This window comes from Streptomyces sp. NPDC058086 (genome assembly GCF_042885015.1).
In the GTDB taxonomy this organism is placed as follows: domain Bacteria; phylum Actinomycetota; class Actinomycetes; order Streptomycetales; family Streptomycetaceae; genus Streptomyces.
On the sequence record NZ_JBHVST010000043.1, the window covers coordinates 1 to 55,591 of the forward strand.

The window sequence follows — 55,591 nt, forward strand, 5'->3', positions numbered from 1 at the left end:
CACCCCACCCCGCCCACCCGGGCCTGTATCGCTCAGCCCGTCCGGCGATTGAGGACGAGGCCGTTCAGGCAGATGGGGGTCCGGGGCGCAGCCCCGGCGGGGTGGAAGGGGCGGAGCCCCTGGGATGGGTCGGGTAGGGGCGGCGGGGGCGAGGGGAAGGGGGCGAGCCCCGGTAAAGTTCGGGCCATGCGTGATCTCGGGGCGGGGTTCGGTTATCTCATACAGGGCCAGCGATGGGTGGCACGGCACGGGAAGCAGTACGGGTTCGGACTGCTGCCGGGCCTGATCACCCTCGTGCTGTACGCGGCAGCGCTCGTCACCCTCGCCCTGTACGGCGAGGACTTCGTCACCTGGTCCACCCCCTTCGCCGACGACTGGTCCAACCCCTGGCTGGGCCTCTTCCGCGGCTTCCTCACCGCCGTACTCTTCGCCCTCGCCCTCCTCCTCGCCGTCCTCACCTTCACCGCCGTCACCCTCCTCATCGGCCAGCCCTTCTACGAGTCCCTCTCGGAGAAGGTCGACAGGGACGTCTCCCCGGACGGCACGGCCCCGGAGTCGGGCCTCCCGCTCTGGCGCGAGCTGTGGATCTCCGCGCGAGACAGCCTCCGCATCCTCGTGCGGGCCGCCGTCTGGGGCGTCCTCCTCTTCGCCCTCGGCTTCCTCCCGTTCATCGGCCAGACCGTCGTCCCCGTGATCGGCTTCTTCGTCACCGGCTTCTTCCTCACGGAGGAACTGACCGCCGTCGCCCTCCAGCGCCGAGGCGTCGACCTCCGCGACCGCCTCACCCTGCTCCGTTCCCGCAAGACGCTGGTCTGGGGCTTCGGCACCCCGCTGGGCCTCGCCTTCCTGGTCCCGTTCGTCGCCGTCTTCCTGATGCCGGGCGCGGTCGCGGGCGCCACACTGATGGCCCGCGACCTGCTGGACGAGGAGACGGGCGAACCGGACGACGACCACGACCACCACGGCGGCCACGACAACCACGACAACCACGAAGAACGCGCCGCCGCGTGACCGCGATCCCCACCGGCCCCGGCATCACCCCCGCGTCCGCCCCGTCCCCCTGACGGCCGACGCGCTCGCGTCCGCGGCCACCGTCACGATCGCCCGCACCTGGGCGATGATGTCCAGCCGGTTCTGAACGAACTCGGGGTCCGTGACCGTCCCCGTCGCCGGGTCCGTGTTGCCCGTGCCGAACTGCAGTACGGGTGTGTGGACATGCCCGCCGGGCAGGCTGTCGTGCAGTCCGAGGCGGTCGCGCAGCAGCGTCGCGCGGTAGGCGATCTCGTTGGAGAGGTAGTCCCCGCCGCCCCCGGCACGGGCCGTCGAACCCGGAGTCGGGCCGTCGGGACGTACGACCGGATCGGTGCCTCCCGCCGGGATCTCGGTCACCGAGGTGTGGTCGTACACGGGGAAGCGGCCCGTGGCCGCGGCCACGATCCGCGCGTACGGGAGTGTCGTCGACGTCCATTGCGGCTGCGAGGCCGGGTCGCTGACGGGGATCGTCTCGGTCCGGGAGACGTTCTCGTTGTCCGGGAAGCCGCCCCGCCAGGCTCCGTTGGTCCGTTCCACGTCGAAGCGCCCGACGCGGCCCTGGCTCACCGTGGTGAACAGATCCACGCGCGGGAGCTGGCGGCGCAGTGTCCGCTCCACCGTGCCCTGGGCGAAGTCCTGCCAGCGGACCGGGAACACGGCGGTCTCGATGCGCGCCGGGCCGTCCGCGGTCTGGATCGTCGTGCCGTCCAGGGCGAGGGCGGTGGCCCCGGACGGGTTGGAGATCCGGACGTCGCGGTCCAGCGTGAACGGGTCGAACCCGGTGAGCAGGATCCGCTTCACGCCCTTGGCGCGCGGATAGCGGATGGCGTTCTCGCCGCGCGAGTTCTCCTCCAACTCGGCCAGAAGTTCGGCGCGTTGTGTGTCGGTGAGCCCGAACTCCGGCTCCCACTGGCGCACTTCGCGCGTCATGCCCAGCCGCGCCCAGTACAGAGGCCGGTCGTCGTCCCGGCTCAGGTCGCCGCCCGCCGGGCCCCGCCCCTGCGCCCGGTCGACGGCCCGCCGCCACAGCCGCGCCCCCTGCCGTACGACGACACGCTCGGCCTGCCCGAACGAGCCCGCCCGCTCCAGCGCCCGCGCGAACCCGGGGGTCACCGTGTCGAATCCGGAGCGCCGCAGGATCTCCTGGGGAGCGGCCCGGTCGAGGCGCTGTTCCTCGACGGTGGCGGGGGTCGCCGCTGTCGCCGACGCGGTGGGCGCCGCGGCCAGGCCGCCCGCCAGGGCCAGTCCGAGTACGCCTGCGCCGAGCCGAACGCGTATGTAGGTCAAGGGAGTTCATGCCTTCCGTCGCCGTGGGGTGCTGCCGGACGGCCGCAGTATCGCGTGACGGAGGGGACGTGCGCCATGAGGTGTGGCACCGGCAGCCGAAGTGGCTGGGGCGGCGGGTGGCTCAGGTGGGCAGGTGGGTCGCCGCCTCCCGCAGTGCCCCCAGGAATGCCTGCGCCGCCGGTCCCAACGACCGGCCCCGCACCGTCGCCGCGTACACCGCCCGCGCCGGCGCCCCCTCGTCGCGCACCGGAAGCAGCGCGATGTCCGGGCGTACGGACTCGGCGGCGAGTGCCGGGACCAGGGTCACTCCGAGCCCGGCGGCGACGTACCCCTGCTTGGCCGTCCACTCGGCCACGACATGCGCGACGCGCGGGCGGAAGCCGTGCCGCAGGGCCGCGTCCAGGAGGGTGCCCTCGGGGCGCGAGGAGCCGGATATCCAGTCTGCGTCGGCGAGTTGGGGGAGACGGACGGAGGGCTCGGCGGCGAGCGGATGGTCGGCGGGGACGGCGACGTACAGGGACTCGTCGAGGAGGTGGTGCAGGGTGTACGGGTCCAGCGGGGCGCGGCCCGTCGTGGAGACGATCGCCAGGTCGAGGCCGCCCGCGGAGAGCCGCTCCAGGAGCACGGGCGTCAGGCCCTCCTCGCGGGTGAGCCGCACCCCCGGATGGCGCACGCGGAACGCGGCGATGGCACGGGGCACGAGCGCGGCGTCGGCCGTGGCGAACGCGCCGAAGCACAGTCGGCCGCCCGCGACCCGCCGCAGCGCGGCCAGTTCGCGGTCCGCGCCGTGCAGCCGCTCGACCACCGCCTCGGCGTGCGGCACGAGGACCCGCCCGGCCTCCGTCAGCCGTACGCCCCGGGGCAGCCGGTCGAAGAGCGGGGCTCCGCCGAGCGCCGACTCCAGCGAGGAGATCTGCCGGGACACCGCGGACTGTGTCCAGCCGAGGGTCCGCGCGGCCACCGTGAACGAACCGTGCCGGGCGACCTCCAGGAAGACCCGCAGCCAGGTGGTGGAGAGGCCGGGTACGGCATGCGGGTTGGGCATGAGAGCCATGCTAGACATTCGCTTGTCGCATCACGCGGGCCCGCCTAGCGTCGAAGGCATGGAAAAGATCGCATTCCTCGGGCTCGGGCACATGGGCGCCGCGATGGCGCGCCGACTCCTCGCCGCGGGATTCCCGCTGACCGTCTGGAACCGCACCGCCGAGAAGGCCGAGCCGCTGGTCGCCGAGGGCGCCACCCTCGCCGCGTCCCCGGCCGAGGCCGTACGGGACGCGGACGTGGTGATCACCATGCTCGCCAACCCGGCCGCGCTCGACGCGGTCGCGGACGCCATCCTGCCGGAGCTGCGCCCGAACGCCACCTGGGTGGAGATGTCGACCGTCGGCCCCGACGTGGTCAAGGAGCTGGCCGCCCGGGTCGGGGAGGGCGTGACGTTCGTCGACGCGCCCGTGGCGGGCAGCACCGACAGGGCGGCCGCCGGGCAGCTCGGCATCCTCGCGGGCGGCGACGCGGCGGGCGTCGAGCACGTACTCGCCCACCTCGGCACCGTCACCCGCACCGGCCCGCTGGGCTCCGGCGCCGCGCTCAAGCTCGTCGTCAACACGGCCGTGCTCGGCGGGGTCGCCCTCGTCGCCGAGTCCATGGCTCTCGCGGACAAGCTCGGCATCGACGAGAGCGTGGCGCGCGCCGCGCTCGCGAACGGCCCGCTCGGCGGCGCCGTCGGCCGCGCCTTCGCCGAGGACGTGCACTTCGCCACCGCGCTCGCCGCCAAGGACGTCGCCCTCGCCACGAAGTTCGCACAACTCCCCGCACTGGAAGCGGTGTTGGAGCAGTACAAGCGTGCCGCCGCCGATCCCGCCGTCGCCGGCGCGGACATCGCGAAGGCCGTCGAGCACATCCGTCACTCCGCCTGAGAGGGCCGCCCATGCAGATCACGCTCGACAACCCGCCCTCGGCGCCGGGTCCCGCCAACGGCTACTACTCCCAGGTGGCCCGGATCGAACTGCCGGGCGCGGGAGCCCTGTTGTACCTCTCCGGACAGGTCGCGGACGGCGCCGACCTCACCGAACAGAGCCGCGGGGTCTTCGAGACCATCGACGCCCTGCTGAGGGCGCACGGGGCGGGCCTGGCGGACATCATCAACATCCGTACGTATCTGACGGACATCACCCAACTCCCCGCCTACGGTGCGGTACGCGCCCAGTACCTCACCGGCGCCCCGCCCACCAGCATGACCTTCGAGGTCTCCCGTCTCTTCAAGCCGGAGGCTCTCATCGAGATCGAGGTCGTGGCCGCCGTACCGGCCGTACCGGCCCCGCGTGACGCACACGGGCCGGAATGATCCCTTCCGGGTGATACTGCCGCCCATGAAGGCAGCGAACCTGGGCGTCCTCTTCCTCATCGAACTCGGCGCCCTCGCGGCCGTCGGGTACTGGGGCTTCACCCGCGACGCGGCGACGCCGCTGACCTGGCTCCTCGGCCTGGGCGCCCCGGCCGTACTGATCACGCTGTGGGCGCTGTTCGGCTCGCAGAAGGCGTCGTACAAGACGCGCGGCGCGGTCCGCGTCGGTTTCGAACTGCTCTGGTTCGGGGCCGGTGTGGCCGCGCTGGCCTTCGCCGGGGTCTACGGGTGGGCGATCGCCTTCGCCGTCGTCTGTGCGGCGAGCAAGACGCTGGCCGTGATCTGGCACCAGTAGCGCAGACAGTGGCGCAGACGCAGACGCAGACGCAGACGCAGACGCAGACGCAGACGCAGACGCAGGCGCAGGCGCAGGCGCAAGGGCAGGCGGTGGCGGTGGCGGTCGGCTTCAGTCCTCGCCGAGCAGCGCCGAGAACGTCTGGATGATCCCGGGCCGCATGGCGTTGTACTCGACCAGTGAGGCGAGCAGGTCGACCCGCCACCGGGTGTCGGGCACGGCGTCCCACTGGTCCCGCTCCTTGAACACCGCGACGAGCAGCGCGTCCTTCGTCGGGAAGTAGTGCGGCAGCCCCTGCTGGGTCGGCCCCACGCGCTCCGCGACCGACGCCATGCTCGCGCCCCGGTGGCCGCGCTCGGCGATCACCTCCAGGGCCGCCCGGACGATCTCGGCGCGCCGCTCCCTCCTTTGCGGCTGAACCGCCGCCGCTCTCGCGGACGTGGTTGCTCGCCGTGGGGGGTGCTCAAGTGATGGTTGCGGTTCCGATTCCTCTGCCGGTGGCCGAGGCAGGATTGAGGCGTCCACGGACTTCAGCGAGGAGGCACCGCGATGGCGGGAACGCGCACACCGGCCGACGAGGCCCGCGAGGCGGTCGTCGAGGCGGCCCTCGGCAAGCTCGACCTGGACACGAAGACGAGGCTGCTCGCCGGGCAGGACATGTGGTCGCTGCCCGCGCTGCCCGAGATCGGCCTCAAGTCCCTCGTCATGTCCGACGGCCCGATCGGCGTACGCGGTGTCCACTGGACCGCCGACGACCCGTCGATCGCGCTCCCCTCGCCGACCGCGCTCGCCGCCACCTGGGACCCGGCCCTCGCCCGCCGGGCCGGCACCCTGCTCGCCCAGGAGGCCCGCCGCAAGCAGGTCCACGTCCTCCTCGCGCCCACCGTCAACCTGCACCGCTCCCCGCTCGGCGGGCGCCACTTCGAGGCGTACAGCGAGGACCCGTACCTGACCGGCGAGATCGGTTCCGGCTATGTCCAGGGCGTCCAGTCGGGCGGCGTCGGCACCACCGTCAAGCACTTCGTCGCCAACGACGCCGAGACCGACCGCTTCACGGTGAACAACCTGCTCTCCGAACGCGCCCTGCGCGAGCTGTACCTGGCCCCCTTCGAGGCCATCGTCGCCCATGCCCACCCCTGGGGCGTCATGACCGCCTACAACACGGTCAACGGCACCACGATGACCGAGCACCACCACCTCGTGAACGAGATTCTGCGCGGCGAGTGGGGCTTCGACGGCTTCAACGTCTCCGACTGGACCGCCGCCCGCGCCACGGTCGGCGCCATCGAGGGCGGTCTCGACGTCGCCATGCCCGGCCCCCGGACCGTGTACGGGGAGGCGCTCGCCGCCGCCGTCCGCACGGGTGAGGTCGAGGAGGCCAAGGTCGACGACGCCGTCCGCAACGTCCTGCGGCTCGCCGCCCGCGTCGGCATCCTGGAGGGCGCCGAGCCGGTCGTCACCGAACCGCCCGGGACCGTGGACGGCGAGGCCCTGGCCCGCGAGATCGCCCGGCGCTCCTTCGTCCTCGTGCGCAACCAAGGGGCTCTTCCGCTGGGGGAAGGGCTCGGCGAAGGGCACGGTGAAGGGCACAAGGTCGCCCTGATCGGCGCCGCCGCCCGCGACGCCCGCGTCCTCGGCGGCGGCTCCGCCACCGTCTTCCCCTCCCGGGTCGTATCGCCCTTCGACGGCCTCACCGCCGCCCTCCCCGAGGGCAGCCTCACGTACGCCGTCGGCGCCGACCCGAACGAGGAACTCGCCGTCGCCGACAAGGGGTTCACCCTGCGGGCCGTCTGCCGTGACCGGGCCGGCACGGTCATCGGCACCGGCTCGGCCCCGGGCGGCCAGATCCAGTGGATGGGCAACGACCTTCCTGAAGGCGTCACCCATGCCACCCTCCACAGCGTCGAACTGACCGGCACCTTCACCCCGCGCGAGAGCGGCACCCACACCCTCGGTATCAAGGGAGTCGGCGCGTTCACGCTCACCGTCGACGGCACGGTCCACTTCGACGACATCCAGCGCAGCACGAAGGATCTCCCCTTCGAGGCGTTCTTCGGCGCTCCCGTCGAGCGCGCCCAGGTGGATCTCGTCGCCGGTGAGAGGTACGAGGTGGCGCTGCGGCACGTCATCGTCGTCCCCGAGGGCGCGCCGCTGAAGGTGGTCGGCTTCGCGCTCGCCCACCAGGACCCGCGCCGCGACCCCGACGAACTCATCGCCGAGGCCGTCGAAGCCGCCCGCGCCGCCGACACCGCCGTCGTCGTGGTCGCCACCACCGACCGCGTGGAGTCCGAGGGCTTCGACCGCAAGGACCTGCGGCTGCCGGGCCGGCAGGACGAGTTGGTGCACGCCGTCGCCGCCGCCAACCCGAACACCGTCGTGGTCGTCAACGCCGGCTCCCCGGTCGAGCTGCCGTGGCGCGAGGAGGCCGCGGCCGTACTGCTCAGCTGGTTCCCCGGCCAGGAGGGCGGCGCCGCCCTCGCCGACGTCCTCACGGGCGCCCACGAGCCCGGTGGCCGGCTGCCCACCACCTGGGGCTCCCTCGCGGCCGCCCCGGTCACCCAGGTGGCCCCGGCCGGCGGCGAACTCCCATACACCGAGGGCGTGTTCATCGGCTACCGCGCCTGGGAGAAGGAGGGCAGGACCCCCTCGTACGCCTTCGGGCACGGCCTCGGCTACACCGACTGGACGTACGAGTCGATCGAGCTCGACGGCGGCGACGGCGGCGACGGCGGTGCCGGTTCCGGTTCGGGTTCCGGTTCGGGTACGACGGTCACGGTCCGTGTCCGCAACTCCGGTGCGCGTCCCGGGCGCGAGGTCGTCCAGGTCTATCTGGCGCCCGTCGAGGCCGACGCCGAGCGTCCGGCCCGATGGCTCGCCGCCTTCGCGGGCGTCGAGGCGGGCCCCGGCGAGAGCGTCGACGTCGGCCTCGTACTCCCGCGCCGAGCCTTCGAGGTCTGGGACGAGAACACCGGAGCCTGGGTGTTTGTGAAGGGTTCGTACGAGGTTGCGGCGGGTCGCTCGATCAGTGACCGTCGGGTCTCGGCGACGATTAACGTCTGACGCGGGACGAGTCCACCCAGAGCAGCCCCGGTCCGGAACCTGACATCCGGACCGGGGCTCGTCGGTTCTCGGCCACCTGTGGCAGACTCGCGGGCCGGAACACGCCGGTTCGGGGGAGAACAACGCATGTACCCAGGTCAGCAGCCAGGCCCGTACCCGCCACAGGGGCCGTATCAGGGGCAGCAGCCCTACTACCCGCCTCCGCAGCCAGGCCCGTACCCGCCTCAGCAGGGCCCGTACCCGCCTCAGCAGGGCTACCCGCAACAGCCGCAGCAGCCGTACCAGCCCTATCCACCCGCCCCTCCCCAGTACCAGCAGCAGCCCCAGGCCCCCCAACAGCACCTGGGCGACGGCGAGATGCGGCTGGACCCCAGCCTCACCCCCGACCAGCGACAGCTGGTGGTGCGCATCCAGCAGCAGGCGAAGACGTACGCGTACGGCTTCGTCCTCGGCATCCCGCTGACCTTCGGCGGCGCCCACTACGGCATCACGCGGACACCGATCGGCTTCGCGGCCACGGCCGTCGGACTGGTCGCCGTGGCCGTCGGCCTCTTCGCCATGACACGGATGCGGGCCCTCAAGCAGCAGCTGCGCCTGATCACCCCGGACGCCTGGCGCTCCCCGGCCGCGCATCTGCCGGGCGCCCGCAAGGCCGCCACCCTTGCCGCGTACCTCAACGGCGTACTCGTCCTGCTGTCCTTCGCCGCCGCCGGCTATCTGCTCTACAAGGGCGCCGGATGGGGCGCGTACGGCAACTCGTTCGGCTTCGGCGCCCTGGTGCTCGGCGCGTTCATCCCGTTCGGCATGGGCATCGCCGCCGCCACGACGATCCCGCAGCTGCTGCGGGTGATCCCGGCCGGTGCCAAGGTCGGCCGGAGCCTGTACTCGATCATCATGGTGCTGGCCACCACCGTGCTCGTCGAGGGGATCAAGGGCAAGGCCCCGCTGCCCGCGCTGACCGGCGCCGTGGTGCTCGCGGTCTGCCTCGGCGCGATGACCCTGCTGGGCAGGGCCACCAAGCGGATGCGCGGCGAGAGCGTCTGACGGTCGGTCGCCGGCTACTGGCCGCGGACGCCGAACCCGTACACGGTCTGCGACCGGTACACCCCGCCCGGCCTCAGTTCCGTGCTCGGGAACTGCGGCCGGTTGGGGGAGTCGGGGAAGTGCTGGGTCTCCAGCGCGACGCCGTCGCCGGGGGCGAAGGGGTGGCTCAGGTGCTCCGCGGTGTACAGCTGGAGCCCGGGCTCGGTGGTCGCGACGGTCAGCGTCCGTCCGCAGGACGGGTCGTACAGCTCGGCGACCTCGACGGCGGTCTCCGTGAGCCCCTTGTCGAGCACGAAGTTGTGGTCGTAGCCGGCGCCGACCTTCCGCGCCGCACGGAAGTCGAACCGCGTCCCGTCGACGGCGTCCAGCGCCCCGGTGGGGATCAGATCGGCGTCCACCGGCGTCAACCGCGAGGCGTCCAGCCGGAGTTCGTGGCCGCCCGCGTTGCCCGTACCGGCCAGGTTCCAGTACGTGTGGTTCGTCAGGTTCACCACGGTCGGCGCGTCCGTGACCGCCTCGTACGCGATCCCCAGCGCACCCGCCTCGTCCAGCGTGTACGTCACCGAGACCTCCAGACGGCCCGGGAAGCCCTCCTCGCCGTGCGGGGAGACCCGGGTGAGGCGCAGCCCGTGATCGACCGGCTCCGCGTCCCACACCCGCTTGTCGAAGCCGCGCTCGCCGCCGTGCAGGGAGTTGGGCGGGTTGTTCTGCGCCAGGTGACAGGTGAGGCCGTCGAGGAGGAAGCGGCCGCCGGCGATCCGGTTCGCGTACCGCCCGACCAGCGCCCCGAAGTACGGCCCCGTGTGCGTCAGATAGCCGTCGAGGTCGGAGAACCCCAGCACCACGTCCGCGCGCACCCCGTCCCGGTCCGGGACCTCGACCGACTGGACGATCCCGCCGTACGTCAGGATCCGCACCCGCACCCCTGCGCGCTCCAGCGTCCAGCGGTGGACCGGGGTGCCGTCGGTAAGAGTGCCGAAGAATTCGCTGTGCATGATCGAAAGCCTAGGCCAAGGATCCGAACGACAGGGCCTAGGACCTGTCGTTCGGATCAGGTCGTTTCAGGAGACGTCGCTTGATCGCCGCAGATGTGCGTGCCAGACCCCGCGGCCCAGGCCTGATCCGAACGACAGGGCCTAGCTCACCGGCTTCGTCGCCGTCACCACCCGATAGGCCATCTCCGCGAGCCGCGCCTGCCCGTCCCTGCTCGGGTGGAACCAGTCCCAGTGGCTCAGCTGGTCCGTGCCGAACCGGTAGTCGAAGACCGCGCCCCCGTCGAAGCGGCAGTGCTGGTCCTTGGCGCACACCTCCTTCAGGACCTGGTTGTACGCCTCCACCCGGTCCTGCACCGTCGTGCGCCGCCGCATCGCCGTCGTGGTCAGGGAGTCCGCGTCGCTCAGCATCGAGGGGCAGATGCCCAGCTTCCAGATCTGCTTGCCCAGCGGGTTGCTCCGCCCCTCGGACCACAACCGCTTCAGATCCGGCACGCTCGACACGTACACCTGGGTCTTGGGCAGCGCATCGCGCAGCGTGTCCATGGCGTCCTCGAACTCGGCGCGGAACTCGGCGACGGGGGTCATCGCCGACACCGACGAGCGGCAGGCGTCGTTCGCGCCCGCCATCACGGTCACCAACTCCGGCTTGTTCGTGACGGCCTGTGCCATCTGGTCGGGGAGATCCGCCATCCGGGCGCCGGTCACCGCGTAGTTCCAGCTGCGCTCGGCGGCCCCGGCCTGCCCGAGCAGCCGTACGGCGAGGCTCTTGACCTTCGTGTCGCTGCCCGTCGCCCAGGACACCTCCGGACAGTCGGACAGCACGGTGCACGCGTCGAAGCCGCGGGTGATGGAGTCCCCGACGGCGGCCATCGACTTCGGGCTGCGGTCCCAGGCGGGGGTCGGCTTCGGGAACGCCTTGGCCGTCGTGCCCCGGGGCGCCGGGGAGTTGTCACCGACGGCGTCGCAGCCGGCGACGGCGACACCCAGGAGAGCCGCCGACGCGATGGCGAGGACGGCCCGAGAACGGTGACTCCTGTGACGCATCCCCTGGTCCCCTCGTTCGTCAAGCACGATTGCTCGGCACCATTGCTCAGCACCCCTGCGACACGGTTGGCCGACACCCCGCAGTACACAACCGGTCGCACCGCGTCCCCTTGGGTGAAACCTCAATGTTTCTGGGCGCTGGGACCGACGGTACGTCACACTCCTTGCGCCGCCGCACGGTAGCCTCGCCACGTGGCCGCCCTGCCACTGCCTTTCCGCTAAGTTACAAGATGTCTCGCTCTGTCCGGAGGCCCCAGTGACGACACGTGGAGTTCTCTACGTGCACTCCGCGCCCCGTGCGCTGTGCCCGCACGTCGAGTGGGCGGTCGCGGGCGTGCTCGGTACCCGCGTCAACCTCGACTGGATCCGGCAGCCCGCCGCGCCGGGCACCTGGAGATCCGAGTTCTCCTGGAAGGGCGAGGTGGGCACCGCCTCCAAGCTGGCCTCCGCGCTGCGCGGCTGGCAGATGCTGCGCTTCGAGGTCACCGCCGAACCCTGCCCAACGGCCGAGGGCGAGCGCTACAGCTGCACCCCCGAACTGGGCATCTTCCACGCCGTCACCGGAATCCACGGCGACATCCTGATCCCCGAGGACCGCCTGCGCGCCGCCCTCCTGCGCTCCCAGCGGGGCGAGAGCGACCTGGAGTCCGACCTCGCCAAACTCCTGGGCAAGCCCTGGGACGACGAGCTGGAACCCTTCCGCTACGCGGGAGAGGGCGCTCCCGTCCGCTGGCTCCACCAGGTGGTCTGACCTGACAAACGGGCGTGAGGGGAAGCTTTTAGGGGCGCGGGGAACTGCGCGACCAGCCCCCACACACCCGCACCCGACGAACAAGCAAATGTGGCCCGAACTCCACCAGGGAGTCCGGGCCACACCCGTTCAGTACACCTACCGCAAATCTCAGACCGTACGGAACGCCAGCACCACGTTGTGCCCACCGAACCCGAACGAGTCGTTCAGAGCCGCGATACGGCCCTCGACAGGCAGCTTGCGAGCCTCCCCGCGCACGATGTCGGCGTTCGCCTCGGCCTCGGGGTCGAGGTTCTCCACGTTGATGGTCGGCGGAGCGATCCGGTGGTACAGCGCCAGCACCGACGCCACCGACTCCACACCCCCGGCGCCACCGAGGAGATGACCGGTCATCGACTTGGTCGCGGAGACCGCCATGTGGTCGGCCTCGTCACCGAAGACCTTGCGCAGCGCCTTCAGTTCCGCCACGTCGCCGGCGGGCGTCGAGGTCGCGTGCGCGTTCACGTGCACGATCTCGGCCGGGTCCAGGTCGGTGTTGTCGAGCAGGTTCTGCAGGGCGCGGGAGATGCCGCGCCCCTCCGGCTCCGGCTGCACGATGTCGTGGCCGTCGGCGGAGATGCCCTGGCCGACCGCCTCCGCGTACACCCGGGCGCCGCGCGCCGCGGCGTGCTCGGCGGACTCCAGGACGAGGACGCCGGCGCCCTCACCGAGGACGAAGCCGTCACGGGCCACGTCGTAGGGGCGCGAGGCGCCCTGCGGGTCGTCGTTGTTCTTGGACATCGCCATCATGTTGCCGAACGCGGCGATGGGCAGCGGGTGGATCGCCGCCTCCGTACCACCGGCGACGACGACGTCGGCGCGCCCGGTGCGGATCATCTCGATGGCGTAGCCGATGGCCTCGGCGCCCGAGGCGCAGGCCGAGACGGGGGTGTGCACGCCGGCGCGGGCGCCGACGAGCAGGCCCACGTTGGCGGACGGGCCGTTCGGCATGAGCATGGGAACGGTGTGCGGGGAGACGCGGCGGACGCCCTTCTCCTTCAGCACGTCGTACTGGTCGAGCAGTGTCGTCACGCCACCGATGCCGGAGGCGATGACGGTGCCGAGCCGGTCCGGGTCGACGGAGGCGTCGTCGCCGGCCTTGTCGGTGAAACCGGCGTCGGCCCAGGCTTCCTTGGCGGCGATCAGAGCGAACTGCGCCGAGCGGTCGAGACGGCGGGCCTGTGGGCGGGGGATGACCTCGCCGGGCTCCACGGCGATCTGCGCCGCGATACGGACCGCCTGGTCGGCGGCCCAGTCCTGCTCCAGGGCGCGGACACCGGACTTGCCGGCGACCAGGCCCTCCCAGGTAGAGGCTGCGTCGCCACCCAGCGGTGTGGTTGCGCCGATACCGGTGACGACCACGGTGCGATTGGTCGGGCTCACGGGAATTCTTTCTCCAAATACGAGGATTCAGCGGCGCCACCGCCGGGTGGCGGGGCAACGGACTGATCAGCGGACCGGGCCAGGGCGAACCGGGCCCGATCGCTGGATCAGGCCTGGTGCTTGAGGATGTAGTCGGTCGCGTCGCCGACGGTCTTGAGGTTCTTGACGTCGTCGTCCGGGATCTTGACGTCGAAGCGCTCTTCGGCGGCGACGACGACCTCGACCATGGACAGCGAGTCGACGTCCAGGTCGTCGGTGAAGGACTTGTCCAGCTGGACGTCCTCGGTGGGGATCCCGGCGATCTCGTTCACGATCTCGGCGAGACCTTCGACGATCTCTTCCTGAGTGGCGGCCATGTCAGGCGCTCCTTCGGTGTGTATCCAGAGAGGGTTGGCGGTATTCCGTACGGACCGGATGATCCGGCACGGAGTGCCTAAGGGAGGGTAACGACCGTCGCGGCGTACACGAGACCCGCCCCGAAGCCGATGACGAGCGCGGTGTCGCCGCTCTTCGCCTCGCCGGTCGCCAGAAGCCGCTCCATCGCGAGCGGGATCGAGGCGGCCGAGGTGTTGCCGGTGGTGCGTACGTCACGCGCGACCGTGACGTGCTGCGGCAGTTTCAACGTCTTCACCATCGAGTCGATGATCCGCTCGTTGGCCTGGTGGGGAATGAAGACGTCCAGGTCGTCCGCGGTGATTCCGGCCGCGTCCAGCGCCTGCTGGGCGACCTTCGCCATCTCGAACACGGCCCAGCGGAACACCGCCTGGCCCTCCTGCGTGATCGCAGGGAACTTGATCTCGCCCTTGGAGTCGAGCGGAAGCTCCGACACGTCGCCGATGCGGAAACGGTCCCACGGCACGGTCTGCTTGATCGTGCCGGCCTTGTCGCCCTCGCTGCCCCAGACGGTCGGGCCGATGTGCGGCTCCTCGGAGGGGCCCACGACGACCGCGCCCGCGCCGTCACCGAACAGGAAGGCCGTCGCACGGTCCTCCAGGTCGGTCAGGTCGGACAGTCGCTCCACGCCGATGACGAGGACGTACTCCGCGGAACCCTCGACGATCATGCCCTTGGCGAGCGTGAGGCCGTAGCCGAAGCCCGCGCAGCCGGCGGAGATGTCGAAGGCGGCGGCCTTCTGCGTGCCGAGCTTGTCGGCGATCTCGGTCGCGACGGCCGGAGTCTGGCTGAAGTGCGAGACGGTCGAGACGACCACGGCGCCGATCTGGTCGGCGTTGATCCCGGCGTCGGCGATGGCCTTGCCGGACGCCTCGATCGACATCGCGGCGACGGTCTCCTCGTCGGAGGCCCAGTGGCGGGTCTCGATGCCGGAGCGCGAGCGGATCCACTCGTCGGAGGAGTCGATCGTCTCGAGGATCACCTCGTTCGGCACGACCCGGACGGGACGGTAGCCGCCCACACCCAGGATCCGCGCGTACGGGGCGCCCTTGCTGGGCCTGATCTTCGACATGCTCTGTCGGCTCCTTAGGCGGAGGCGTGCTCTGCGATGAGCTCGCGAGCCGCGTCGAGGTCGTCGGGGGTCTTCAGCGCCAGGGTCTTCACACCCGGCAGCGCGCGCTTGGCGAGCCCGGTCAGGGTGCCGCCCGGGCAGACCTCGATCAGCGCGGTCGCGCCGAGCTCCTGGAAGGTCTCCATGCACAGGTCCCAGCGGACCGGGTTCGCGACCTGGCCGACCAGTCGCTGCACGACCTCGGCGCCGGTCGTGACGGTCTTGCCGTCCTTGTTCGAGACGTACGCGATCTTCGGGTCCACGGGGCTCAGGGCCTCGGCGGCCCGGGCCAGCGTCTCGACCGCGGGCGCCATGTGGTGCGTGTGGAACGCGCCGGCGACCTTCAGGGCCACCACGCGGCGGACGCCCTCGGGCTTGTCCGCCTCCAGGGCGGCCAGCTGCTCCAGCGTGCCGGCGGCCACGATCTGGCCCCCGCCGTTCACGTTCGCCGGGGTCAGACCGAGCTTCTCCAGGTGCGGGACCGTGGTCTCGGGGTCCCCGCCGAGCAGCGCCGACATACCGGTCTCGGTGATCGCGGCTGCCTCGGCCATCGCCAGGCCCCGGGTGCGCACGAGCTTCAGCGCGGCCGTGGCGTCGAGCACGCCCGCGAACGCGGCGGCGGTGATCTCACCGACGCTGTGACCGGCGACGGCACCGGGGCCGAGCTCGGAGACGTCACCGAGCGCGGCGGCGGAGAGGAGACCGGCGGCGACCAGGAGCGGCTGCGCGACAGCCGTGTCCCGGATCTCGTCCGCGTCTGCCTGCGTGCCGTAGCGGGCAAGGTCGAGCCCGATGGCGTCCGACCACGCGGCGAGGCGGTCGGCGGCACCGGGGAGATCGAGCCAAGGGGTCAGGAAGCCAGGCGTCTGAGCGCCCTGGCCGGGAGCGACGAGTACGAGCACTCTCACACTCTCTCTTGTGGACGGCCACGGCCGCCCGTGGGGACAGGGACGAAGAACACGAACGGGAATTGTAGAGCCCCGACAAAAGCCTAGGCTTGAGGATCCCCGTCGGCCAGACGCCCCAGGATCAGCGCGATCCGCAGTGTGAACGCGGATCGTACATCCGAAGGCGACCAACCGGTGACGTCAGTCACACGTCGGAGCCGGTAGCGCACGGTGTTGGGGTGAACGAAGAGCATCCGGGCCGCGCCTTCGAGACTGCTCGCCTGTTCCAGATAGACACTGAGCGTTTCCAGCAGCGCGGAGCCGGCCTCCTCGAGCGGTCTGTAGATCTCCTCCACCAGTTGCTCGCGGGCCGAGGGGTCCGAGGCGATCGCGCGCTCCGGCAGCAGATCGTCCGCCAGAACCGGGCGTGGGGCGTCCTGCCAGGCGAAACACGCTTTCAGCCCGGCGGCGGCGGCCTGCGCGGAGCGGGTCGCGGCGAGCAGATCGGGCACGATCGGCCCCGCGACGACGGGCCCGGCGGCATACGGCCCGATCAACGACTTCGCGACCCCGAGCGGATTGTCGCTGCCCCCCGCGATGACCACGAGCCGGTCCCCGAGCACACCGGTGAGCACCTGGAGCTTGGCGTGCCGGGCCGCCCGCCGGATCGCCTCGACCGTCAGCTCGCTGTCACCGTCGGGCGCCGTACCCAGCACCACGCAGACATGTTCGGGCGAGTTCCACCCGAGGGCGGCGGCCCGGCTGACGGCACCCTCGTCGGCCTCGCCGGAGAGCACGGCGTTCACGACGAGCGATTCGAGGCGGGCGTCCCAGGCGCCCCGCGCCTCGGCGGCCTGCGCGTACACCTGGGCGGTGGCGAAGGCGATCTCCCGGGCGTACACGAGCAGCGCCTCGCGCAGTACGGACTCGTCCCCCGGGGCGGCGACCTCGTCGATCGCGCTCTCCATGACCTCGATGGTCGTCCGCACCATCTCCACGGTCTGCCGCAGGGTGATCGCCCTGGTCAGCTCGCGTGGCGCGGTCCCGAACACATCGGTGGAGATGGCCTGCGGGGCGTTCGGGTGCCGGAACCACTCGGTGAAGGCCGCGATACCGGCCTGAGCGACGAGCCCGATCCAGGAACGGTTCTCCGGTGGCATGGCCCGGTACCACGGCAGCGTCTCGTCCATCCGCGCGATGGCCTGGGCGGCGAGACTGCCGGAGGACTTCTCCAGCCGCTTCAGGGTCGCGGAGTGCGCGTGGATGTCGTGCGCTGGGCGCTCGGTGTTGCTGGATTCGGGTTCGGGCACGGGACAAGACTGCCTTATCAGGACGGAGGCGTGCGGCGGCGGGTCGCAAGTAGGCGGGGGGAGGGCCTAGGGCGGGGCTACGGTGTCCGTTGTGACGGACGTACGGCGACGACGGCGGAACGAGCGGATCTGATGGACGTACGGCGCGCCGACGAGCGCTACCACGGAGGTGACCCGGACGCCGGGATCACCTCATTCCACGCCTTCTCCTTCGGACCGCACTACGACCCCGACAACCTCCGCTTCGGTGCGGTGATCGCCTGCAACGAGGAGTCGCTCGCGCCCGGCGCCGGCTTCGACGAACATCCGCACAGCCACACCGAGATCGTGACGTGGGTGGTGGAGGGGGAGCTGACCCATCGCGACTCGGCGGGCCACGAGTCGGTGATCCGCCCCGGAGACGTCCAGCGGCTCAGCTCCGCGGGCGGCGTCCGGCACGTGGAACGCAACGACGGCTCGGTCCCCCTCGTCTTCGTCCAGATGTGGCTGGCCCCGTTGTCACCCGGCGGCGAACCGTCCTACGAAGTCGTCCACGGCATCGCGGACTCCACGCCGTACGCCGTCCCCGAAGCCGGGGCGATGCTTCATGTGCGGAGGCTGGCAGCGGGGGAGCGGACGGCGGTGCCGGATGCCGGGTTCGTGTACGTCCATGTCGTCCGGGGTGAAGTGCTCCTGGACGGCGAGGAACTGGGCCCCGGCGACGCGGCCCGCATCACCGACGCCAAGGACCTGGAAGCGGTGGCGGGAGCTCCGGCGGAACTGTTGCTGTGGGAGATGACCCCCTGGACCTGAAACCCCGGCCGGCCTGAGGCGTTAGGGGCGCGGGGCTGTGACATGTGCGGCTCCGCCGCCTGGGCGCGACCAGTCCCCACCCACCCGCAGCCGAAGAACCGGTGGGATCAGGCTCGCAGGGCTGTCAGTACGGCATCCGTGAACGGGGGCCAGGACTCGACCGCCCAGGCGCCGAACGCGCGGTCCGTGAGGGCGACGCACGCCGCGCCCGCCACCGGGTCGATCCACAGGAACGTACCGGACTGCCCGAAGTGACCGAAGGTCCGGGGCGAGGAGGAAACCCCCGTCCAGTGGGGGGACTTGGAGTCGCGGATCTCGAAGCCGAGCCCCCAGTCGTTGGGGTTCTGGTGGCCGTACCCGGGCAGCACCCCCTTCGTACCGGGGTACTGGACGGTCATGGCCTCCAAGACCGTACGCGGGTCGAGCAGCCGCGGCGCCTGCACCTCTGCCACGAAGCGCACCAGGTCCGCCACCGTCGACACCCCGTCCTTCGCGGGCGAGCCGTCCAGCGACGTCCTCGTCATCCCCAGCGGCTCCAGCACCGCCTGCCGCAGATACTCCCCGAAGGGGATGTCGGTCGCCTTGGCGACATGGTCCCCGAGCACCTCGAACCCGGCGTTGGAGTACAGCCGCCGCTCCCCGGGCGCGGCCGTCACCCGGTGTTCGTCGAACGCGAGCCCGGAGGTGTGCGCGAGGAGATGACGGACCGTCGACCCGGCCGGCCCGGCAGGCTCGTCGAGCTCGATCGCCCCCTCCTCGTACGCGACGAGCGCGGCGTACGCGGCCAGCGGCTTGGTGACCGAGGCGAGGGCGAAACGGTGATCGACAAGGCCGTGCGACCCGAGCACCGCCCCGTCCGCGCGGACGACGGCCGCGGCCGCCGTGGGAACGGGCCAGTTCTCGATCGACGCCAGGTTGTTCTGCAAAGACATGCCTAAGAGCCTAAGCGGCTCACAGCTGCAGCCGCATCGACGGGTCGGCCTTGCGGACGAATCCGAGCGAGGCGTACAGCGGCTCGGCGGCGGTGGACGCGTTGAGGTCGGCCTGGGGGACGTTCCGTTCGCGGAACCAGTCGAGGAGCGATTCCATGCACGCCCGCGCGTACCCCCGCCGCCGCGCGTCCGGATCGGTCGCGACGCTGAAGACGTGCCCGACCGCGCCGTGCGGATTGCCCGCGCGCCCGATCCGGTACTCGATCGTCCCCGCGACGAGCGCCGCGAGAGCGCCGGGCCGGTCGGGGTGGTCCGGGTGGTCCACGACGAAGGCCGCGAAGTCCCCGTCGGGGTCGGCGAGCCTGCCGCGTACGGTCGGGAGGGACTGGGCGTGCCACTCGGTGGACGAGGGGCCGGCGGAGGCGAAGACCGAGTCGATCATCACCTGGCGCAGGCGCAGTACTTCCTCGGCGTCCCCGGGCACGGCACGGCGTACGAGACTCATGATCCGCACGGTAGTCAGAGTGCCCCGCGCACGTCTCCGTATTTTCGGCGGACGTCCGTCGGACGTCCGACGGACGTCGCCGGACGGGTTCTCACCCGAATCCGCTTGCTTCGAGTGCACTCGAAGGTTTTAGCGTGGAGGTCATGACGGTGATGGAGACCACGGCCGAGGCCGCCGAGACCGGCACCAGTACGGGCACCGGGGACTGCGCCGCCCCGCCCCACCGGCACCGGCGCCCGGACGGCCAGGACAACTACACGATCAGCGAGGTCGTCGCCTTCACCGGCCTCACCGCGCACACCCTGCGCTGGTACGAACGGATCGGGCTGATGCCGCACATCGACCGCTCGCACACCGGCCAGCGCCGCTACAGCAACCGCGACCTGGACTGGCTCGACCTCGTCGGCAAGCTCCGGCTCACCGGTATGCCGGTCGCCGACATGGTCCGGTACGCGGAGCTGGTGCGCGAGGGGGACGACACCTACATCGCGCGCTTCGAGCTCCTGGAGGCGACCCGCCGCGACGTCAAGGCGCGGATCGCCGAGCTCCAGGACACCCTGGCGGTTCTCGACCACAAGATCAGTTTCTACGCGGACGCCGGGCGTGCCCTGGCGTCGGAGGGGTCCCGATGACGGACAGCAGGATCGCGAACGTGGAACTGGGCACCGGCGGCCCCGAGGTCGGCGTACAGGGCCTCGGCTGCATGGGCATGAGCTTCGCGTACGGGCCCACGGACGCCGACGAGGCCCGGGCCACCCTGGAACGGGCGCTGGAACTCGGCGTCACGCTCTTCGACACGGCCGACGTGTACGGCCTGGGGGAGAACGAGAAGTTCATCTCGCCCTTCGTCAAGGCGCACCGCGACGAAGTCGTCCTCGCCACGAAGTTCGGCATCTTCCGTGATCCCGCCGAGCCGACGAAGCGGACCATCCGCAACGAGACGCCGTACATCCGCCAGGCCGTCGAGGGGAGCCTGCGGCGGCTGGACGTCGACGTGATCGACCTCTACTACATGCACCGCCGTGACGTGAACATCCCCATCGAGGAGACCGTCGCCGCGATGGCCGAGCTGGTGCGCGAGGGCAAGGTCAAGCACCTCGGGCTGAGCGAGGTCACCGGCGGGGAGCTGCGCGCCGCGCACGCCGTGCACCCGATCGCGGCCGTGCAGTCGGAGTGGTCGCTGTTCAGCAGGGACATCGAGGCGGGCGTGGTGCCTGCGGTCCGTGAGCTGGGCGTCGCTCTGGTGCCGTACTCGCCGCTCGGGCGCGGTTTCCTCACCGGTTCGTTCGTCGACGCCGACCAGGATCTGACCTCGGACGACTTCCGCCGTACGATGCCGCGCTTCACCGGCGACAACGCGGCCGCCAACGCCGCGCTGCTGGAGCCGGTGCGTGCGGTCGCCGAGGCGCACGGGGCGTCGCCGGGACAGATCGCGCTGGCCTGGGTGCAGCAGCAGGCGTCGTCGCTCGGATTGCCGGTGGTGCCGATCCCGGGCACGCGCAGGCGCAGCCGGGTCGAGGAGAACACCGCGGCCACGCGGATCGTCCTGACGGAGGACGAGTTGGCGGTGCTGGAGCCGATCGCCTCGAAGGTGGCAGGGGACCGCTACGCGGACATGTCGTTCTCGTCGGCGGGGCGGGAGTAGAGCCGCGCCCCGCAGCCGGCATCAGAGCTCGGCCAGCAGTTCCGCCTTCTTCGTCGTGAACTCCTCGTCCGTGACCAGGCCCGCCTGGTGGAGTTCGCCGAGGTGACGGATGCGGTCGGCGATGTCGGCCGGGTCGCGGCGGGGAGCCGCGGCCGCGGTCACCGGGGCGGGACCCGAGGCCCGTACGGCCGCCAGGACCGACGCGGCGAACGGGAGGGACTCGTGGACGGGGCCGTAACCGAGGCCGAAGACGACCGCCGCCGGGTCCTGGTCCGCCTGGGCGGGCTGTGCGGTGGCGGGCTCGCGCCGCAGGAGCCGCAGATGGCCCTCGAAGACCTCGGGGGAGCGCCATTCGACCCCGCTGAGGCCGGTGACCGGGAAACTCTGGTCGCCGGCCTTCCACTTGGCGGAGGACGCGCCCGTCCAGAACCAGCGGAAGGACACCGCCTTGCCGTCGAAGGAGGCCTTCCCGTCGTACGCCTTGAAGTTCAGCGGCGCCTCGGGCGGCGCGACGAGGTAGCGCTCGGGCGGTTCGGCGTCCTCGGTGAGCGCGGCGCGCAGTTCGTCCGCGTAGTACTCGGCGAGGGTCTCCCGGTCGGCCGGCAGCACCAGCCGATAGGGGTCGCCCCCTTCCTTCAGCTGTCCCGCGGCCGCCTCCATCAGCGGATCGGCGCCCGCTCGCGGCACGGCGTGCAGGACGACCGTTCCGCGCTTGCCCGGCGTCAGTGTGACCCCCGCTATCGCCTCCAGGGGGATACGCCTTTCGCCGAGCGCCTGGAACAGCTTCGGCGAACGGATCCCCCGTTCGAAGCGGATGAGCACGGAGTCGGACTCGAACTCCCAGGCGGCATGAAATCCGGCCAGTACGTCACCCATGCGGGCCATCGTAAGCGGCTCGCACGTCTGCGTCGCCTCCCCGGGCGGACCGCAGTTCTTCGTCCTCTACGCGCGTCCCGCCGCCGGGGCGTCGGACAAACCCTCTCGGCAAGCGTCATCCTCGTGTGCGCACTGCACCGCCTGGTACGCGCCAATGCCGATCTCGGCGAAGTTGCGCAGGCTCTCGGTGCCCGGCTCGAAATAGCCTCCGTGGCCGTTCGCGCCCCGCGCGGACAGCACCCGGGCCCCGAACGCCTTCGACATCGGGTCGGCGCCGTGTCCGAGCCCGCCGAATTCGAGGTAGGGCACGTCCTGGATCCAGTCGCCGGAGTCCCGCATCGCCCAGACCCGGGCGGTGGTGTGCAGCGAGGACGCCTTCTGGGCCCGCATGCCGGGGCTGCCGGCGACCGCTATGTCGGAGACCCGTGAGGGCATGGTGCGGGCGGCGAGGCCGCACAGCACAGAGCCGTAGCTGTGGCAGTAGAGCGCGACGGGCGCACGGCCGGGCAGGGCGCGCAGCAGCGCGTTCAGCCGGATCGCGCCCTCCTCGGCGCGGCTGCCGGTGGCGGCGTCCATGCCGAGTCCGCTGGGCGTGGTGTAGTCGGCCCAGGCGATCACGGCCGTACGGGCCTGGGGGGCGGCGGCGTGCTCGGCCCCGTACAGGGCCTGCGCCATGCCGACCGGCGCTGAGTACTTCTTGTTGGTGCGCTGGAACGTGAGCAGATCGGTGTCGACGCCCGGCACCACGATGGAGATCCGCTCGGCCCGGTCGAGGTTTCCGAAGACCTCGGCGACCCGGCCCGAACCCATGGGGTCGAAGGCGAGGAAATCGCGCCCCTTCTGCAGCATCGCCTCGTAGCGGTGCATGCGGCGCCCGGCCTGCTGCTGTCCCAGGGACGAGAGCCGGTTGTCGTGCATGCGCTTCTTCTCGACCTTGCGCTGCTGGCCGATGGCGACGCGGTTGGCCTCGTAGCGCAGGGGTACGGGCGCGCCGTTCATGTTGCCGACCGCGAGCGGATAGCGGTGGGCGAGACCGGTGCGCTCGCGGGCGTCGAGGGACGCGAAGAAGCGGGCGAGGCGGCTCGGCGTGGAGTCCGGGTCAGGCAGTCGCTGTCCGGCGACGCTGCCGTGCTCCCACGCGGAGCGGGACGCCTGGAGAGGGGTTGCCCCTCGATGGCCCTGGAGTGCGGTCCAGCCACTTGTGGCCAGCATCACGAACACCACGGCCAGCGCGAGCAGTGCGCGCCAGACGTTCAGTTGGGGGGATGTGTCGAAGGAAGTCACTGAGAGGACACCCTAGGAGAAGGTTGGCGCCTCCCGTTAAACGAGTGACTGGTATCACGTTTCTCGCAGGGTAATTGGGGCAAACCGGGTTCAGTTTCAGATAAATAGTGACGCTGTGTGCCCGGAGTTGATCGTTCCGTGCGGCGTTCCGTGCGTCATTCCGCACGACACTCGGCACGCCACTCCGTGCGTCATTCCAACGTCACTGCGTGCGTCACTGCGTGCGTCACTGCGTGCGTCACTCCGAGCGCCACTTCTCCGCCAACGCGGGCCCCACCTGGTCGAGGTAAGCGGCGGTCAACTCGCGGATCGCCGGGATGCTGTGATCGGTTCCCTCGCTCCACAGGCGGCCCGTGATGCGCATCACTCCGCCGAACACGGCCACCGCGACGCGCGGTCTCGGGTCCGCGTCCACGTCGAGTCCCTCGCGCTCGGCGATGACCCGCGCGATCTCCTCCTCCAGTTCCGCGGAGCGGCGCAGATAGGCGGCGAGGAGGGCGGGTGTCGACTCGATCAACTGGTAGGCGCGCATGTGCAGTTCGAGCGGCACAACGGACTCGATCGACTCGCCGATGGTGTCCCAGCCCTCCAGGACGGCGCGGCGCAGCGCCTCCAACGGGGCTTCCTGGGGCGGGCGTTCGCGCACGGCGGCGAGGAAGCGTGCCTCCGCGACCCCCTGGGTGAACAGGGCGACCTCCTCCTTGCCCGCGAAGTAGCGGAAGAAGGTGCGCTGCGAGACGTCGACGGCCTCCGCGATCTCGTCGACGGTCGTCCGCTCGTAACCCTGGGTGGTGAACAGTTCGAGGGCGGCCCGCAGCAGGGCCTCCCGGGTGCGCTGCTTCTTGCGCTCGCGCAGGCCTGCCCGGGGCGACGTCTCGTCGGCAGTCGTCTCCATGAGGTCCTCTTCTGTTCTTTCAGCCCAGCTCAGCGTACTGGTGGGTGACGTGACAGTTACCGACTTGTGAATTGGTTTGTCAACTGTCAGCGGCTGTCACTAGCCTCGAAGGTATGACTAGTCAGACCACCATCGACACGACGGGTTCGGGGGACAAGGCTCCGGTCGCTCCGTCGGACAAGGCGCCGTCCGACGGGCTGCGCGGCCATCCGTGGTTCACCCTGTTCACCGTTGCCGTCGGCGTCATGATGGTCGCCCTGGACGGCACCATCGTGGCCATCGCCAACCCGGCCATCCAGAAGGACCTGGGCGCGAGCTTCGCCGACGTCCAGTGGATCACCAACGGCTACTTCCTCGCGCTCGCGGTCACCCTGATCACCGCGGGCAAGCTCGGTGACCGCTTCGGGCACCGTCAGACCTTCCTCATAGGCGTGGTCGGTTTCGCCGCGGCCTCCGGCGCGATCGGCTTCTCCAGCAGCATCGCCCTGGTCGTCACCTTCCGCGTCCTCCAGGGTCTGTTCGGCGCGCTGCTGATGCCGGCCGCGCTCGGCCTGCTGAGGGCCACCTTCCCGGCCGAGAAGCTGAACATGGCGATCGGCATCTGGGGCATGGTCATCGGCGCCTCCACCGCGGGCGGCCCGATCCTCGGCGGTCTGCTGGTCCAGCACGTCAGCTGGCAGTCGGTGTTCTTCATCAATGTGCCGGTGGGCGTCATCGCGCTGGTCCTCGGCCTGATGATCCTCCTCGACCACCGCGCCGAGAACGCCCCCCGCTCCTTCGACGTCCTGGGCATCGCGCTGCTCTCCGGCGCCATGTTCTGCCTGGTCTGGGCGCTCATCAAGGCCCCGACCTGGGGCTGGGGCTCCGGCCTGACCTGGACGTTCCTGGGCGCCTCGGTGCTCGGCTTCGTGCTCTTCGCCCTGTGGGAGAAGCGGGTCGAGGAGCCGCTGATCCCGCTGGGGCTGTTCCGCTCCGTACCGCTGTCGGCCGGTGTGGTCCTCATGGTGCTGATGGCCATCGCCTTCCTGGGCGGCCTTTTCTTTGTCACGTTCTACTTGCAGAACGTGCACGGCATGAGCCCGGTCGACGCAGGTCTGCACCTCCTCCCGCTCACCGGAATGATGATCGTGGGCTCGCCGCTGGCCGGCGCCCTGATCACCAAGACGGGTCCGCGCATCCCGCTGGCGGGCGGCATGGCCCTCACCGCGATCTCCATGTACGGCATGTCCACGCTGGACACGGGCACCAGCGGTGCCGTGATGTCGCTCTGGTTCGCCGGTCTCGGTCTCGGCCTCGCGCCGGTCATGGTCGGCGCCACCGAGGTCATCGTGGGCAACGCGCCGATGGAGCTCTCCGGCGTGGCCGGCGGTCTCCAGCAGGCCGCGATGCAGATCGGCGGCAGCCTCGGTACGGCCGTGCTGGGCGCCGTGATGGCCTCCAAGGTCGACGGCGACCTCGCGGGCAACTGGGCCGACGCCAAGCTGCCGCCGCTCACCCCGGCCCAGCTCGACCAGGCCTCCGAAGCCGTCCAGGTCGGCGCCGCACCGGTCGCCCCGGGCACCCCGGCCGCACTCGCCGAGAAGATCACGACCGTCGCCCACGACACGTTCATCTCCGGCATGAGCCTGGCCTGCCTGGTCGCCGCCGGGGTCGCCGTCGTGGCGGTCTTCGTCGCGCTCCTCACCAAGCGGGGCGAGAACGCCGAGGCGGCGGGGGCGGGCGCCGGCCATATCTGAGTCTGCGCGTCCGACCAGCCGTTTTTTGTACAGGTTTCACCTATCTGGGTGACACCGCTGAAGATCCCTCCCACCGGCAGCCGTCGCGCGTCACAGTGGGTCAAGTCCTCCGCACGACATGGGAGGACCACCGGAACTGCGGCGCGCTGCCGGAGGGGGGCGGCGCGCCCGCAGTCCGGAGAGGGCGGGTGGGGCGCCCGGCCAGGGCGCCCCCTCAGGGGCGCGGGGAACTGCGCGACCAGCCACATCGGACCCGCACCAGGCAACGAACCCCCCGCGCGCTAGCGCGAATGCTCTTCCGCACCCTCTGGCACCGGGTGCCGAACCCCACCAGCCAGCGCAGCCACTTCGGCGCGGAGCGCCCGCACTTCCTCCGTGAGCGACTCGATCGCCGCCGTCTGCCGCCGCTCCTCCACGTCGTCCTTCTCGAACCGCGAGATGAACCACGCGGCGATGTTCGCGGTCACGACACCGAGCAGCGCGATCCCGGAGAGCATCAGCCCGACCGCGATCATCCGCCCGAGGCCGGTGGTCGGCGCGTGATCCCCGTACCCCACCGTCGTCATCGTGGTGAACGACCACCACACGGCGTCACCCAGTGTCTTGATGTTCCCGTTCGGCGACTCCCGCTCCACCGACAGCACCGCGAGCGAGCCGAACATCAGCAGCCCGACGACCGCGCCCCCGACGTAGGTCGTCAGCCGGATCTGCTGATCCATCCGAGCCCGCCGCCCGACGAGCGTGAGCGTCGCGACGAGCCGCAGCAGCCGCAGCGGCTGGAGGATCGGCAGGATCACCGCGCACAGGTCCATCCAGTGCGTACGGACGAAGTCCTTGCGGTCCCGGACGAGTATGAGGCGCACGAGATAGTCGGCGGCGAACGCGCCCCACACCGTCCACTCCACGGCCGTGCACGCGCCCGTCAGGCCACGGCTCGCGTCGCTGTCCACGATCGGCACGGCATAGGCGACGGCGAAGGCCACCGCGAGTCCCAGCAGGGGCCGCTGCGTGAGCCGCTCCCAACGGACCTGCACCGATTGCTCGTTCATGTCCGCATCGTAGGTGCACACAGCACACGCAAGAGGCACGGGAAACCGGCTGGCCAGCTCCCCGCGCCTCTTGTTCCTGTCGTTTGTTTCCCCGGCGCTCCGCGGAGCGCCTACGCGTCGCCGCCCGCGGCTCCCGGGTCGGCCGACGCCACGTCGAGCAGCTGATAGCGGTCGATCGCCTGCTTCAGCACCGACCGGTCGACCTTGCCCTCACGGGCCAGCTCGGTCAGCACCGCGACCACGATCGACTGCGCGTCGATGTGGAAGAAGCGCCGCGCCGCGCCGCGCGTGTCCGCGAAGCCGAAGCCGTCCGCGCCCAGCGACTGGTACGTGCCCGGCACCCACCGCGAGATCTGGTCCGGAACCGATCGCATCCAGTCGGAGACGGCCACGAACGGACCCTCGGCGCCGCTCAGCTTCTGCGTCACATAGGGGACGCGCTGCTCCTCCTCGGGGTGCAGCAGATTGTGCCGCTCCACGTCGACGGCCTCGCGCCGCAGCTCGTTCCAGGAGGTCGCCGACCAGACGTCGGCGCGTACGTTCCACTCCTCGGCGAGGATCCGCTGCGCCTCGACCGCCCACGGCACGGCGACACCGGACGCCAGGATCTGCGCCGGGACGGAACCCGAAGTCCCTTCCGAGTAGCGGTGGATGCCCTTGAGGATGCCGTCCACGTCGACGTTCGCGGGCTCGGCCGGGTGCTGGATCGGCTCGTTGTAGACGGTGAGGTAGTAGAAGACGTCCTCGCCGTGCGGGTGTTCGTCGGACGAGCCGTACATCCGGCGCAGACCGTCCTTGACGATGTGCGCGATCTCGAACCCGAACGCCGGGTCATACGCGACACAGCCCGGGTTGGTCGAGGCGAGCAGCTGCGAGTGGCCGTCCGCGTGCTGAAGGCCCTCACCGGTCAGAGTCGTACGGCCGGCGGTCGCGCCCAGGACGAAACCGCGCGCCAACTGGTCGGCCATCTGCCAGAACTGGTCACCGGTGCGCTGGAAACCGAACATCGAGTAGAAGACGTAGACCGGGATCAGCGGCTCGCCGTGTGTGGCGTACGCCGAACCCGCGGCGATCAGCGAGGCCGTGCAGCCCGCCTCGGAGATGCCGTCGTGCAGCATCTGACCGGTCGGCGACTCCTTGTAGGCCAGAAGCAGATCGCGGTCCACGGACTCGTACTGCTGGCCGAGCGGGTTGTAGATCTTCGCGCTCGGGAAGAACGAGTCCATGCCGAACGTGCGGTACTCGTCGGGCGCGATCAGCACGAACCGCTTGCCGATCTCCTTGTCCCGCATGAGGTCCTTCAGCAGTCGAACGAACGCCATGGTCGTGGCGATCGACTGCTGACCGGAGCCCTTCTTCACACTCGCGTACGCCTTGTCGTCCGGCAGGGCCAGCGGCTGCGACCGTACGACGCGCGTGGGGACGTATCCGCCGAGCCCCTTGCGGCGGTCGTGCATGTACTGGATCTCTTCCGAGTTGCGGCCCGGGTGGTAGTACGGCGGCGCGCCGGACTCCAGCTCCTTGTCGGAGATCGGCAGGTGCAGACGGTCCCGGAAGCCCTTGAGGTCGTCGACCGTCAGCTTCTTCATCTGGTGTGTGGCGTTGCGGCCCTCGAAGTTCGGGCCGAGCGTCCAGCCCTTGACCGTCTGCGCCAGGATCACCGTCGGCTGGCCCTTGTGCGCCTTGGCCGCCGAGAACGCCGCGAAGATCTTCTTGTGGTCGTGGCCGCCGCGCCCCAGGTGCAGGATCTGGTCGTCGGTCATGTTCTCGACCATCGCCCGCAGCCGGTGGTCGTCACCGAAGAAGTGCCGGCGGATGTAGTCGCCCGTCTCGGTGGCGTACGTCTGGAACTGGCCGTCCGGGGTGGTGTTCAGCTTGTTGACCAGCACGCCGTCGCGGTCCTGCGCGAGCAGCGGGTCCCAGGTGCGGTCCCAGACCAGCTTGATGACGTTCCAGCCGGCGCCCCGGAACTGGGACTCCAGCTCCTGGATGATCTTTCCGTTGCCGCGTACCGGGCCGTCGAGGCGCTGGAGGTTGCAGTTGACGACGAAGGTCAGGTTGTCCAGACCCTCTCGAGCGGCGATGGACAGCTGTCCGAGCGATTCCGGCTCGTCCATCTCGCCGTCCCCGAGGAACGCCCAGACGTGTGACTTGGAGGTGTCCGCGATGCCGCGCGCCTCCATGTAGCGGTTCATCCGCGCCTGGAAGATCGCGCCGAGTGGACCGAGGCCCATGGAGACGGTCGGGAACTCCCAGAAGCCCGGCATCAGGCGCGGGTGCGGGTACGAGGACAGACCGTACGGAGCCTTCGACTTCTCCTGCCGGAACGCGTCGAGCTGCTGCTCGGAGAGCCGGTCGAGGAGGAACGCGCGGGCGTAGATACCGGGGGAGGCGTGCCCCTGGAAGAAGATCTGGTCGCCGCCGTCGCCCTCGTCCTTGCCACGGAAGAAGTGGTTGAAGCCGACGTCGTAGAGCGAGGCGGAGGAGGCGAAGGTGGCGATGTGACCGCCGACGCCGATGCCGGGACGCTGGGCGCGCGAGACCATCACGGCGGCGTTCCAGCGGGTGGCGTTGAGGACCTTGCGCTCGATCTCCTCGTTGCCGGGGAAGAAGGGCTCGTCCTTGGTGGCGATCGTGTTGACGTAGTCCGTGCTGCGCATCTCGGGCACGGCCACGCGCTTCTCGCGGGCCCTTTCGATCAGCCGCAGCATCAGATAGCGGGCGCGCTCACGGCCACGCTCGTCGACGGCGGCGTCGAGGGAGTCGAGCCACTCCTGGGTCTCTTCGGGGTCGAAGTCCGGGACCTGACTGGGAAGGCCGCCAATGATGATCGGATTGCGATCGGATCCGGAAGCCACGCTGTTCCTTCACTGTCAGAGGGGCGTGTGAGGGCTGCCCGAGCGGTTGTCTGGGAGGCTGTCTGAGGCGGTTTTTCGGTCTGTCTGCACCGTTCCCCATCGTGTACCTCGGGAACGGAATCGTCATCTCTACCGAGAGGTAACCAACACATTCCTGCAGTTCGTTGGGACGTGCCCGACCAAAACGCAACGATACGCTCACTCCGTGACGCGTTCCGCAAAGTCGTTCGGGCCTCGTACGCTCCAAGGGTTCCGAAATTCATAAATGGGGCAGAAGGGTGTGGTGTGCGTCACTTATGGCCTTGAATCCACGCCTGGGGTTGCGCCGACACCGCCGGGATCGTCACCGTTTCGGCGGTCTCGACGGCCGGGTACTTGCGCGATCCGCCCCGCCCGTGTGGACTACGGCCAATGCTTCGCGTACGCGCGTGGCTGAGACATCTACCGAAACATGATCAGGAGGCAAGCCGTGAGCGCGACCGCGGACCACGCGGAGGAGCGGACCAACCCGGCCGGCAGGCTGGGGTTCGAGCCCGGACAGGTGGTCCAGGAGATCGGCTTCGACGACGACGTTGACCACGAGCTCCGTGAAGGTATCGAATCGTTGATCGGCCAGGACCTGGTCGACGAGGACTACGACGACGTCGCTGACGTCGTGTTGCTGTGGTTCCGCGACGAGGACGGCGACCTTACGGACGCTCTGGTGGACGCCATCGGTCTCCTTGAGGACGGCGGCATGATCTGGCTGCTGACCCCGAAGACCGGCCGGGACGGCTACGTCGAACCCAGCGACATCAGTGACGCCGCCCAGACTGCCGGCCTCTCCCAGACGAAGAGCATCTCGGTCGGGAAGGAGTGGTCGGGCACGCGTCTGGCCACGCCCAAGTCGAAGCGCTGAGCTCTCGCTCCGTCTGCCGCACAAACCACCCAAGAGGCCCCCGTCGGCGTCCCCGCCGCCGGGGGCCTCCCCCATGCCCCGGGGCCTGTGGGGGAGGCGAGGAGCAGCCACGCCGGACCACCTCACCGCCGCGGTCCCCGGGCCGGAACGCCGGCCTCCGAGACAACACCCCACCCGAATGGCGGCAGCCCCCGCAAAGCGTTGTGCCCCGGACGAGCGGGCTCGGTCGCGCGGGTGCGAGGCGCGTACCGGAGGTGGCGCGTGGGGCACGTGGTCGGGGTGCGGCGGGTGGGGCGGGGGGTGCTGCGTAGGGTGGGGTTCACCCGAACAGGCCCTTGGAAGGGGAGCGTGTGACTATGGCGATCGAGGTCGGCACCGAGGCACCGGACTTCGAGCTCAAGGACAACCACGGCGCCACCGTGAAGCTGTCCGACTTCCGCGGTGAGAAGAACGTGGTGCTGCTCTTCTACCCGTTCGCCTTCACCGGCGTGTGCACCGGCGAGCTGTGTGCCCTGCGCGACGAACTGCCGAAGTTCGTCAACGACGACGTCCAGCTGCTGGCCGTCTCCAACGACTCCATCCACACCCTGCGCGTCTTCGGCGAGCAGGAGGGCCTGGAGTACCCGCTTCTCTCCGATTTCTGGCCGCACGGCAACACTTCGCGCGCGTACGGCGTCTTCGACGAGGACAAGGGTTGTGCCGTGCGCGGCACCTTCATCATCGACAAGGCGGGCGTCGTCCGCTGGACCGTCGTCAACGGTCTGCCGGACGCGCGTGACCTGAACGAGTACGTGAAGGCGCTCGACACTCTGTGAGCCCGACACCCTGTGATTGTTCGGTCGCAGGGCCTGCAGGGTGCGGGAACCCGTCACTAGGATCGAAACGTTGATCCGATACCAACGCACGACGGGGCTCCCCGCCCCTGGACACCATTGGGAGGACTCGTGGGAGTCAGCCTCAGCAAGGGCGGCAACGTATCGCTGACCAAGGAGGCCCCGGGACTGACCGCGGTCATCGTCGGTCTGGGATGGGACGCCCGAACCACCACCGGCGTCGACTTCGACCTCGACGCCAGCGCCATCCTCACGAATGCGGACGGCAAGGTGAGCACCGACCAGAACTTCGTGTTCTTCAACAACCTGAAGAGCCCGGACGGTTCGGTCGAGCACACCGGGGACAACATCACCGGTGAGGGCGAGGGCGACGACGAGCAGATCAAGGTCAACCTCGCCGCCGTGCCCGCCGACGTCCAGAAGATCGTGTTCCCGGTCTCCATCTACGACGCCGAGAACCGCCAGCAGTCCTTCGGCCAGGTCCGCAACGCGTTCATTCGCGTGGTGAACCAGGCCGGCGAGGCGGAGATCGCGCGCTACGACCTCTCCGAGGACGCCTCGACGGAGACCGCCATGGTCTTCGGCGAGCTGTACCGCAACGGCCCGGAGTGGAAGTTCCGCGCCATCGGCCAGGGCTACGCCTCGGGCCTGCGCGGCATCGCGCAGGACTTCGGCGTCAACGTCTGACACGACCGTCGGACGGGGACACGTCGGACGCGAACGTTTGGTCTGAACGTTTGACGCGACCGTCCGACGTGAACGTCTGAGCCGTACGGCCTTCGGCTCCAGGCCCGGCGCCGCACGCTTCATGTGCGGCGCCGGACCCGCTGGACCACCGCGCGCAGGTCGCGCGGCACAACTAAAAGTTTGACCTCGGGGAGGACCAGCATCATGGGCGTCACGCTCGCCAAGGGAGGCAATGTCTCCCTCTCCAAGGCCGCACCCAACCTCACGCATGTGATGATCGGGCTCGGCTGGGACGCGCGCTCCACCACCGGAGCCGACTTCGACCTCGACGCCAGCGCCCTGCTGTGCAATTCCGGCCGGGTGCTCGGCGACGAGTGGTTCATCTTCTACAACCAGCTCAAGAGCCCGGACGGCTCCGTGGAGCACACCGGTGACAACCTCACGGGTGAGGGCGAGGGCGACGACGAGTCGATCCTGATCGACCTCTCCAAGGTGCCGGCCAACGTCGACAAGATCGTCTTCCCGGTCTCCATCCACGAGGCCGACAACCGCGGTCAGACCTTCGGCCAGGTCAGCAACGCGTTCATCCGCGTGGTCAACCAGGCCGACGGCCAGGAGCTCGCCCGCTACGACCTGTCCGAGGACGCCTCGACGGAAACGGCGATGATCTTCGGCGAGGTCTACCGCTACAACCAGGAGTGGAAGTTCCGAGCGGTCGGACAGGGGTACGCGTCCGGTCTGCGCGGCATCGCGCTCGACTTCGGAGTCAATGTTTCCTAGGGCCCGCCCGAGTCAGCCGAAGGGGCGGCCCTCTAGACTTCGTGGTCAACAGTAGGTAAAGCCGAGTACGGCGCGGGGGAGACCCGTACATACACGATGATTGGGTAGCCAGTGCTTCTGAAAACCTTCGGCTGGTCGTTTGCGGTCACCGCGCTCGGCTTGGTCGCAGCGGTGATCTACGGGGGGTGGACCGCCTTTGGCATCGTGGCGATCCTGGCCATCCTGGAGATCTCGCTGTCCTTCGACAACGCGGTGGTCAATGCCGGGATCCTGAAGAAGATGAATGCCTTCTGGCAGAAGATCTTCCTCACGGTGGGTGTGCTGATCGCCGTCTTCGGCATGCGACTGGTCTTCCCTGTCGTGATCGTGGCGGTCACGGCCAAGAAGGGCCCGATCGAGGCGGTCAACCTCGCGCTGACCGACAAGGACCAGTACCAGCAGCTGGTCACGGACGCCCACCCGGCGATCGCCGCCTTCGGTGGCATGTTCCTTCTGATGATCTTCCTCGACTTCATCTTCGAGGACCGGGACATCCAGTGGCTGCGCTGGATCGAGCGTCCGCTGGCCAAGCTCGGCAAGGTCGACATGCTGTCGGTCTGCATCGCCCTGGTCGTGCTGCTGGTCTCCTCCATGACCTTCGCGGTCCACGCCCACCAGCACGGCGGCGCGCACATCGACAAGGCGCAGACGGTGCTGATCGCCGGCATCGCGGGCCTGATCACGTACATGGTCGTCGGCGGACTCTCCGGCTACTTCGAGGACAAGCTCGAGGAAGAGGAGGAGCGGGAGCACGAGGAAGAGGAGGAGGCCGCGCGGACCGGCAAGAAGAAGCCGGCCGTCGTCCTCGCCGGTCAGGCCGCGTTCTTCATGTTCCTCTACCTCGAGGTCCTGGACGCGTCCTTCTCCTTCGACGGTGTCATCGGCGCCTTCGCCATCACCAACGACATCGTGCTGATGGCGCTCGGCCTCGGCATCGGCGCCATGTACGTCCGCTCGCTCACGGTCTACCTGGTCCGCCAGGGCACCCTCGACGACTACGTCTACCTGGAGCACGGCGCGCACTACGCCATCGGCGCCCTCGCCGTGATCCTCCTGGTCACCATCCAGTACCAGATCCACGAGGTCATCACCGGTCTCGTCGGTGTCGTCCTGATCGCCTGGTCCTTCTGGTCCTCGGTGCGTCGCAACACGGCGCTCGCGGCGGCCGAGGGAAAAGCGACGGCCTCGGACGACAAGACTGAGGTCTCGTCCGGGGTGTGAGTCCGGGAGCGTGATTCCGGGAACGCTCTGAGCGGGGCGGCCGTCGAGGACGAGTCCTCGTGGCCGCCCCGTCGCATATCCAGGCAACGTGGGGGCGGGACAAGGCAATGGGCTTCTGGGACGACCTGTGGCGCGGACGCTCGACGGACTTCGACTCCGGCAGTGCCGCCACCAACTCCATAGAACTGACCAAGCGGAACCACACGGTCTCGCTCACCAAGCAGGGCGCAGCCACCGGCAACCTGCGCATCAACCTGTCCTGGCGCATGCGTACGTCGGACATCGGCGGCGGCCAGCAGCGGGGCAGCCTGCTGCGGCACCCCTTCAAGACCTTCAAGCCGGACGTGGTCCAGGCACACACCCAGAGCATGGTGAACGTCGACCTCGACCTGGGCGTGATGTACGAGCTCGCGGACGGCACCAAGGGCGTGGTGCAGCCCCTGGGCAACTTCCTCGGCGACATCAACGACCCGCCGTATGTGAAGCTCAGCGGTGACGACCGGTTCGGTTCGGCGTCCGGCGAGACGGCCTACGTCAACCTCGACCATCGCGACGACATCAAGCGGCTCCTGGTCTTCGTGTACATCTACGACCAGACGCCCGCCTTCGACCGTACGCACGCCATCATCACGCTCTACCCGAGCAACGGGCCCCGGATCGAGATCGGCCTCGACGAGCGGCATCCGCAGGCCCGCTCCTGCGCGGTGGTGATGATCGAGAACAACAAGGGCGAGATCACCGTGCGGCGTGAGGTGAAGTTCGTGTACGGGTTCCAGGCGGAGCTGGACCGGTTGTACGGGTGGGGGTTGCAGTGGGGGCGGGGGTACAAGTCCAAGGCCGACCGTTGATGGTCGAATACAGCTCCACGCCCCTTTCGGGGCGCTTTCCTAGCGTCCGATGAACTGTGGCCCCTGCGGCGGCAGCCTGAAATCCGGGTCGGGGAGGGAGCCGACCGCCTGCGGGAAGCCGTAGGCCGGCTGGACGGCCGGGGCCGTCTGGGGCCCCGGGTAGCCGTAGGCGGGCTGGCTGGCCGGCTGGGGGTAGCCGTACGCGGGCTGGGCGGGGGCCGTCTGCGCGGGCCCCGGATAGCCGTAGGCGGGCTGCTGGGGCACCGGGGCGGACTGCTCGGGCGGGAGCGGCACCGAGGTCTCCGGGGAGGCCGCGGGGTCCGCCCAGGCGGTGACGTCGGGCACGGGCGCGACGGCCTCCGGCTCGGACTCGTCCACCGTGATCCCGAAGTCGGAGGCGAGCCCCTCCAGACCGTTCGGATAGCCCTCGCCGAGCGCCCGGAACTTCCAGACCTGACCGCGCCGGTACAGTTCGCCGCAGATCAGCGCCGTCTCCGTACCCGTCTCCGGCTTGATGTCGAAGTAGGCCAGCGGCTCACCGTCCGAGCCGGTGGTGCCAGTCGTGCCGGTCGTGCCGGACGCGTCGTACAGCAGGATGCGTAGGGCGCGTACCTGGTCGAAGGTGACGCCGTCCGCCGATGCGACCAGCAGAATCTGTCCGACACCGGACTCGACACCCGCCAGATCCGTCTGGATGGTGTCGGTGAGGCCCTCGGCGACGCGTTTCTTGCCAAGTCGCCACACCTTGCCCGAGGGATGGCGTGGCTGGTTGTAGAAGACGAAGTCCTCGTCGGATCGCACACGACCGTCGGGACCGAGGAGCAGCGCCGAGACATCGACATCGGGGACACCCTGCCCGGGCGTCCAGCGCAGCACGGCACGTACCGCTGTGGCGTCCAGCGGGACGTTCGACCCCTTCAGCATCGCGTGCGTCATGCGGTCATCCTGCCCTCTCGGTCCTGGTCACGACAACGCGGGGGTAAGGATTCCCGGTCGGGATGCGCGGGCAACCGACATGGCCGAGTTACCAGAACTTCACGCCTGGTGGGAACGACTGACATGGATTTGTACGTACTATTACCGGCCACCTCACGTAAGTCCGCCTAGCCGCCACGGGGGAGTTTCATGCGTCATTTCGGGCACATCGCCCCTGAAGAGCGGCAGCGTCTCTTCTACCGGGAGCCGTGCGTCTTCACCGCCGACTCGCCCGCCCGCGTGCTCGCGGCGGCCCTCGGCGCCACCCTGTACAGCCCCGCGACCAGACCCCACCTCGCCGACGACGTCGTCAAGCAGGCCGGGCGCGGCGTGGTCTCCATGGTGCTGTGCCTGGAGGACTCGATCGACGACGCCGAGGTCGTGGGCGCCGAGGAGAACCTGGTCCGGCAGTTCGCCGACCTCGCCGGACGGCCGGAGACCGACGGGCTCCCGCTGCTGTTCGTACGGGTCCGTGAGCCCGGGCAGATCCCGGACCTGGTCCGGCGGCTCGGCGCGTCCGTGCGGCTGCTGTCCGGGTTCGTCCTGCCGAAGTTCACCGAGGAGCGGGGCGTCCCGTTCATGGAGGCGCTCACCGCGGCCGAGTCCGCGAGCGGCCGGCGGCTGTTCGCGATGCCGGTCCTGGAGTCGCCCGGCCTGCTGTACCTGGAGAGCCGCCGGGAGACCCTGGAGGGCATCTCCCGGGTCGTCGCCAAGTACCGCGACCGCGTCCTCGCGCTGCGCCTGGGCGTCACCGACTTCTGCTCGGCGTACGGGCTGCGCAGGGCGCCCGACATGACCGCGTACGACGTCCAGATCGTCGCCTCCGTGATCGCGGACGTGGTGAACGTGCTGGGGCGCTCGGACGGCACCGGGTTCACGGTCACCGGGCCCGTGTGGGAGTACTTCCGGGTCCAGGAGCGCATGTTCAAGCCGCAGCTGCGCCGCAGCCCCTTCCAGGAGGGCGAGGTCGAGGAGCTGCGCGAGGCGCTGATCGAGCACGACCTGGACGGGCTGCTGCGCGAGATAGCCCTCGACCGGGCCAACGGTCTGCTCGGCAAGACCTGTATCCACCCCTCGCACGTCCCGGCGGTGCACGCGCTGTCCGTGGTCAGCCACGAGGAGTACAGCGACGCGCAGGACATCCTCAGGCCCGAGCGGGGCGGCGGGGGCGTGCTGCGGTCGGCGTACACGAACAAAATGAATGAAGTGAAGCCGCACCGCGCCTGGGCCGAGCGCACCCTCCAGCGCGCCGAGGTGTTCGGTGTGGCGAACGAGGACATCGGCTTCGTGGAACTGCTCGCGGCCGCCCTGCCTGCGTGAACCGCGCCGGCTCGAGCGACCTCGACCGACCGACAAGGAATCGATGAAGAACGTGGTGTGGACGGGGACCTGGGTCGCCGAGCGACTGGGTGTCGAGCTCGTCGGTGACGAGGAGCTGAGCGACCTGCTGGGGCTCGCGCTGCGGCGCAACCCCCGCCGGGCGCATCTGCTCGTGTCGAACGTGCTCGGCAAGCACGTCCCGCAGTCGCCGTCCGTGGTGTACGGACACGGGTTCGCGCTCGGCCGGCGGGTGCGGGAGCTGCTCGGCACCGAGGACGCCCGCGCGGCCGTCGTCCTCGGGTATGCCGAGACGGCCACCGGCCTCGGCCACTCCGTCGCCGACGGCGTGGGCCTCGCGCCCTACCTCCACTCGACCCGCCGCCCCGTCCCCGGCGTCGACACGGCGGGCGGCTTCGAGGAGTCCCACTCCCACGCCACCTCCCACCTCCTGCTGCCGGAGAACCCCGGTCTGCTGGCGGGCCCGGGCCCCCTGGTCCTCGTCGACGACGAGTTCTCCACCGGCAACACGGTCCTCAACACCATCCGCGACCTCCACGCCCGCTATCCGCGCGACCGCTATGTGGTCGTGGCCCTGGTCGACATGCGCTCGGCCGCGGACCTGGGCCGGCTGGCGGAGTTCGCGACGGAGATCGGCGCACGGGTGGACCTGGTCGCCGCGGCGAGGGGCACCGTGAACCTCCCGGAGGGCGTCCTGGAGAAGGGCCAGGCGCTGGTGGCGGAACACGAGACCACCGAGATCACCGAGCGCTCCGAGTCCGCCGACAGCCGTCCGGGGCACCCCGGTGCCACCCGTGTCGAGCTCGGCTGGCCCCGGGGCCTGCCCGACGGGGGACGGCACGGGTTCACGCCCGGGCATCGAATACGGCTGGACGCGGCGCTGCCCGCCATGGCCGCGCGGGTCGCCGACGCGCTGCCGGAGGGGGCGCGGCGCGTCCTCGTACTCGGCTTCGAAGAGCTGATGTACGCGCCGCTCAGGCTGGCCAGGGAGCTGGAGCAGGTGGTGCCCGCCGAGGTGCGGTACTCCACGACCACCCGCTCCCCGGTGCTCGCCCTCGACGACCCCGGTTACGCCATACGGACGCGCCTCGTCTTCCCGGCCCACGACGACCCCGACGACGGACCGGGTGAGCGGTACGCCTACAACGTCGCGGGTGCCGGTTTCGACGCGGTCGTGGCCGTGGTCGACTCCGCCGCCGACACGCCCGGCCTGCATGCCCCCGACGGCCTGCTGGCCCAGCTCGCGGAGCACACCCCGAACGTCCTGCTCGCCGTCGTCCCGTCGTACGTCCCCGCACGGCCGTCCACAGAAAGGCCCTCCATGCTCCCCGAGCCCCTCCGCGGCCCCGCCTTCTCCTCGTACGCGCCCGACGAGGTCGGCTGGCTGCTGCAGGACCTCTCGGACGTGACGCTGGAGGCGCCGACCGAGGAGCGCGAGGAGGCGATCCAGAGCGGCGGCGCCCACTACGCGGAGTCGCTGCCGGTCGAGTACCAGCCCAGCCCCCAGTACCAGGAGCTGTTCCAGGCGGCCCTGGGCACCTCGGCCGCCCGGATCGCCCAGGCCGTCGGCGCGGTGACCGAGCTGGTGCTGGCCGAGCGCTCCCCGCGTCCGGTCCTCGTCTCGCTGGCCCGCGCGGGCACCCCGGTCGGCGTTCTGATGCGCCGCTGGGCCAAGCACCGGCACGGCCTCGACCTGCCGCACTACGCCGTCTCCATCGTCCGTGGCCGCGGCATCGACGCCAACGCGCTGCGCTGGCTGGCCGCCCACCACGACCCGGCCGACGTCGTGTTCGTCGACGGCTGGACCGGCAAGGGCGCCATCACCCGCGAACTCACCGAGGCCGTCAGGGAGTTCGAGTCCGCCGAGGGCGTCACCGGCTTCGACCCGGAGATCGCGGTCCTCGCCGACCCGGGCTCGTGCGTGCGGACGTACGGCACCCGCGAGGACTTCCTCATCCCCTCCGCCTGCCTCAACTCGACGGTCTCAGGCCTGATTTCGCGTACCGTGCTGCGCTCGGACCTGGTCGGCGAGTACGACTTCCACGGCGCGAAGTTCTACCGCGAGCTCGCCGGCTCCGACGTCTCCGTCGACTTCCTGGACGCCGTCGCCGCCCACTTCCCCGACGTCGCCGACGCGGCCTGCGCCCAGGCCAAGGAGCTCCTCGCCGCCGACCGTACCCCCACCTGGGAGGGCTGGGCGGCCGTCGAGCGGATCAGCGAGGAGTACGAGATCCACGACGTGAACCTCGTCAAGCCGGGCGTCGGCGAGACCACCCGCGTGCTGCTGCGCCGCGTCCCCTGGAAGATCCTGGCGCGCGCCGGAGCGGGCGCCGACCTCGACCACGTACGCCTGCTCGCCCAGCAGCGCGGGGTGCCCGTCGAGGAGGTCGACGAACTCCCCTACACCTGCGTGGGGTTGATCCACCCGAAGTACACGCGCGGCGCGACCGGCGCCGACGGCAAGGCGGTGACGGTCTGATGTCCGCGCCCAGGGTGCTCGTCGCCAGCGATCTCGACCGTACGCTGATCTACTCCTCCGCCGCCCTCGCGCTGACCATGCCGGACGCGCGGGCGCCCCGGCTGCTCTGCGTCGAGGTGCACGAGGCCAAGCCGCTGTCGTACATGACCGAGACGGCCGCCGCGCTGCTCACCGAGCTCGGCGACACGGCCCACTTCGTGCCCACCACGACCCGCACCCGCAAGCAGTACCAGCGCATCAACCTGCCGGGCCCCGCGCCCGAGTACGCGATCTGCGCCAACGGCGGGCACCTGCTCGTCGACGGTGTCTCCGACCCCGACTGGCACGCGGCCGTGACCGCGCGGCTCGCCGACGAGTGCGCGCCGCTGGACGAGGTGCGGGAGTATCTGGCGGCCACCGCCGATCCGGTCTGGGTCCGCAAGCACCGGGTCGCCGAGGACCTGTTCGCCTATCTGGTGGTGGAGCGTGAGCTGCTGCCCGAGGAGTGGGTGAAGGAACTCGCCGTCTGGGCGGAGGGCCGCGGCTGGACGGTGTCGTTGCAGGGCCGCAAGATCTACGCCGTGCCGAAGCCGCTCACCAAGAGCGCTGCCGTGCGCGAGGTGGCCCGACGCACCGGCGCGCTCCTGACCCTCGCCGCCGGTGACTCCCTCCTCGACGCCGACCTGCTGCTCGCCGCCGACCGTGGCTGGCGGCCGGGCCACGGGGAGCTGGCCGAGGCCGACTGGACGGCGCCGGCGATCACCGCCCTCCCGGAGCGGGGGGTCGCTGCGGGGGAGCGGATCCTGCGGGAGTTCGTGGTCGCCTGTGGCCGCCCGGGCGCGGTCTGAGCGGGAGCCGGGCGCGGTCCGAGGGGGAGCCGTGCCCGGCCTGTGCGGGGGCCTCGTAGGGCCTGAGAGTGCGACACGCCCGGGCCGCGCGGAGGATTCGGGCGAAGAAAAGCTGAAGACTTCCTGAAAAATCCTGGTCGGTCAGCCGCAGCACCCGCCGCCGCAGCACCCGCCTCCGCCCCCTCCGGACGGGCGCGGGGCGGGCGCGGACGCCGACCCGCCGGTGGCGACCGCGACGGTCGACAGGAGTTTCACCGTGTCGTCGTGCCCGGCGGGACAGTCCGCCGGAGCGGCGGATTCCGCCATGGGGCGGCTCAGTTCGAAGGTGTCGCCGCAGGTCCGGCAGCGGTACTCGTAGCGAGGCATACCCACAGGTTAGCGGCCGGGGACCGACGATCGAAGCCTTCCGTGGCCCGTTCGCGCACCGGGTGGCGCCGTGGTCCGGAACCCGGGCCTCCTCGATTCCTCCCCGATTCCCGCCCGATGCCTTCAGAGGGCCGACTTGACCTGCTGAACATTTCTGTCTGGTTCCTGGGCGAGGAGATCGGATTAGTCGCTGATAATTTAAGAGGGCCGCGACGAGCCGCAAGGTCGGGGAGGGGGGCTCGCAGCCGCATGTGCGGCAGCTGCATCTACCCGCGCGCGCAATTCCGAAGTGCGGAGGGAGACGCAGTCGTGACCGAGGCATGGCATCGAACAGATGCCCCGCATCCTCTGGGCCGTCCACGCGCCGGAGCCCGCCGTGGCTAGCGGGGAGGGCGACGACCGCCGGAATCGCCGCGGGCTCGGTCCGCAACGGCCCGCGAGCCGTCGCACGGAAGACCCTGCGAGCCGTCGTGCGGAAGGCTCCGTGAGCCGTCGTGCGGAAGACTCCGCGAGTCGTCGTGCGGAGGACACGGAGAACGAGACTCCCGCCGAGCGAACCACTCAGCTTCGCCTCCCGCCCGGCATCGAGGAGACCACTCAGCTTCGCCTCCCGCCCCGCGCCGAGGAGACCACTCAGCTCCGCCTCCCGCCCGGCGCCGAACGTCCCGCCGAGAAGACCACTCAGCTTCGCGTCCCGACTCCTGCCGAGATCGAGGCGCGCTCAGGTGCGGAGGACCCCGCACAACGCGCCGATCGAGGGACGAATTCCGGCCATCGCGGCACCCGGCGCAAACCGGCCATGCCCTCCGCGCTCGCCGGACGCTGGGCGCGCATCGCCCGCCGTCTGAAACCGGCGTACCCGCGCCCCGGACGCACCGGCTGGCGGCGCTGGGTGCCCTCCTGGCGTCAGTGGCTGGGCGCCTGGGGCCTGGCCATCGGGCTGAGCGGAACGTTTCTGGTGATCGCCTATGCCGCGACAGACATACCCCAGAACCTCAACACGTACGCCACCCAGCAGGACAACGTCTACTTCTGGTCCGACGGGACGCCCATGGCCCGTACCGGGTGGGTGCGGCGGCAGGCGATGCCGCTGAAGGACATACCCCAGGACGTGCGCTGGGCGGTGCTGGCCGCGGAGAACCAGAGCTTCTACTCCGACCCGGGCATCTCCTTCAAGGGCATCACCCGCGCCCTGGTGCGCACGATCGGCGAGGGAAACACCGAGGGCGGCTCGACGATCACCCAGCAGTACGTCAAGAACGTCTACCTCAACCAGAACCGCTCGGTGAGCCGCAAGTTCACCGAGGCGATGATCTCCCTCAAGCTCGACCAGAAGATGAGCAAGGACAAGATCCTCGAGGGCTACCTCAACACCAGCTGGTTCGGCCGCGGCACGTACGGCATCCAGCGCGCCGCCCAGGCCTACTACGGCAAGGATGTCGGCGAACTCAACGCCAGCGAGGCCGCGATGCTCGCGGGTCTGCTGAAGGGCGCGGGCCTGTACGACCCCACCCTGAGCCAGGCGAACCACAAGCGCGCCGTGGAGCGCTGGTCCTGGATCCTCGACCGCATGGTCAAGATCGGCAAGCTGTCACCGGCCGAGCGGGCCAAGTACACGAAGTTCCCCGAGCCGACCACGCAGTCCCAGACCTTCGACACCGGCAAGCAGAGCGACTACCTGGTGGAGCTCGCGACCCAGTACGCCAAGAAGGCCGCGCACATCTCGGACCAGCAGTTCGACCTGGGCGGCTACCAGATCTACACGACCTTCGACCGGAAGCGGGAGACGGCGCTCGCCGACGCCGTGGCCAAGGCCCGCAAAAAGGCCCTGAAGGACGACCCCAAGACGGCGAAGACCGCCCACTACGGGGCCTCCTCGGTGGCCGCCGACGGCAAGATCCTCGCCGTCTACGGCGGCCCAGACCACCGTACGCAGGGCTACAACGAGTCCAACGCGACCACCGTCCCGGCCGGTTCGGCGTTCCTGCCGTTCGTCTACGCCGCCGGGCTGGAACACGGCGTCCACAAGACCCGCGACAGTACGGCGACACCGGTCACGCCGGAGACGCTCTACGACGGTGACGACAACATCCCCGTCACCACACCCGAAGGGCCCTACTGGGACCGCGCCAACAAGAAGGTCGCCGCCCACAACGACGGCAACAAGTCCTGGGGGCAGATCAGCCTGCGCAAGGCGCTCGCCGAGTCCGTGAACGTGCCGTTCATGCAGCTCGGCATGGACACGGGCCTGGACAAGGTGCGGCAGACCGCCGAAGCGGCCGGGCTGCTCTCGTCGACCATGGGACCCCAAGTGCCCGCGCTGTCCCTGGGCAACTCCACACCCAGCGCGATCCGGATGGCCAACGCCTACGCCACCTTCGCCGCGGGCGGGTCGCACACCGAGCCGTACTCCGTGCGACGCATCACCCGCAACGGCTCCCAGGTCGCCCTGGACACCCCCCGCCCCCAGCGCGCGGTGAGCGCCGAGGTGGCCCGTGAGGTCACCGAGGGGCTCACGGACGCCTTCGGCACGGCGCACCCCACCGCTGCCCAGAGCGCACCGGACACGGCCGGGAAGGCCGGCACCACCGCGGACGACACCGCCGCCTGGTACGTCGGCACGAACCGTTCCGTGTCGACGGCGATCGTCCTCTACCGCATCGACCTGACCAAGAGCCTCGAACCACTGCCGCTCAAGGGGCTCGCCGGCGCGTCCGCCGACGACGTCCCGTACGGCATCTGGGCCGGAGCCATGAGCCCGCTCGGCTGACCGCGACGGCCACGAGGCCGACCACCCCGACGGCCGAGAGGCCACCGCGCATCCCGATGGCCGAAAGGCCCCCGCCCGCTCCTTCCACCCCCCTCGCAGAATGTGCCCCGTATGAACTCGAAGCACAGCGGTCACCGCCGCCGCGAACCCGCACCCGCTCCCGGTTCCGCCCGCCAGGGTTTCGTGGCCATGGCGGCCTTCCTCGTCGTGACGTCGACGACCGCCACCTACCTGGCCCTGAACCACTCGGACAACACCACACCTGCCGCCTCGGCCGGCGGCCCTCGCTCCGGGGCCAGCGCCACCAAGACGACCAAAGAACCCCCGTGGGACGGCAAGACGAAGGTGCTCGGGGACGGCTCCACGTCCTACACCGGTCCGCAGAAGGGCCAGTTGAAGCCCGTCCCGCTCAAGCCGGGTGAGAAGCCACCCCAGTTCGTCGTCTTCTCCTGGGACGGCGCCCTCCAGGGCGACGACAAGCTCTTCACGCACTACCAGGAGTTGGCGAAGCAGTACAACGCTCACATGACGTTCTTCCTGACCGGCATCTATCTGCTGCCCAAGGACAAGAAGACGCTCTACAAACCGCCGATGCACGCGCCGGGCGCCGCGGCGATCAGCTACGCCACCGACCAGCACATCCGCGACACGCTGGAGGAGCTCGGCAAGGCGTACAAGGAGGGCAACGAGATAGGCACCCACTTCAACGGTCACTTCTGCGAGGACAAGGGCGGCGGGGACTGGAGCGTGGAGGAGTGGGAGAGCGAGATCAACCAGTTCTTCTCGTTCGTCGAGAAGTGGAAGACCAACACCGGCTACACCGACCTGCCGGCCCTGCCGTTCGACCCCGCGAAGGAGGTCAACGGCGGTCGCGCGCCCTGCCTGGAGGGCCAGAAGAACCTGCTCAAGGCCATGAAGGCGACCGCCAAGGACTACGACTGGCGCTACGACGCGAGCTCCTCGGGCAACCTCCAGATATGGCCCAACAAGAAGGAGGGCGTCTGGGACTTCCCGTTGCAGCTGCTCCCCTACGAGGGCGGCAAGTTCCAAGGTCTGTCCATGGACTTCAACTTCCTCGCCAACCAGTCCGGCGACTCGACCGAGGGCGACCCGGCCAAGTACCCCGAGTGGGAGCAGGAGACCGTCGCGTCGTACATGGACGGTTTCAACCGCGTGTACTACGGCAGTCGCGCACCGCTGTTCATCGGCAACCACTTCGAGAACTGGAACGGTGGCATCTACATGAAGTCCATCGACCAGGTCGTCAAGAACGTGTGCACGAAGAAGGGCGTTCGCTGTGTGTCCTTCCGTGAACTGGCCGACTGGCTCGACGTGCAGAAGCCCGAAACCCTGGAGCGCCTGCGCAGTCTGGATCCCGCGCAGTCCCCGGACTGGTCGACGGTGGTGAAGTAGCCGTGAACGGCGTCCTGGCTCTGGGTGCGTCAACTTACTCTTTTCTCAAGGGAGTTGACCTGGGCGTGCATGAAATCCCCCCGGGTTCACCACAGTTGAGGAGGACGTGTAAAGATTCCCTCCCCGGCATCTGATCGGGTGTAAGGAGAGTCCTCAGTGAGATCGAAGACGTTGAGCCGATGCTCGACCCTGACGGCGATCGCCGTCTCCGCAGTGCTGCTTCCCCTTTCCTCCGCCCACGCGGCGACCGCGTCCGTCACCGTGAACCGGGCGACGACCGACGCGTTCGGCCGGATGGCGGACGCCGTGCTCACCGACCGCACGGCGGCCCTCCTCGACAAGAGCCAGGCGGCACCCCGTACGGCCCTCGCGTCGAAGTCGACGGGAGGCGTCAAGCTGACCGCCGCGCTGACGAAGACGGAGGACACCGCGGTGACCTCCCTGCGCGGCACCCGCTCCCGCCTCGCGGCGCTGGGTGAGGCCTACACCGCAGCCGACACCAAGGTCACCGTCGACAGGACGCGCAGGTGGGGCAAGGTAGCCACCGCCTGGGTCACCGAGACCACCGTCCTCACGTACAAGAAGATCCGCGGCGACGAACCCGACACCACGGGCTTCAACGCACACCACGTCCTGACCTTCGCCGCCCAGCCGGACGGCACCTGGAAGCTCTCGGGCCTGCGCACGACCGACAAGGGCCCCCGCCAGGTCAACGAACCCGTCACCGCCGCCCCCGCGCGCAGGACTCCGATGGCCGTTGTCGACGCCCCCCCGGCAGCGACCACGTATCCCGCGCCCGCCAACCCCAAGAAGCTCACCGGAGGCGCGTACGACTACGCGGCGATGGCGACCTACGCCGAGAAGTACTGGAAGAACTACAACACGGCCTACCGGAAGTTCAACGGTGTCGGCGGTGACTGCACCAACTTCGTGAGCCAGAGCCTGCTGGCGGGCGGCTGGCAGCCGATCAGCACCGTGACTCCGGAGGAGTACGACACCTGGTACTACGTCGCCAACGGCCAGTCCGACTCCTGGGCGGGCGTGAACGAGTGGTCCTGGTTCACCCAGACCGCCAAGCGCACCGCGCCGCTGGCGAACGCCTACCAGATGGACGTCGGTGACGTCCTGCAGGTGGACTTCGACAAGGACGGGTCCAAGGACCACACCATGATCACGTCCTACCGCAGCTCCAGCGGCGTCCCGTACCTGACGTACCACGACGCCGACACCTACCGCCGGTCGCTGTCGAGCATCGTCGCGTCGTACCCGACCTCGGCGTACTACGCGTACCGCACCTGATCACCTGGTCACCTGAGGTGACCTAGGGGTCCGTGGTCCTGGGCGGCTCGGCGGCCTTGGTCTCCGATGCCTTGGTCTCCGATGCCTTGGTCTCCGGCGCCTTGGATTCCGCTGCCTCGGTGGTTTCCGCTGCCTCGGTTTCCGTGCCGCCCACGGCCTTGGGCGTCGGCGCGGCCCTGTGCGACTGCTGCAGGGCCGTTGCCGAGGCCGACTCCCGCAGCGCCCGGATCTGCTCCGCCTGCTCGGCCTCCTCGGGGTGGCGGGCTTTGTAGTACGGGTTGTCGTGCGGCAGGGCCGAGCCGACTCTCCCGTACATCCCGAAGAACATCAGCAGGACGCCGACCACAAAGCTGAACAGCACGTTCTGGATGCGGAAGGCGAGGAAGTTGTAGCGGCCGTCCAGCAGCGCCAGGTTCAGGAAGCCGTTGAGGACGAACAGGACGCCGAAGACCATGTTGAGCGTCGAGGCGAAGTTCCCGCCGATCACCATGCCCACGAACAGCAGCAGCCCCACGCAGATGGACAGCACGCTGAGCGAGCCGTTGGTGTTCAGCCCTATGACCGTGTCCCCGTGGGTGGTGAAGAAGCCGACCTTGTTGGTCAGGCCCAGGATGCCGAAGGCGAGCAGGAAGAGGCCCATCAGGCCCGCGCCGATCCGGTAGAACGTGTTCAGCCGGTGATCGACCGGCAGATGGTCGTCGAAGGCGATGCGTCGTCGGGTTCCGGGACGAAGTACGTGCGTGGCCATGTCCGCCTCCCTCTTCAGCTAGCGGAGGCCGTACGTACATCCCAGCATCCGCCCGGAGGCCGGGGACCGCCAACACAGGGGACCGGGATCGCCGACACCGGAGGCCGGGATCGGCGGTACCGGAGACCGGCACGACGGGTACGGCAGAAGCTCAGACCGGGCCGCCGCGCTCCTCGCGGATCTGGGAGACCACCCTGGCCGCCGTGGCCCGCACCGCCTCCGTCTCGGTCAGGAAGTGCCAGTAGTCGGGGTGGCGCCCCTCCAGCGCGGCGATGGCACGCTCCAGCCGGGCGACGGAGTCGTCGAGCGGGCGGGCGTGCCGCGGATCCGGGGTGTTGCGGCCCGACATGGCCAGGCGCTGGGCGTCCCGGATGGCGAAGCGGGTGCGGTCGATCTCCTGCTGGGGGTCCTTGGACACGGCGTTCAGCCGCCGCAGCCGGTCGCCGGCCGCCGACACGGCCTCGTCGGTGCCGTTCAGCAGCGCGCGGACCGTGGACAGCAGCGAGGTGGCGTCCGGCCAGCGCTGCGCGTCGCGCGCGACCTGCGCCTCCTTCAGCTTCAGCTCGGCCTGCCGTACGTTCTCGGTGGCCTGCTCCGGTACGTGCTGCAGGTCCTGCCAGCACGCGGCCGCGAACCGGCGCCGCAGCTCGCTCAGTACCGGCTCCACCTGCCCGGCGCGGGTGGTCAGCGCCTGGGCGCGGGTGCGCAGCGACACCAGCCGGTGGTCGATCTCCGCGGCCCGCTCCGGCAGCCGCTCGGCCTCCGCGCGCACCGCCCCGGCCTCCCGCGAGACCCGCTCGGCGCGCTCCAGCGTCTCCGGTACGCCGTGCTGTCCGGCCCCCTGGTTGAGCTTGGTCAGCTCGGGCCCGAGCGCGGCGAGCCGGCCGGCGAGATCATCGGCTCTGAGCCCAGTCTCCCGTGCGCCGTCGAGGGCGTTCGAGGCGGCGAGCAGGGCCTGGCGGGCGCGCTCGACGGCGGGCGCGAGCCGGGCGAGCTGCGTCTCGGCCTTACCGAGCAGCGGCCCGAGCCCCTGCGTGAACCGGTCCAGGTCCCCTTTCACCCGCCCCAGCTGGTCCTTGGCTGCGGTGAGTTCGGCGCGGGCGCGGGTGGCGACCGACGCGTCCAGCTCGTCCCGGTCGAGGTCGTGGGCGTCGACGGCCTCGATGTACTTCTGACTGGCCTCGTCGATGCGCCGGCCAAGCGCCTCGAAGTCGGAGACGGCGCGGCGGGCCGCGGGAGAGTCGTCGACGGCGGTGATGGTCTCGATCGAGATCCGCAGATCGCGCTGGGCGCTGTCCAGTTCGTAGAACGCGGCCGCGGCGGCGTCCTTCGCGGCCTGCGCCTCGGCCCGCTGACTCTCGGCGCGTCCGCCGAACCAGCGCCGGGTGCCGCCACCGGCGAAGGCGGCGGGCAGGACGAGGGCGGCGAGCAGCGGGAGGGTGACGAGGGTCAGCACGTCACGGCACCGATGGGGCTGACGGCGTACCGACTGCGCGCGTGGCGCAAACGGCGTGTACGGCTCTGAAGGTGTCGCCGTCACATCCCTCTCCCGTGCTGTCATCCGCCTTGCCGGTTCATTCTCCCACCGGTTAAGGACGAACACACGGGCCGGTTAGTTCGCGGTTCGTACTGTGATGCTTCCGTCGTTCGCGTGGGCGGACACCACATGGGAACTGGCCGGGTCCCGGGGCACGGACACCCGCACGGATCCGTCCCCGCTCTCGGCCGTCACCCGATAGGTGTCGTGGGGCAGCCCGATGGTGAGCGAACCGTCCTGGCTGCGGGCCTCGACCAGGTCGGGTACGACGCCGAGTTCGAGCTGTACGGACCCGTCCGATGACTGGGCGCGCACGCGGCGCGAGTCGATGCCGAGGGCGTGGATCGAGCCGTCGGCGGTACGCAGGTCCAGCGCGCCGGAGGAGTTCGTCACGCGGACACTCCCGTCCGACGTACGGATCCCGACCGCTTCCTTGAACCCCTCCGCCCGTATGCTCCCGTCCCCGTCCACGACCTTCACCGCGACACCGCGCGGCACGACGATCCGGTGCTTGGCGCTGCAGTCGGCGACCACGCCGGAACACTTCATCCGCAGCGTCAGCCGGTCGTCCTTCATCGCCCAGGTCACGCGCGGACCCCCACCGACGACGACGTGTCCCTGGAACCACCGGGTGACCTCGACCTTGTCCGCCTCGGCCGACTCGGCGACCACGAGCTCCAGCGCGGAGTCGTCCGAGTCCACGGTGAGCGTACGACCGTGCAGCGCGAACGCCCGATGCTCCGGATGCCTGTCGTCCCCGGCACTCGCCCCGCAGCCTGCGGCGGTCGCGACGAGAGCGACGACGGCACCGGCGACGGCCGCCGTCCGCGCAGGTGTCTTTGTCCGAGCCATGAAGATCTCCCCCTGGAATGAACGCCGACGCGCTCCGATGCCCTTCGACGCCTTTCGACCGTACGGTTCCGGGATGCGCCGGGGGATCCGGGCTGCTCCCGGACCTGAGGTGGGGTTAACCCCCGGAAACGGGTTTGCGGGGCATCCCCCCGGGCAATGTAGGCTGTCGACTCGTCCTGGGCGCGTAGCTCAGCGGTAGAGCGCCGCCCTTACAAGGCGGATGTCGGCGGTTCGAAACCGTCCGCGCCCACCAGTCTCAGGACACGAGCAAGGCCCAGATCAGCGGGTGGGTACCCGGAGATCTGGGCCTTGATCTTTCCGCGAGGGTGGCGTCATGCGCGGCGGATGACCAGTACGGCCACGTCGTCGAGGTGGTCCACCGCGACCGCGGTGTCGAGGACGCGGTCGGCGGTCTCCTCGGCGTTCAATCCGTCATGGAGGGCCGCGCCGGCCAGCGTTCCTGCTCGCTCCAGTCCGGCTTCCAACGTGAGGCCCGGTCCTTCGACCACTCCGTCGGTGACCATCACCAGCGCGCTGTCCTCGTCCAGGGTGAAGGTCTCTTCGCGGTACTCGGTGTCGGGCACGACTCCCAGGACCGGCCCGCCCGCCAGCTCGTGGATGCTGTGGCTGCCGTCCTTGCGTGCGCACAGCAACGGCACATGGCCGGCGCTCGCGCCGGTGACGCGTCCGTCGCCCGGGTCGATGTGCAGCATGGTGCAGCTGGCGAATCGTGCCGCGCCCATCGTCACGAGCAGCTCGTTGGTGCGCGTCAGCACGGCTGCGGGATCCGGTTCGTGGGCGGCGATCGCGCGGATGGAGGCACGTACCTGTCCCATGGCTGCGGCGGCGTCCACGTCGTGTCCTTGGGCGTCGCCGATCTCCATTGCGACCGTGCCGTCGGGCATCACGAAGGCGTCGTACCAGTCTCCGCCGATGTCCAGCCCGTCCCGGCTCGGCCGGTAGCGGGCGGCGACCTCCAGGCCCGCGAGGTGCGCGGGCAGCGTGGGAAGCATGGTCTTCTGCAGCGCCGTGGCCAGCTCGACTCGTGCCTGCTGCAACCTGATGCGCCTCAGTGCCTGGCCTGCCAGGTCGGCCAGCGTACCCATGAGGGTCCGCTCGTCCAGGGACGGCCGGTGTCCGCTGGCGTAGGTCACCAGCCACGCCCCGAGCGGTTGATTGCCTGCCTCGCTGAGGGGGGTGATGGATGCGGCGTAGTCGGAGCCGAGTAGGCCGAGCCGCGGAAATTCAGCGCCGTGTGGCCAGCGGCGGATGTAATCCTGCCGGTCGAGGATGAGCTGCGGCTTGCCGGTGCGGATCGACTCGGGCAAGGCACTCGGATGGTCCAGCGGCAGGCCGTGCATGACGTCGACCTCCCACATGGCTATCCCGGCATCGGTGGAGACGCGCAGGCGGCCTTCGTCGACAAGCGCGAGCAGGGCACCGCTGGCGCCGAAGGTCGCGGCGAGCCGGGTCAGGGCGACCTGCTGCAGCTCCTGCTCCGTGGCTGCGGTGATCAAGGCGGAAGAGAAGTCGGCGATGTCCTTGGCGCGCTGTCGCTCGGCAGTCAGTGCGGCCTGCGCCTCCTCCTTGCGCTTCTCCTGCTTGGTGTCGTCGCGGACCAGCCCGAAGATCCGCTCGGGGCCGCCGTATCCCAACTGGATCCGACGGGTCTGGGCGGCCAGTTGGTGCCAGCCCTCGTGCTGGGGGAGGTACCGCACCCTCACCCAGGGGGACTGCTGGGTGGAGGCCGAGCGCAGGAGCTGCCGCAAGGCCCCCCGGTCGTCAGGGTGCACTGCCAATACCACTCTGGAAAGCGGCGTAGCGGCATCCGGGAAGAGCGCGGCCACGGCGGGTGCGCCACCGAGCCACTCCATCTGGTGGTCATCGGGTGAATACATCCACAGGCCGAGACGGGCGGCCGTGGTGGCCATCCGGAACGGGATCAACAGGCTGGTCAGGTCGTTCCGCGCGTCCAGTGCGCGCACCCAGACCAACTGCTCGTCACTGTCGGGATCCTTGACCGACCGCGCCTCGATCAAGCTGGCAACGGGTGCTCCGTCTCGCGCGGGGAAGTCCAGTACCCGCATCGCGACCGCCTTCGTCTTGGCGGCGTGGGCCACCAGGCTCTCGGCCGACATTCGCTGGCTTGCGGGCCACAGATCACCGAAGTCACGTCCCAGGCACTGCTCCTCAGACCTGCCCAGTGCTGTGGCCATCGCAGCGTTGAGGCCGCGGACAGCACCGCCCAGCGTCAGAAGAGCCGCCGGGTCAGCCCCTCGAAGGAGTTCGCCCGAGGCGTCCATCTGCGACTCCCTGCCTCATTCCAAAACATCCCATTCATCCATAATCGCGCATTTTGCTGTGCCTTTGGGTTGCGCGATGGAGATCTGAGGTCCAGGTCGGCCTGGTGCTCCGCCGCTGGATCAGGACCGTGCCGGGCATGCCGTAGCGGGACCCGAGGGCGCCGGAAAATCGGTGGTTGCGCTTGTGGGTGCTGGCCATACTGCGGCCATGGATCCCGTGACTCTGGAGACCGCGCGACTTCTGCTCAGGCCCTTCGGCCTCTCCGACGCGGACGCGGTGTACGCGGCCTGTCAGGACGAGGACATCCAGTACTACACGCCGGCGCCGTCGCCGTTTCGGCGTGAGGATGCCGAGAAGTACGTCGGGGAGACCGCGCCCCGGGGCTGGGCAGGGGATCGCGACCACATTCTGGGTGCCTTCCGGTCGGACAACGGTGCCCTGGTCGGTTCGTACTGTCTGACGAGGCTCTCCGAGGGGGTCTACGAACTCGGCTACTGGGCGGCCAAGGAGCAGCGCGGCCGGGGGTACTCCGCGGAAGCGGCCCGGGTTCTGTGCGACTGGGGTTTCGCCGTGCTCGGGGCGCATCGGATCGAGTGGTGGGCGATGGTCGGGAACGTGCCCTCCCGCGCACTCGCAGAGAAGCTCGGCTTCACCGTCGAGGGAACGCTGCGCCATCGCACCGTGGTCAGGGGTGAACCGCGTGACTGGTGGGTGGGCGGACTTCTGAAGTCCTGACGGTCGAGAGTTCGGACGGCCGAGAGTTCGGACGGCCGAGAGTTCGGACAAGCGAGAGTTCGGACAAGCGAGAGTTCGGACGGTCGAGAGTTCTGGCCATCGAGAGTTCTGGCAGTCGAACGTCCGGCCTCGTCATTCCTCGGCGAAGACCAGATCCTCGATCGGGTGGGTCATGCGTACCGTCCCGCCGTCGACCTCGACCACGTGGTGCAGGCCGGTGATGGTCTTGGCGGTGGGGCCCTGGGAGAGGATGCGGAATCGGTCGGCGCCGCCGAAGAGGTAGCTGGGGAAGCAGTCCAGCGAGGAGTCGGGCGCGAAGCGCAGATGGTCCGCGAGGCGGCGGAAGAGCTTCGGGAGCAGCACCAGGTCGTCCGTGAGGGAGGACAGGCCGGTGATCGCCGCGCCGGCGGTCGTCCTGTCCTTGGCCCATACGCCGAGACCCGCCGACCTCGCCTGCTGGGCCACCGCGGTCAGTTCGGTGCGCAGGTCGGGGAAGAGGTCCGAGTAGAAGGTAGGGAAGACCAGGCCGAGCGCGAGCAGGTGGTGGTTGGCGGTGGTGCGCAGCAGCGGTACGTCCACGGTGATCCAGTCGCCGCTCTTCTTGCCCGCGGGTGGCGCGCCGCGACCGGCCAGCGCGACGCAGCGGCTGTGTACGTCGATCCCGCTCGCCAGGACGAAACCGGGCACGCTCTCCGGGGTGCTGGCGGTGACCTTCTCGCCCGCGTGCTGGACGGTGGTGAATCCGAGCCAGTTGAGCAGCTCGTCGCGGGCGGCGTGGGCGAGGTCAAGTGGCTGGTGCACCTCGTGCGGGCCCGCGCCCAGATAGTGGGTCTCCAGCGCGTCGATCGCGTCGAGCCGCAGGTTGGCGCCGCCACGGCTGTTCCGGTGCGTCTTGTCGATCTTGTGCGTGCCGGGGATCTCGTACCAGAAGGCCGCGTCGTGTGGGTCGAAGCGGACGGTGTCGCCGTCCGGCTTCGCGTTCAGGATCCGGTAGTCGCCCTCGATGAGGAGCATGGGCATGAGTACCTCCGCGTCAACGCCGGTGACTCATTGTCGCCACGCGGCGGCTCCCTCGCACCCGGAGTGATACGGATTTACGACGTTTGTGGCGGCCCTTCGTGGGCGTGCTTCAGCTTCGCGCGGGCGTCCACCGTGTCAGGTGGGGCGACCGCCGACCAGAAGCGGTGGCAGGTGACGAAGACGGCGAGTTCTCGTTCGCGTTGGCGGAGCTTCTCGACCTCGGCCTGTTCGTCGGGTGTCCAGCCGGGGGAGGCGGGGCGCTCCACCTTGCGCCAGCCCTTGTCGTCGCTGAAGCCGTCCAGGGGCTCCACCGACCAGGGGAGCCTCTTGAGCAGGGCCAGGAGCTCCGCCCGGACCTGATGCAGCTCCTCCTGGCCGGCCAGGAGGTCACTCGGGAAGTCATAGGTCGCAGCCACGCGGCAATGGTACGCCTGTTCGAATTTGAGGTGCGAGTTCCTTCGGGGACTTCACGCGAACGGGTGGGGCGTCCAGGTCGGACGACGTCCTGTCGCGGCGGCCCGAACCGTCAGTCGTCGTCGGTGAGTTCGCGGCTGCGCGCGTTGGCCCGGTCCACCTCGGCCATGTGCTCCTCGGCCCAGGCCCTGACCACGGCGAGCGGGCCCTCCAGCGACAGGCCGAGCGGAGTGAGCCGGTAGTACACGCGCGGCGGCACCGACGGCTCCACCCTGCGGTCGACCAGGCCGTCGCGGGTCATGCCCTGGAGGGTGACCGACAGCATCTTCTGTGAGACCCCGGGCATCCTGCGCCGCAGTTCCGCGAAGCGCACCTCCTCCGGGGATGCCTCCGCCAGCACTTTGACGGCCATCGACATCCACTTCGTACCGATCCGGTCGAGCAGGCGACGGGTCGGGCACTGCGGATCGAACAGATCCCCGCGATTCCCGTCGCGGGGCTGCGGCGGCGAAGGGGTCATGAGGGGGTCACCTGGAGCTCACCACCTGTCGTAGAAGTGCCGTCTTGGCGTCCCCAGGCTAGTTACCTACGGTTTGGTTGTCACCATTGGTAACCGCCCCCGGCTCCTGGAGGTCTCATGTCCGTCGCACTCCGGCAGGTCAAAGCCAACGGCGTCGCACTCAACGTGGCCCTGGCCGGCGAGGGCCCGGCCGTCCTGCTGCTCCACGGCTTCCCGCACACCTGGCGGCTGTGGACCCACGTCCTGGACGGGCTCGCCGGGCGGTACCGGGTCATCGCACCGGACCTGCGCGGATGCGGCGCGAGCGCGCGCACCGCGGGCGGCTACGACGCCGGTACGCTCGCGGCCGACGCCGAAGCCCTCCTCGACTCCCTCGGAGAGACCTCCGCCGCCGTGATCGGCATCGACGCGGGCACCCCGCCGGCCTTCCTCCTTGCCATGCGCCGCCCCGACCTCGTCCGGCGACTCGTCGTCATGGAGTCGCTGGTGGGCAGGCTGCCGGGCGCCGAGGAGTTCCTCGCCCACGGCGCGCCGTGGTGGTTCGGCTTCCACGCGGAATCCGGCCTTGCGGAATCCGTTCTGACCGGGCACGAGGACCGGTACATCGACTGGTTCCTCGACGCGGGCACTCTCGGGCAGGGCGTGGATCCCGCCATCCGTGACGCCTTCGTCCACGCGTACACCGGCACCGAGGCCCTGCGCTGCGCCTTCTCGTACTACCGGGCCCTGCCCGAAAGCGCCCGGCAGATCCAGGAAGCCGTTCGGACGGTCCGGCTGGCCGTGCCCACCATGGCCATCGGCGCCCGCCCCGTGGGCAGTGCGCTCGAACGACAACTGCGGCCGGTGGCCGACCACTTGATCGGCCACGTCATCGAGAACTGCGGACACATCATCCCGCTGCACCGCCCGGAGCGGCTCCTCGGCCTGCTGGAGCCGTTCCTCGCCCTGGAGGGATCAGGGGGTCAGCTTCGCCATCACGGCCCGGGGCAGTGACGGATTGGCCGCGGCCGCCTCCGCCACCCGCCCCTCGTCGTCGCTGAGCAGTTCGACGATGACCTCCGCGGGCAGGGACGGGTGGGCG

Annotated in this window: 51 protein-coding genes, 1 tRNA gene and 1 pseudogene (1 of these 53 cut by a window edge); 26 read left to right on the forward strand and 27 right to left on the reverse strand. The window is 70.0% G+C overall.

All coding sequences use genetic code 11. The features are described from left to right. Nucleotides 1–186 precede the first annotated feature (186 nt). Nucleotides 187–1,011 (forward strand): EI24 domain-containing protein, encoded by an 825-nt coding sequence (locus ACFVWD_RS29195; RefSeq protein WP_389600339.1) that lies wholly within the window; start codon nucleotides 187–189, stop codon nucleotides 1,009–1,011. Between the two features lie 24 nt (nucleotides 1,012–1,035). Here ACFVWD_RS29195 and ACFVWD_RS29200 read toward each other — a convergent pair whose 3' ends face one another. Further along, nucleotides 1,036–2,319 (reverse strand): pyroglutamyl peptidase, encoded by a 1,284-nt coding sequence (locus tag ACFVWD_RS29200; protein ID WP_389600341.1) that lies wholly within the window; start codon nucleotides 2,317–2,319, stop codon nucleotides 1,036–1,038. 121 nt (nucleotides 2,320–2,440) lie between these two features. Next, nucleotides 2,441–3,373 (reverse strand): LysR family transcriptional regulator, encoded by a 933-nt coding sequence (locus ACFVWD_RS29205; RefSeq protein WP_389600343.1) that lies wholly within the window; start codon nucleotides 3,371–3,373, stop codon nucleotides 2,441–2,443. Nucleotides 3,374–3,422: 49 nt separating this feature from the next. Between ACFVWD_RS29205 and ACFVWD_RS29210 the strand changes: the two genes are divergently transcribed. From ACFVWD_RS29210 to ACFVWD_RS29220, 3 genes are read left to right on the forward strand one after another with little or no spacing between them, the layout of a single operon-like run. Then, on the forward strand, nucleotides 3,423–4,235 hold the full coding sequence (locus ACFVWD_RS29210; protein ID WP_389600345.1) for an NAD(P)-dependent oxidoreductase: 813 nt from the start codon (nucleotides 3,423–3,425) through the stop codon (nucleotides 4,233–4,235). Nucleotides 4,236–4,246: 11 nt separating this feature from the next. Beyond that, nucleotides 4,247–4,663 carry a RidA family protein gene (locus ACFVWD_RS29215; protein WP_389600347.1) on the forward strand — a complete coding sequence of 139 codons (417 nt, stop codon included), beginning with the start codon at nucleotides 4,247–4,249 and terminating at the stop codon, nucleotides 4,661–4,663. A 25-nt stretch (nucleotides 4,664–4,688) separates the two neighbouring features. After that, the gene (locus ACFVWD_RS29220) at nucleotides 4,689–5,018 is read left to right on the forward strand and encodes a YrdB family protein (RefSeq protein ID WP_389600349.1); all 330 of its coding nucleotides are present in this window, start codon (nucleotides 4,689–4,691) and stop codon (nucleotides 5,016–5,018) included. Nucleotides 5,019–5,135: 117 nt separating this feature from the next. On the opposite strand, the pseudogene ACFVWD_RS29225 reads toward ACFVWD_RS29220, so the two are convergent. Beyond that, nucleotides 5,136–5,405, reverse strand: a pseudogene (locus ACFVWD_RS29225) (helix-turn-helix domain-containing protein); the annotation flags it as partial. Nucleotides 5,406–5,567: 162 nt separating this feature from the next. Between ACFVWD_RS29225 and ACFVWD_RS29230 the strand changes: the two are divergent. Together ACFVWD_RS29230 and ACFVWD_RS29235 are read left to right on the forward strand one after the other, a co-directional pair. Beyond that, entirely contained in the window at nucleotides 5,568–8,078 is a 2,511-nt protein-coding gene (locus tag ACFVWD_RS29230) for a glycoside hydrolase family 3 protein (RefSeq protein ID WP_389600351.1), read from the forward strand. Nucleotides 8,079–8,204: 126 nt separating this feature from the next. Then, complete coding sequence (locus tag ACFVWD_RS29235) at nucleotides 8,205–9,122, forward strand: hypothetical protein (protein WP_389600352.1); 918 nt, start codon at nucleotides 8,205–8,207, stop codon at nucleotides 9,120–9,122. Nucleotides 9,123–9,136: 14 nt separating this feature from the next. Here ACFVWD_RS29235 and ACFVWD_RS29240 read toward each other — a convergent pair whose 3' ends face one another. Both ACFVWD_RS29240 and ACFVWD_RS29245 read right to left on the reverse strand, forming a co-directional pair. Next, nucleotides 9,137–10,117, reverse strand: a complete 981-nt coding sequence (locus tag ACFVWD_RS29240) for an aldose epimerase family protein (RefSeq protein WP_389600354.1) — start codon at nucleotides 10,115–10,117, stop codon at nucleotides 9,137–9,139. 141 nt (nucleotides 10,118–10,258) lie between these two features. Then, nucleotides 10,259–11,161, reverse strand: a complete 903-nt coding sequence (locus ACFVWD_RS29245) for an SGNH/GDSL hydrolase family protein (RefSeq protein WP_389600355.1) — start codon at nucleotides 11,159–11,161, stop codon at nucleotides 10,259–10,261. Nucleotides 11,162–11,417: 256 nt separating this feature from the next. Here ACFVWD_RS29245 and ACFVWD_RS29250 point away from each other — a divergent pair, with 256 nt between their 5' ends. Further along, nucleotides 11,418–11,912, forward strand: a complete 495-nt coding sequence (locus ACFVWD_RS29250) for a DUF3145 domain-containing protein (protein WP_067369479.1) — start codon at nucleotides 11,418–11,420, stop codon at nucleotides 11,910–11,912. A 150-nt stretch (nucleotides 11,913–12,062) separates the two neighbouring features. Here ACFVWD_RS29250 and fabF read toward each other — a convergent pair whose 3' ends face one another. From fabF to fasR, 5 genes are all read right to left on the reverse strand, one after another. Then, nucleotides 12,063–13,334: a beta-ketoacyl-ACP synthase II gene (gene fabF, locus ACFVWD_RS29255; protein ID WP_389600356.1), complete on the reverse strand. Its 1,272-nt coding sequence runs from the start codon at nucleotides 13,332–13,334 to the stop codon at nucleotides 12,063–12,065. Between the two features lie 107 nt (nucleotides 13,335–13,441). Beyond that, nucleotides 13,442–13,690, reverse strand: coding sequence for an acyl carrier protein (locus tag ACFVWD_RS29260; protein WP_028800941.1), 249 nt, complete (start codon nucleotides 13,688–13,690; stop codon nucleotides 13,442–13,444). A gap of 77 nt (nucleotides 13,691–13,767) precedes the next feature. After that, on the reverse strand, nucleotides 13,768–14,799 hold the full coding sequence (locus ACFVWD_RS29265; protein ID WP_054231010.1) for a ketoacyl-ACP synthase III: 1,032 nt from the start codon (nucleotides 14,797–14,799) through the stop codon (nucleotides 13,768–13,770). Between the two features lie 14 nt (nucleotides 14,800–14,813). Continuing rightward, complete coding sequence (locus ACFVWD_RS29270; RefSeq protein ID WP_389600358.1) at nucleotides 14,814–15,740, reverse strand: ACP S-malonyltransferase; 927 nt, start codon at nucleotides 15,738–15,740, stop codon at nucleotides 14,814–14,816. Between the two features lie 89 nt (nucleotides 15,741–15,829). After that, nucleotides 15,830–17,035 carry a fatty acid biosynthesis transcriptional regulator FasR gene (gene fasR / locus ACFVWD_RS29275; RefSeq protein ID WP_389600360.1) on the reverse strand — a complete coding sequence of 402 codons (1,206 nt, stop codon included), beginning with the start codon at nucleotides 17,033–17,035 and terminating at the stop codon, nucleotides 15,830–15,832. Nucleotides 17,036–17,164: 129 nt separating this feature from the next. On the opposite strand from fasR, the gene ACFVWD_RS29280 reads away from it, so the two are divergent. Further along, nucleotides 17,165–17,827, forward strand: a complete 663-nt coding sequence (locus ACFVWD_RS29280; protein WP_389600446.1) for a pirin family protein — start codon at nucleotides 17,165–17,167, stop codon at nucleotides 17,825–17,827. 107 nt (nucleotides 17,828–17,934) lie between these two features. On the opposite strand, the gene ACFVWD_RS29285 is transcribed toward ACFVWD_RS29280, so the two are convergent. Together ACFVWD_RS29285 and ACFVWD_RS29290 are read right to left on the reverse strand one after the other, a co-directional pair. Further along, on the reverse strand, nucleotides 17,935–18,759 hold the full coding sequence (locus tag ACFVWD_RS29285; protein ID WP_389600362.1) for a serine hydrolase domain-containing protein: 825 nt from the start codon (nucleotides 18,757–18,759) through the stop codon (nucleotides 17,935–17,937). Between the two features lie 19 nt (nucleotides 18,760–18,778). After that, nucleotides 18,779–19,264 carry a GNAT family N-acetyltransferase gene (locus tag ACFVWD_RS29290; RefSeq protein ID WP_389600363.1) on the reverse strand — a complete coding sequence of 162 codons (486 nt, stop codon included), beginning with the start codon at nucleotides 19,262–19,264 and terminating at the stop codon, nucleotides 18,779–18,781. 143 nt (nucleotides 19,265–19,407) lie between these two features. Between ACFVWD_RS29290 and ACFVWD_RS29295 the strand changes: the two genes are divergently transcribed. Together ACFVWD_RS29295 and ACFVWD_RS29300 are read left to right on the forward strand one after the other, a co-directional pair. Next, nucleotides 19,408–19,896 carry a MerR family transcriptional regulator gene (locus tag ACFVWD_RS29295; protein ID WP_389600365.1) on the forward strand — a complete coding sequence of 163 codons (489 nt, stop codon included), beginning with the start codon at nucleotides 19,408–19,410 and terminating at the stop codon, nucleotides 19,894–19,896. Then, on the forward strand, nucleotides 19,893–20,909 hold the full coding sequence (locus ACFVWD_RS29300; protein WP_389600367.1) for an aldo/keto reductase: 1,017 nt from the start codon (nucleotides 19,893–19,895) through the stop codon (nucleotides 20,907–20,909). The genes ACFVWD_RS29295 and ACFVWD_RS29300 overlap by 4 nt, the downstream gene beginning before the upstream one ends. A gap of 21 nt (nucleotides 20,910–20,930) precedes the next feature. Here ACFVWD_RS29300 and ACFVWD_RS29305 read toward each other — a convergent pair whose 3' ends face one another. The 3 genes from ACFVWD_RS29305 to ACFVWD_RS29315 form a co-directional block, all read right to left on the reverse strand. After that, nucleotides 20,931–21,785: a DUF4429 domain-containing protein gene (locus tag ACFVWD_RS29305; protein WP_389600368.1), complete on the reverse strand. Its 855-nt coding sequence runs from the start codon at nucleotides 21,783–21,785 to the stop codon at nucleotides 20,931–20,933. 66 nt (nucleotides 21,786–21,851) lie between these two features. Next, a complete protein-coding gene (locus ACFVWD_RS29310; protein WP_389600370.1) occupies nucleotides 21,852–23,069 on the reverse strand; it encodes an alpha/beta hydrolase in 1,218 nt (405 codons plus the stop codon). Between the two features lie 238 nt (nucleotides 23,070–23,307). Then, complete coding sequence (locus ACFVWD_RS29315) at nucleotides 23,308–23,964, reverse strand: TetR family transcriptional regulator (protein WP_389600372.1); 657 nt, start codon at nucleotides 23,962–23,964, stop codon at nucleotides 23,308–23,310. A 113-nt stretch (nucleotides 23,965–24,077) separates the two neighbouring features. Here ACFVWD_RS29315 and ACFVWD_RS29320 point away from each other — a divergent pair, with 113 nt between their 5' ends. Beyond that, a complete protein-coding gene (locus ACFVWD_RS29320; protein ID WP_389600374.1) occupies nucleotides 24,078–25,700 on the forward strand; it encodes an MFS transporter in 1,623 nt (540 codons plus the stop codon). A 281-nt stretch (nucleotides 25,701–25,981) separates the two neighbouring features. On the opposite strand, the gene ACFVWD_RS29325 is transcribed toward ACFVWD_RS29320, so the two are convergent. After that, nucleotides 25,982–26,749, reverse strand: a complete 768-nt coding sequence (locus ACFVWD_RS29325) for a potassium channel family protein (RefSeq protein WP_389600376.1) — start codon at nucleotides 26,747–26,749, stop codon at nucleotides 25,982–25,984. Between the two features lie 110 nt (nucleotides 26,750–26,859). After that, nucleotides 26,860–29,607, reverse strand: a complete 2,748-nt coding sequence (gene aceE, locus ACFVWD_RS29330) for a pyruvate dehydrogenase (acetyl-transferring), homodimeric type (RefSeq protein WP_389600378.1) — start codon at nucleotides 29,605–29,607, stop codon at nucleotides 26,860–26,862. A 469-nt stretch (nucleotides 29,608–30,076) separates the two neighbouring features. Between aceE and ACFVWD_RS29335 the strand changes: the two genes are divergently transcribed. The 6 genes from ACFVWD_RS29335 (at nucleotide 30,077) to ACFVWD_RS29360 (ending at nucleotide 34,913) form a co-directional block, all read left to right on the forward strand. Continuing rightward, nucleotides 30,077–30,505, forward strand: a complete 429-nt coding sequence (locus tag ACFVWD_RS29335; protein ID WP_054231000.1) for a DUF3052 domain-containing protein — start codon at nucleotides 30,077–30,079, stop codon at nucleotides 30,503–30,505. A gap of 356 nt (nucleotides 30,506–30,861) precedes the next feature. Further along, a complete protein-coding gene (locus tag ACFVWD_RS29340; RefSeq protein ID WP_067369436.1) occupies nucleotides 30,862–31,320 on the forward strand; it encodes a peroxiredoxin in 459 nt (152 codons plus the stop codon). A gap of 129 nt (nucleotides 31,321–31,449) precedes the next feature. Then, a complete protein-coding gene (locus ACFVWD_RS29345; protein WP_054230998.1) occupies nucleotides 31,450–32,025 on the forward strand; it encodes a TerD family protein in 576 nt (191 codons plus the stop codon). A 204-nt stretch (nucleotides 32,026–32,229) separates the two neighbouring features. Next, complete coding sequence (locus ACFVWD_RS29350; RefSeq protein ID WP_101405384.1) at nucleotides 32,230–32,805, forward strand: TerD family protein; 576 nt, start codon at nucleotides 32,230–32,232, stop codon at nucleotides 32,803–32,805. A gap of 111 nt (nucleotides 32,806–32,916) precedes the next feature. Further along, nucleotides 32,917–34,065: a DUF475 domain-containing protein gene (locus ACFVWD_RS29355; protein WP_389600380.1), complete on the forward strand. Its 1,149-nt coding sequence runs from the start codon at nucleotides 32,917–32,919 to the stop codon at nucleotides 34,063–34,065. A gap of 107 nt (nucleotides 34,066–34,172) precedes the next feature. Then, nucleotides 34,173–34,913, forward strand: coding sequence for a Tellurium resistance (locus tag ACFVWD_RS29360; RefSeq protein WP_168500987.1), 741 nt, complete (start codon nucleotides 34,173–34,175; stop codon nucleotides 34,911–34,913). Between the two features lie 39 nt (nucleotides 34,914–34,952). On the opposite strand, the gene ACFVWD_RS29365 is transcribed toward ACFVWD_RS29360, so the two are convergent. Then, nucleotides 34,953–35,849, reverse strand: a complete 897-nt coding sequence (locus ACFVWD_RS29365) for a TerD family protein (protein ID WP_389600382.1) — start codon at nucleotides 35,847–35,849, stop codon at nucleotides 34,953–34,955. A 189-nt stretch (nucleotides 35,850–36,038) separates the two neighbouring features. Between ACFVWD_RS29365 and ACFVWD_RS29370 the strand changes: the two genes are divergently transcribed. The 3 genes from ACFVWD_RS29370 to ACFVWD_RS29380 are packed head-to-tail and all read left to right on the forward strand — an operon-like array spanning nucleotide 36,039 to nucleotide 40,532. Next, the gene (locus ACFVWD_RS29370; protein ID WP_389600384.1) at nucleotides 36,039–37,208 is read left to right on the forward strand and encodes an HpcH/HpaI aldolase/citrate lyase family protein; all 1,170 of its coding nucleotides are present in this window, start codon (nucleotides 36,039–36,041) and stop codon (nucleotides 37,206–37,208) included. A gap of 43 nt (nucleotides 37,209–37,251) precedes the next feature. Further along, complete coding sequence (locus ACFVWD_RS29375) at nucleotides 37,252–39,705, forward strand: phosphoribosyltransferase (protein WP_389600385.1); 2,454 nt, start codon at nucleotides 37,252–37,254, stop codon at nucleotides 39,703–39,705. Continuing rightward, entirely contained in the window at nucleotides 39,705–40,532 is an 828-nt protein-coding gene (locus ACFVWD_RS29380; RefSeq protein ID WP_389600387.1) for an HAD family hydrolase, read from the forward strand. The genes ACFVWD_RS29375 and ACFVWD_RS29380 overlap by 1 nt, the downstream gene beginning before the upstream one ends. A gap of 141 nt (nucleotides 40,533–40,673) precedes the next feature. Here ACFVWD_RS29380 and ACFVWD_RS29385 read toward each other — a convergent pair whose 3' ends face one another. After that, a complete protein-coding gene (locus ACFVWD_RS29385; RefSeq protein ID WP_101408169.1) occupies nucleotides 40,674–40,898 on the reverse strand; it encodes a zinc ribbon domain-containing protein in 225 nt (74 codons plus the stop codon). Between the two features lie 799 nt (nucleotides 40,899–41,697). On the opposite strand from ACFVWD_RS29385, the gene ACFVWD_RS29390 reads away from it, so the two are divergent. The 3 genes from ACFVWD_RS29390 to ACFVWD_RS29400 all read left to right on the forward strand — a co-directional run bounded on the left by ACFVWD_RS29390 (nucleotide 41,698) and on the right by ACFVWD_RS29400 (nucleotide 46,380). Continuing rightward, entirely contained in the window at nucleotides 41,698–43,668 is a 1,971-nt protein-coding gene (locus tag ACFVWD_RS29390; RefSeq protein ID WP_389600448.1) for a transglycosylase domain-containing protein, read from the forward strand. 111 nt (nucleotides 43,669–43,779) lie between these two features. Beyond that, nucleotides 43,780–45,081, forward strand: coding sequence for a hypothetical protein (locus tag ACFVWD_RS29395; protein ID WP_389600389.1), 1,302 nt, complete (start codon nucleotides 43,780–43,782; stop codon nucleotides 45,079–45,081). Between the two features lie 156 nt (nucleotides 45,082–45,237). Then, nucleotides 45,238–46,380: an amidase domain-containing protein gene (locus tag ACFVWD_RS29400; protein WP_389600391.1), complete on the forward strand. Its 1,143-nt coding sequence runs from the start codon at nucleotides 45,238–45,240 to the stop codon at nucleotides 46,378–46,380. A gap of 22 nt (nucleotides 46,381–46,402) precedes the next feature. On the opposite strand, the gene ACFVWD_RS29405 is transcribed toward ACFVWD_RS29400, so the two are convergent. The 3 genes from ACFVWD_RS29405 to ACFVWD_RS29415 form a co-directional block, all read right to left on the reverse strand. Beyond that, the gene (locus ACFVWD_RS29405; RefSeq protein ID WP_389600393.1) at nucleotides 46,403–47,128 is read right to left on the reverse strand and encodes a DUF4383 domain-containing protein; all 726 of its coding nucleotides are present in this window, start codon (nucleotides 47,126–47,128) and stop codon (nucleotides 46,403–46,405) included. Nucleotides 47,129–47,279: 151 nt separating this feature from the next. Next, nucleotides 47,280–48,668: a hypothetical protein gene (locus ACFVWD_RS29410; RefSeq protein WP_389600395.1), complete on the reverse strand. Its 1,389-nt coding sequence runs from the start codon at nucleotides 48,666–48,668 to the stop codon at nucleotides 47,280–47,282. 72 nt (nucleotides 48,669–48,740) lie between these two features. After that, the gene (locus tag ACFVWD_RS29415; RefSeq protein WP_389600397.1) at nucleotides 48,741–49,517 is read right to left on the reverse strand and encodes a DUF4097 family beta strand repeat-containing protein; all 777 of its coding nucleotides are present in this window, start codon (nucleotides 49,515–49,517) and stop codon (nucleotides 48,741–48,743) included. Between the two features lie 178 nt (nucleotides 49,518–49,695). Here ACFVWD_RS29415 and ACFVWD_RS29420 point away from each other — a divergent pair. Further along, nucleotides 49,696–49,770, forward strand: a tRNA-Val gene (locus ACFVWD_RS29420). Between the two features lie 79 nt (nucleotides 49,771–49,849). Here the strand turns inward: ACFVWD_RS29420 and ACFVWD_RS29425 are convergent. Next, entirely contained in the window at nucleotides 49,850–51,820 is a 1,971-nt protein-coding gene (locus ACFVWD_RS29425) for a SpoIIE family protein phosphatase (RefSeq protein WP_389600399.1), read from the reverse strand. A gap of 208 nt (nucleotides 51,821–52,028) precedes the next feature. On the opposite strand from ACFVWD_RS29425, the gene ACFVWD_RS29430 reads away from it, so the two are divergent. Continuing rightward, nucleotides 52,029–52,556 (forward strand): GNAT family N-acetyltransferase, encoded by a 528-nt coding sequence (locus tag ACFVWD_RS29430; protein WP_389600401.1) that lies wholly within the window; start codon nucleotides 52,029–52,031, stop codon nucleotides 52,554–52,556. 132 nt (nucleotides 52,557–52,688) lie between these two features. Here the strand turns inward: ACFVWD_RS29430 and ACFVWD_RS29435 are convergent, their stop codons facing one another. From ACFVWD_RS29435 to ACFVWD_RS29445, 3 genes are all read right to left on the reverse strand, one after another. Next, nucleotides 52,689–53,576: a nuclease gene (locus ACFVWD_RS29435; RefSeq protein WP_389600403.1), complete on the reverse strand. Its 888-nt coding sequence runs from the start codon at nucleotides 53,574–53,576 to the stop codon at nucleotides 52,689–52,691. Between the two features lie 74 nt (nucleotides 53,577–53,650). Continuing rightward, nucleotides 53,651–53,992 carry a hypothetical protein gene (locus ACFVWD_RS29440; protein WP_389600405.1) on the reverse strand — a complete coding sequence of 114 codons (342 nt, stop codon included), beginning with the start codon at nucleotides 53,990–53,992 and terminating at the stop codon, nucleotides 53,651–53,653. Nucleotides 53,993–54,102: 110 nt separating this feature from the next. Then, on the reverse strand, nucleotides 54,103–54,510 hold the full coding sequence (locus ACFVWD_RS29445; protein ID WP_389600407.1) for a winged helix-turn-helix transcriptional regulator: 408 nt from the start codon (nucleotides 54,508–54,510) through the stop codon (nucleotides 54,103–54,105). Between the two features lie 117 nt (nucleotides 54,511–54,627). Here ACFVWD_RS29445 and ACFVWD_RS29450 point away from each other — a divergent pair, with 117 nt between their 5' ends. Continuing rightward, complete coding sequence (locus tag ACFVWD_RS29450; protein WP_389600409.1) at nucleotides 54,628–55,503, forward strand: alpha/beta fold hydrolase; 876 nt, start codon at nucleotides 54,628–54,630, stop codon at nucleotides 55,501–55,503. On the opposite strand, the gene ACFVWD_RS29455 is transcribed toward ACFVWD_RS29450, so the two are convergent. Next, nucleotides 55,465–55,591 carry the 3' portion of a hypothetical protein gene (locus ACFVWD_RS29455; protein WP_389600411.1) on the reverse strand. It continues 1,397 nt past the right edge of the window, so 127 of the gene's 1,524 nt are visible here — the last part of the coding sequence; its start codon lies beyond the right edge, outside the window; the stop codon is at nucleotides 55,465–55,467. The two genes, ACFVWD_RS29450 and ACFVWD_RS29455, sit on opposite strands and share 39 nt — an antisense overlap.

What these genes read in the sequence shown, in the direction of transcription:
- ACFVWD_RS29195 (WP_389600339.1), top strand. Translation starts at nt 187, where the DNA reads ATGCGTGATCTCGGGGCGGGGTTCGGTTATCTCATACAGGGCCAGCGA.
- ACFVWD_RS29205 (WP_389600343.1), bottom strand. Translation starts at nt 3,373, where the DNA reads ATGGCTCTCATGCCCAACCCGCATGCCGTACCCGGCCTCTCCACCACC.
- ACFVWD_RS29210 (WP_389600345.1), top strand. Translation starts at nt 3,423, where the DNA reads ATGGAAAAGATCGCATTCCTCGGGCTCGGGCACATGGGCGCCGCGATG.
- ACFVWD_RS29215 (WP_389600347.1), top strand. Translation starts at nt 4,247, where the DNA reads ATGCAGATCACGCTCGACAACCCGCCCTCGGCGCCGGGTCCCGCCAAC.
- ACFVWD_RS29220 (WP_389600349.1), top strand. Translation starts at nt 4,689, where the DNA reads ATGAAGGCAGCGAACCTGGGCGTCCTCTTCCTCATCGAACTCGGCGCC.
- ACFVWD_RS29230 (WP_389600351.1), top strand. Translation starts at nt 5,568, where the DNA reads ATGGCGGGAACGCGCACACCGGCCGACGAGGCCCGCGAGGCGGTCGTC.
- ACFVWD_RS29235 (WP_389600352.1), top strand. Translation starts at nt 8,205, where the DNA reads ATGTACCCAGGTCAGCAGCCAGGCCCGTACCCGCCACAGGGGCCGTAT.
- ACFVWD_RS29240 (WP_389600354.1), bottom strand. Translation starts at nt 10,117, where the DNA reads ATGCACAGCGAATTCTTCGGCACTCTTACCGACGGCACCCCGGTCCAC.
- ACFVWD_RS29245 (WP_389600355.1), bottom strand. Translation starts at nt 11,161, where the DNA reads ATGCGTCACAGGAGTCACCGTTCTCGGGCCGTCCTCGCCATCGCGTCG.
- ACFVWD_RS29260 (WP_028800941.1), bottom strand. Translation starts at nt 13,690, where the DNA reads ATGGCCGCCACTCAGGAAGAGATCGTCGAAGGTCTCGCCGAGATCGTG.
- ACFVWD_RS29265 (WP_054231010.1), bottom strand. Translation starts at nt 14,799, where the DNA reads ATGTCGAAGATCAGGCCCAGCAAGGGCGCCCCGTACGCGCGGATCCTG.
- ACFVWD_RS29285 (WP_389600362.1), bottom strand. Translation starts at nt 18,759, where the DNA reads ATGTCTTTGCAGAACAACCTGGCGTCGATCGAGAACTGGCCCGTTCCC.
- ACFVWD_RS29290 (WP_389600363.1), bottom strand. Translation starts at nt 19,264, where the DNA reads ATGAGTCTCGTACGCCGTGCCGTGCCCGGGGACGCCGAGGAAGTACTG.
- ACFVWD_RS29295 (WP_389600365.1), top strand. Translation starts at nt 19,408, where the DNA reads ATGACGGTGATGGAGACCACGGCCGAGGCCGCCGAGACCGGCACCAGT.
- ACFVWD_RS29300 (WP_389600367.1), top strand. Translation starts at nt 19,893, where the DNA reads ATGACGGACAGCAGGATCGCGAACGTGGAACTGGGCACCGGCGGCCCC.
- ACFVWD_RS29305 (WP_389600368.1), bottom strand. Translation starts at nt 21,785, where the DNA reads ATGGGTGACGTACTGGCCGGATTTCATGCCGCCTGGGAGTTCGAGTCC.
- ACFVWD_RS29315 (WP_389600372.1), bottom strand. Translation starts at nt 23,964, where the DNA reads ATGGAGACGACTGCCGACGAGACGTCGCCCCGGGCAGGCCTGCGCGAG.
- ACFVWD_RS29320 (WP_389600374.1), top strand. Translation starts at nt 24,078, where the DNA reads ATGACTAGTCAGACCACCATCGACACGACGGGTTCGGGGGACAAGGCT.
- ACFVWD_RS29325 (WP_389600376.1), bottom strand. Translation starts at nt 26,749, where the DNA reads ATGAACGAGCAATCGGTGCAGGTCCGTTGGGAGCGGCTCACGCAGCGG.
- ACFVWD_RS29340 (WP_067369436.1), top strand. Translation starts at nt 30,862, where the DNA reads ATGGCGATCGAGGTCGGCACCGAGGCACCGGACTTCGAGCTCAAGGAC.
- ACFVWD_RS29350 (WP_101405384.1), top strand. Translation starts at nt 32,230, where the DNA reads ATGGGCGTCACGCTCGCCAAGGGAGGCAATGTCTCCCTCTCCAAGGCC.
- ACFVWD_RS29360 (WP_168500987.1), top strand. Translation starts at nt 34,173, where the DNA reads ATGGGCTTCTGGGACGACCTGTGGCGCGGACGCTCGACGGACTTCGAC.
- ACFVWD_RS29365 (WP_389600382.1), bottom strand. Translation starts at nt 35,849, where the DNA reads ATGACGCACGCGATGCTGAAGGGGTCGAACGTCCCGCTGGACGCCACA.
- ACFVWD_RS29370 (WP_389600384.1), top strand. Translation starts at nt 36,039, where the DNA reads ATGCGTCATTTCGGGCACATCGCCCCTGAAGAGCGGCAGCGTCTCTTC.
- ACFVWD_RS29375 (WP_389600385.1), top strand. Translation starts at nt 37,252, where the DNA reads ATGAAGAACGTGGTGTGGACGGGGACCTGGGTCGCCGAGCGACTGGGT.
- ACFVWD_RS29380 (WP_389600387.1), top strand. Translation starts at nt 39,705, where the DNA reads ATGTCCGCGCCCAGGGTGCTCGTCGCCAGCGATCTCGACCGTACGCTG.
- ACFVWD_RS29385 (WP_101408169.1), bottom strand. Translation starts at nt 40,898, where the DNA reads ATGCCTCGCTACGAGTACCGCTGCCGGACCTGCGGCGACACCTTCGAA.
- ACFVWD_RS29390 (WP_389600448.1), top strand. Translation starts at nt 41,698, where the DNA reads ATGCCCTCCGCGCTCGCCGGACGCTGGGCGCGCATCGCCCGCCGTCTG.
- ACFVWD_RS29395 (WP_389600389.1), top strand. Translation starts at nt 43,780, where the DNA reads ATGAACTCGAAGCACAGCGGTCACCGCCGCCGCGAACCCGCACCCGCT.
- ACFVWD_RS29405 (WP_389600393.1), bottom strand. Translation starts at nt 47,128, where the DNA reads ATGGCCACGCACGTACTTCGTCCCGGAACCCGACGACGCATCGCCTTC.
- ACFVWD_RS29415 (WP_389600397.1), bottom strand. Translation starts at nt 49,517, where the DNA reads ATGGCTCGGACAAAGACACCTGCGCGGACGGCGGCCGTCGCCGGTGCC.
- ACFVWD_RS29425 (WP_389600399.1), bottom strand. Translation starts at nt 51,820, where the DNA reads ATGGACGCCTCGGGCGAACTCCTTCGAGGGGCTGACCCGGCGGCTCTT.
- ACFVWD_RS29430 (WP_389600401.1), top strand. Translation starts at nt 52,029, where the DNA reads ATGGATCCCGTGACTCTGGAGACCGCGCGACTTCTGCTCAGGCCCTTC.
- ACFVWD_RS29435 (WP_389600403.1), bottom strand. Translation starts at nt 53,576, where the DNA reads ATGCCCATGCTCCTCATCGAGGGCGACTACCGGATCCTGAACGCGAAG.
- ACFVWD_RS29445 (WP_389600407.1), bottom strand. Translation starts at nt 54,510, where the DNA reads ATGACCCCTTCGCCGCCGCAGCCCCGCGACGGGAATCGCGGGGATCTG.
- ACFVWD_RS29450 (WP_389600409.1), top strand. Translation starts at nt 54,628, where the DNA reads ATGTCCGTCGCACTCCGGCAGGTCAAAGCCAACGGCGTCGCACTCAAC.